The organism is Aeromonas sp. 1805 (assembly GCF_013085525.1).
GTDB classification, from domain to species: Bacteria; Pseudomonadota; Gammaproteobacteria; order Enterobacterales; family Aeromonadaceae; genus Aeromonas; species Aeromonas hydrophila.
The window spans coordinates 171439-228539 of record NZ_CP038515.1 but is presented as its reverse complement, the minus strand read 5'-3'; the positions used below and the strand labels follow the sequence as shown (position 1 = coordinate 228539).

The following is a 57101-nucleotide window of genomic DNA, read 5'->3' as shown; positions in this document are numbered from 1 at the left end:
GATGAACAGGATGGAGAAGTTGAACTTCTCTTTCAGGGCATAGACCTTCTGCAGGATCTCCCGCTGCACCACCACGTCGAGCGCCGTGGTCGGCTCGTCCATGATCAGGAGCTCGGGGTTGAGCGCCATGGCGATGGCGATCACCAGCCGCTGGCGCATGCCGCCGGAGAACTGGTGCGGGTAGTCCTTGAGCCGACTCGGGTGGATGTCGACGATGGCGAGCAGCTCCTGGGCGCGCTTGATCGCCTCGTAGCGGGTCAGCCCCGGGTTGTGGGCCAGCAGCACGTCGCAGAACTGCTCCTCCATGCGCAGCACGGGGTTGAGCGCATTCATGGCGGACTGGAACACCACCGACACCTGCTGCCAGCGGTAGGATCGCAGCCGCTCGTCACCGTAGTGGAGGATGTTCTCCCCCTTGAACAGGATCTCGCCGCCGCTGATGTAGGCGGGCGGCTTGTGCAGCCGCGCCACTGAGAAGGCGACGGTGGACTTGCCGCAGCCCGACTCGCCAGCCAGGCCGAACACTTCACCGGGGGCGATGTCGAAGCTGACCGAGTTGACGGCGCGCACGTCGCCGTTCTCGGTGATGTAGTCGACGCAGAGGTTGCGTACCGACAGCAGGGGTTGTTGCGATCTCATGCTGTCTTCTCCTGTACGGCCGGCACCGGCGTGGTGACGGGGGTGGCGAGTTTCTTCCAGCGATTGAGCCCCTTGTGGGAGCGCAGCTGCGGGTTGGCGATTTCGTCGATGGCGAAGTTGAGCAGGGCCAGGCCGGCACCCAGCGTTGCGATGGCGAAGCAGGGGGCCAGGATCTCCCACCAGGCGCCGACCAGGATGGCGCTGGAGGTCTGGGCGTTGTAGAGCATGATGCCCCAGCTCACTACGGTGGGGTCGCCCAGGCCCAGGAACTCCAGGGTTGCCTCGGTGACGATGGCGTAGATGATGGAGCCGATGAAGCTCACCCCGATGATGGAGATGAGGTTGGGCAATATCTCCACCAGGATGATGCGCCAGGCCGGCTCGCCCAGCACTTCGGCGGCGATGACGAACTCTTTTTCGCGCAGCGCCAGGGTCTGGGCCCGGATGACGCGCGCGCCATAGGCCCAGGAGGTAAAGCCTATGATGAGCGCGATCACCGTCGGTGACGCCTCCCCGATAAAGCTTGCCAGCACCAGCAGCAAGGGGAGGTTGGGGATCACCAGCACCACGTTCATCAGGAAGGTGAGGCACTCGTCTATGACGCCGCCGAAGTAGCCGGCGGTGATGCCGACCGTGATGGCGAGGGCGCACACCAGAATGCCGGCCCCGAAGCCCACCATCAGGGAGATGCGGGCGCCGTTGGTGAACTGGGCCCAGATGTCGTGACCCATGCGGGTGGTGCCCATCACGTACTCGGCACTGGGTGGCTGGTGCGGGCGGGAGACTCGCTTGGTCGGCTCGTAGCTGGCCAGCAGCGGGGCGAACAGCGCCATCAGCACGAAGCTGACCACGATGAAGAGGCCGCAGGCGGCCTTCTTGTTGCCCAGCAGGATTTTCAGAATAGTCGGCATGCGCATCTTATTTGCCTCCGGTACGCAGACGGGGATCCAGGAAGACGTAGAGCACGTCGGCCAGGAAGTTGAAGCTGAGCATGGTGATGGTCATGATGAGCAGCTGCCCCTGAATGAGCGGGTAGTCGCGGGCCAGAATGCCCTGGTAGAGGGTCAGACCCAGTCCCGGGTAGTTGAAGATCACCTCGGTGATGAGGGATCCGCCGATGACGAAGCCCAGCGCCATGGAGAGGGCGGTGACGCTCGGCAAGATGGCGTTGCGGGCGCCGTAGTTGAAGATCACCCGGTTGCTGGAGAGCCCCTTGGCCTTGGCCATGGTGATGTAGTCCTCGCCCAGCAGGTTGATCATGTTGTTGCGCATGGTGATGAGAAAGCCCCCCACCTGCACCATGGCCAGGGTGCCCACCGGCATGATGGCGTGGGTCAGGATGCTCTTGATGTGCTCCCAGCCCCAGTCAGGCTTGATCTCCGGGCTGTAGGCGTAGCCGATGGGCAGCCATTCCAGACTCACCCCGAACAGGAAGAGCGCCAGCAGCGAGATGACCACCGGCGGAATGGCCTGCATCACCAGAGTGAGCGGGGAGAGGAAGCTGTCCATGCGTCCGCCCCGGTGCCAGGCGGCGAAGATGCCGACGATGGAACCGATGGAGAAGCTCAGGATGGTGGAGGTGCCCACCAGGAACAGGGTCCAGCCGATGGCGCGGCCGAGCACGTCGGCGACCGGCTGGGGGTAGTAGCGCACCGAGGTGCCGAGATCCCAGGTGAAGACACTCTTCACATAGGTGAGAAATTGGGTGCCGATGGGGCCGTCCACGAACCCGAAGGTGGCCTTGAGGGCTTCCAGGGCGGCGGGTTCCATCATGGCGCCGGCCCGGGCAAACATGACGGAGACGGGATCCCCCGGCATGGCTCTGGGTAGCAGGAAGTTGATGGTGGCGGCCACCAGAAAGGCGACCAGATAGAAGGAAAAGCGTCTCAGTATGAATCCCATTATGATACCTTTTACTGCTGGTCCGCCCCGCGCCGGGCATAGTTACCCCAACCCCGGCAGAGCCGGGAAAAAGGGGGATGGGCGGGGAAGAGGGCCCCCCGCAGGGGGCCGGGATTAATTAGCTGTTCGGCTTGAGTGACAACACGTGCAGCAGACGCTCCGGGGTGTCCGGGTGAACCTGCGGCTTGGCGACCGGGTTGTCGGCACTGAACCAGCCGTGGAAACGCTTGGTGCTGTATTCGTACCAGGTCGGGTTGTTGAACACCGGGATGATGGTCTGATTGGCACCGACCCTGTCCTGGATCTCGAACATGATCTCCTTCTGCTTGGCGGCATCGGCGGTCTGGGTAAAGTCGTCGATCAGCTTGTCCAGCGCCGGATCCTTGTAGCGGGGCGCCGCAAAGCGGTTGCCGCGCTCACCCATGTTGCGGGAGTGGAAGGCCGTCTCGAAGTACTTGTGCGGGTTGGCACCGGCAAAGTAACCCTGCAGGGCGACGTCGAAGTCACCGGTGATGAGGTTTTCAGTCCAGACGGTGGCTTCCGGGGTGGCGGTCTTGGCGTTCAGGCCCAGTGCCTGCAGCCCTTCCACGCCGATCTGGGCGGTGTTGACCCAGTCGGTCCAGCCGTTCGGTACCAGCACCTTGAACTCGATCTTCTGGCAGGTGGGGGTGTCGAGGAACTTGTCGCCGTCACAATCCTTGTAGCCGGCCTGTTTCAGCAGGGCCTTGGCGCCTTCCAGATCGAACTTGTTGTACTTGCCGTACTTCTTGTCCACTTCCGGGTTGTTCCAGGAGTCAAAGGCTTTGCCGAGCCCTGACGGGTACTCGTTGACGGTCGGGTAGCCGTAGCCCGCGATATCCACCATGGACTGGCGATCCATCGCCATGGAGAAGGCGCGACGGAAGTTGATGTCGTTGAAGGCTTCGTGGTTACCCGGTTTCTTGGCCTGGAAGTTGACGTTGAACGCCACCGTGCCGGAGGCCGGGAACCAGTACTTGTTGTTCTTCGGATCGTTGCCGACGTAGAGGCGCTCGATGTCCGGCACGAAGGAGCCGAACCAGTCCACGTCACCCTTCATCACAGCGGCCAGAACCTGGTCGTTGGTGGCCATCTGCGGCATGCGCAGGCAGTCGATGGAGAGGTTGGCGTTGTCCCAGTAGTGCGGGTTGCGGCACTGGGTGTAGAGCTGGGCGGAGAAGTTGTCCACTTCGGTGAAGGGACCGGTGCCGACCGGCTTGTCGTTGGTGAAGGCGACCGGATCTTTCACCGACTTCCACTGGTGCTCGGGCACGATGGGTACCAGTACCAGATCGTTCACCACGTTGGTGTTGACGTCGGTCAGCTCGAACTTGACCTTGTTGGGTGCCAGCTTCTCGACGCTCTTGATCTGGGTCCAGATTGAGCGCTCGTCCAGCGCCTTGTTGGCCTTGACCAGATTGAAGGAGAACAGGATGTCATCGGCGGTAAACGGCTGACCGTCCGACCACTTCACGCCGTCACGCAGATCGAAGGTGACGGACTTGAGGTCCTTGCTGAACTCGTAGTGGGTGGCCAGACGATAGACGGGTTTGCCACCCTGCATATCGTTGAAGATCACCAGAGGTTCATAGATGAAGTGACGAGTGGTGTGCAACAGACCCGCTTGCAGGAAGGGGTTGAAGTTCTTGACCCACGCGGTCTCCTGTTGTGCGACCAGGGTCAGCACCGTCTTGTTGTCGGCCGCCATGGCGTTGCCGGCAGCGCCGGCAAGCATCATGGTGCCCAGCATTACAGCAGTAGAGATTTTGGATACTTTGGCAAGCATATTATTTCCTTTCTTATTTATATTCCTTGTTTGGATTTGAGCACCGACTTCGCATGCTGGGGAGGTCGGCCCTCAATGTTGGCCAGGTTTTGCACCCTTGTAGTTGTGTCATCCAACGTCCCTAGCAAAGCAGAGTTAACAGGAAAACAACAACTGTTCAGATCGTCGATATCGTAAAAATCGACGCCCTCACGTCAATTTCGTCAAAACCGCTTTTAACTCGATTTAAATCATCAGGTTATGTTAATTGCTTTGACGTAATAAGTCCCTGTCAATCGACCTTCCATGACAATTGTGTGAATTGGATCGGCTCTCGTTTTGACGTATGGCGAAGGCTTAATTCTGCACAAAAAAAAACCGCCCCGGCAAGTGTGAGCCAGGGCGCAGATTGGGCGGTGGATATCAGGGCTTGCGGTTGGCGAGCTGACGCAGGGTCTGGGCGCTGTGATGCAGCAGCTGGCGCTGGGCCTCGCTGAGCGGGCTGTGGCCCAGCACATACTCGGCGGTGGCGACCACCGTCTTCCAGCGCGGCGCCTTGGGCAGGGTATCCAGGCTCAGGTACTTGTCGAGGGTACGGGTCTGCGGGCTGGAGCGGTCCATGTAGACCCGCCACAGCTTGCTCTTCTCGGCCAGCACAATCTTGCCCTTGCCGGTGCTCTGCTGCCAGGCATCCAGGGTGAGCCGCATGGTGTCCACCAGGGCGCGGCGCAAGGGCTCGTCATCCTGCTGGCGGATGAGGTCGTCGGCCAGCGAGCGGAACTCCCCGCCCAGCCGGCTCAGCTCGCCCAGCAGTTGGCCATCCTCGATGATGGCCTGGCGTGACAGGCTCTTGAGGGCGTTCTCCAGCGCCATCACCCGGTTCTCGTCCTGGCGCAGCTCGGTGCTGAGGGTGAGGGCGAAGGCGGCCTGACCCCCCAGGCTGATGGGCAGGGCGCGGGCATTGAGTTCGTCTTTCTGGCCGGCCACCAGAAACGCCAGCTGCTGCTCCCCCCGATCGTGCAGATCGGGCCACTGGCTGGTCAGCGGGCTGGCCAACCAGTCATCCAGCGGTTGCCCCTCCATGGCTTCCGGCTCCTGGCCCAGCAGGCGGGCCAGTGCCCGCGAGGCGAACAGCACTGTGCCCTGGCCATCGATGAATACCATGGGATCGGCTCCTTCGCCGAGCAGGGCCAGCAGTCGCTCCTGATCCTGATGCAACTGCTCCTGCAGCAGCAGACGGTGCTCTATCTCCTGCTTGAGCAAGCGGTTCTCTACCAGAGAAGCGCGCCCGGCGCTGGCTTCCAGCAGGGCCCTGACCCGGGCGAACAGCTCCTCCTTGCAGAAGGGTTTGACGAGATAGTCGTTGGCGCCGGCGTTGAAGCCCTCCTCGATGTCCTTGGGCTGGTTGAGGGCGGTGAGCAGCAGTACCGGCAGCTTCTCCTTGGGGTGCTGCTGGCGCAGCCGGCGGCAGACGTCGAAACCGGAGAGGGTGGGCATCATCACGTCCAGCAGGATGAGGTCGACCGGCTCCTGGGCCAGCTTGGCCAGCGCATCGTGGCCGTCGCTGCTGGGCAGGATGCGATAACCGCAGGGCTGCAGCAGGTGGCGCAGGATGTGCAAATTGATGGGCTCGTCGTCCACCACCAGGATGAGGGGCGCATCCTCGGGGGGAGGGGGGAGGTCATCGCTCTCCCAGTCCGGCAGGATCAGCGGCTGCTGGCGCACCAGCTGGTGCTCGATCTGGCGGCTGTCGAGGGTCAGGCTGCCCGCCTTGCCACTGGCGAGCGGCAGGGTGAAGGCGAAGGTGGAGCCGACGCTCGGCTCGCTCTCCACGAACAGCTCGCCCCCCATCAGGTGCACCAGCTGGCGGGTGATGGAGAGGCCGAGGCCGGCCCCCTGTTTGCTGACCTCCGGGCTCATCTGAACCAGCGGCTCGAAGATGTGCTCCAGGTGGTCCTTGGCGATGCCGATACCGGTGTCGGTCACCTTGATGCGCAGGAAATTGCCTTCCACCAGGGCGCTCAGCACCACCTTGCCCTGCGGCGTGTACTTGATGGCGTTGCCCACCAGGTTGTAGAGCACCTGTTCGAGCCGCTGCTCGTCGGCCAGCACCGGCGGCAGCTCCACCGGGCTGATGTCCACCAGAGTCAGTGGCTTGGCCTGTACCAGGTGCTGGCAGAGATCCAGCACCAGCCGGATGACCCCCTTGGAGGAGACCGGCTGGGGGTGGATCTCCAGCTGGCCGTAGCGCATCTGGTGGTAGTCGAGCAGATCATCCACCAGTCGGGCCAGGCCGTCGGCGCTCTTGATGATGAGCCCCAGCTGTTTTTGCTGCCCTTCGGTCAAGTCCTGCTGGCTGGCAAGCATGGATTCGGCCATCCCCTTGATGCCGTGAATGGGGGTGCGCAGCTCGTGGGAGGTGTTGGCCAACAGCTCATCCTTGAGCTTGTCCGCCTGCTGCAGACTGAGGTTCTGCTTGTGGGTCAGCTTGACCTGCTGCTGCAGCTCCTGGGTCTGGCGCTCGATGAGTTCGATCTTGTCCTTCACCGAGCGCTGCATGTGGCGAAACGCCTGGGCGAGCCGGTCGATGTCGTCGTCGGTGCGTTCGATGGCGATGGGGTGATCCAGCGCACCGTCGGCCACCTGTTCGGCGGCGGCGGTGAGGGAGCGCAGCGGCGCCGTGATGGAGTGAGAGAGCCAGCGGGAGAAGAGGATCAGCAGCAGCAATGAGCCGGCCCCCAGCAGGATCACCAGGGTCTCCAGCTGGCGGATGGGGCGATAGGCCTCGCTGGTGGAGATCTCGGCGATGAAGGCCCACTCGGTGTCGAACACCTTCACCTGGGTGTAGGCGGCCAGCACCTCGTCATCGTGGTAGGAGCGAAACAGCCCGACCCCCTGCTCGCCGGAGAGTGCCTTGACCACCAGCGGGGTCTGCAGCGGCCGGAAGTTGGGGCGAAAGCTATTCTCCACGCTGAATTCGGGTGCCAACCAGGCGTTGGCCCGCATCCGCTTGTCCGGACCGATGAGGATGGTTTCGCCGGTCTCGCCGAGCCCTTCCCGCTCCGCCATGATCTGGTTGAGCTTGTCAGGCAGCAGCTCGAAGATCACCACGCCGCGCACATAGTCGTATTGCATCACGGGGGCGGCCATGTAGGCGACCACCTGGCCGGTCAGCTCGTTGCGGCCAAAATCGGTGAACTCGAAGATCTGCTGCGGCTTCTGGCCGCCGTCGAGGCGCCGCTTGATCTTGGCGAAGGTGCTGCCAAGGCCGCTCGACTGGTAGGGGCCGGAGAGCAGGTTGGTGGCGAAGTTGGCGTGCTTGGTGACCGAATAGACCACGTCGCCGTTGAGATCGATGAGAAAGATGTCGCTGTAGTTGGACTTGCGCACCATGTCGGCGTAGCCGCGGTGAAAGCGCTGGTGCACCCGGCCGTACATCTCGTCCGCCAGGATCAGGGCGCTGATGGAGGGTTCGATGTCGCTGGTGCTGTCGGGTTTTTGCAGCTGATCCCAGGAGCCCGGCACATAGCGGGCCTGGGCACGGGCACGGGCCTCCTGCGGTGTGGTGCCGAGTTTCTCGAAGGCACCGGTGAAGCCATAGAAGCGACCGATACTGTTGCCGGCAAAATCCTGCTGGGAGAAGTTGATGATCTGCTCTTTGAGGTTGCCGAAATAGTCTTCCAGCTGGTTCTTCTTGATGTTGCGAACGGAAACCAGATGGTTGGAAGTCTGGGTGGTGAGATCCTTGCCGTGGCTATAGAGGAAAAACAGGGTGACGACCAGGAAGGGCACCATGGCTAGCATGAAAAATGCCAGCATCAGCTGCGGCCTGAGCCCACGGGGCTTGAAGATCCATTTCATCGGGTGATTTTCAATTGAGAATCCGGTTACTAACCGCAGCAAGTCTCTGACTAAAGGCTAATCATTTCAATGACTTTATCTCAAATTCGCCTGTGGGGTCACAGCCTGGTGCGGATTTTTTGGGCAAGCCGTCTAAACCCTGAGCAAACAGTACAGGAAAGGGGCCAAAGTGCGAAAAAAGGGTTGTGCCCGCGCTCGGGGTACGTATAATGCGCCTCGTTGTCAGGCAACTGGCAGCAAAGCAGTACAGGCGGGAATAGCTCAGTTGGTAGAGCACGACCTTGCCAAGGTCGGGGTCGCGAGTTCGAGTCTCGTTTCCCGCTCCAATCTTCCATGGCACCAATCATGGATATCACTTTCAAGGCAATGCCTTGTCAGCATGGCGCGTTAGCAAAGCGGTTATGCAGCGGATTGCAAATCCGTTTAGTCCGGTTCGACTCCGGAACGTGCCTCCATATTATCTTCGTTTCATTTCTTACAGCATTTCATCACACCAGCTTGGTGTGGATCACTCTGCTCAATATCCTTGCTGCAACAACAGCTGCTCACAGCCCTGTTGCTGCCACTCTCGTTCCAGATAGCGGTTGACCTGCGTCAGGTCCTGTCCCCGGTATTGAAACTGCACTTCGGCCGAGTGTTCGGTCACATCCATCATCTTCTGTTTCAACTGGCCGCATTGCCACATGCTGACGGTCGGCGCTCCCTTGTAGGCCAGCGTGATGCTGTCGGCCTGGTTGAGCTGCCAATCCTGCCATTCCGACCAGAGCAGCAGGCCCAGTATCCCTATGATCGCCATTTCTGCGGGTTTCATCGCACCGACTCCATCTTGAGTGCCAACTCATTAAATCTGGTCGACGGGAGCTACTTTGCCAGCTTTTGTTGCTTGTAAGTTAATGGATGTAACCCAATTTCACTTTAAGGCTTTTAAGGGATCTTTTTGCAAAAAAATGGGAATCCTGGTGTAGTAATCCTACAAATTGTGGAGTAATCTTTGCTCAGTGGTCTTACCAGTAAGGAGTTCTATCATGTTTCATCCCTATTCCCTGACTCAGATAATTCTTCGTCGCATCTATGTGCTGCTGGTGGGTATGCTGGCTTTCCCGGTGATGCTGTTTCGCAGCGATCGGGCCCGTTTCTACAGCTATCTGCACCGGATCTGGAACAAGACCAGCACCAAGCCGGTATGGCTCAAGATGAGCGAGCGTGGCGAGCGGATCTTCTACTAAGTCAGGTTTCAATTGAAAAAGACAGCTGCGGCTGTCTTTTTTGTCATTAAGTGCCGGCCACCGATGCCCGTACGGTTGTATCGTGCCAAGCAAACCCCGCCCTCTGGCGGGGTTTTTTATTGCCTGCATCCCTGGGATTGGCGGTGGCAGGGGGGCGGTGCACATCTTCATGGTGAAAGTTCATTTGAAAGGTAAATGGAATAACCCTTTAAAAACATACTGTTGCCAATTGTGTTTTTTATAGATGTGCCGATTTTGCATTTTTTTTGAAATCAATTCGCCGGCGCTCCGGTTCTATGGAGGGCATCCGGTCGTGACCGATCGGGCACACCACACACAATCAGAAGGAACAGAGAATGAACGTTAAAAAGAGCACTGCCATCGCCTCCGCCATGACCGGTCTGCTGGCCCTCGGCGCCCAGTTCGTCGCCGCCCCGGCCATGGCGGCCGATGAAAAGGAGAAGTGCTACGGGGTGGTGAAGGCGAGCAAGAACGACTGCGCGACCAAGACCAGCTCCTGCGCCGGTACCGCCAAGATGGATGCCCAGGGTGACGCCTTCGTGGTGGTGCCCAAGGGGCTGTGCGAGAAGCTGGCAGGCGGCTCGCTGCAACCCAAGTAAGGCTGGGTGCCACGGTGTTGCCTCAGGGGCACCGTGGCCTTCTTTTGGCTGGTTTGCAGCGAGGCTTTGCGATGAACCCCTTGATTGGTATTGGATTGCGCACGCCCCATTACGACGAGATATTGCGCACCCTGCCGGCGGTTGGCTGGCTGGAGGTGCACAGCGAAAATTACTTTGAACGTCACAGCCGGGGGTTTCAGGTGCTGAGCGAGTTGGCCCGGCACTATCCCGTCAGCCTGCACGGCGTCGGCATGTCCTTGGGCTCTGCCGATGCACTCGACCTTGATCACCTCGCCAGCCTCTCGGCGCTGGCCCGCGCCATCAAACCGGTGCGCATCTCGGAACACCTCAGCTGGGGCAGCATTGGGGGGCGTTACTTCAACGATCTGCTGCCGGTCCCCTATACCCGGGCGAGCCTGCTCAACATGAGCGACAAGATCAGGCAAGTACAGGAGGCGCTCGGCTGCCGGCTGCTGATCGAGAACCCCTCTTCATACCTGCAACTGGCGGGGGAGATGCCGGAGTGGGAGTTTCTGGCGGAGCTGCAGCGACGCAGCGACTGCGCCATCCTGCTCGATCTCAACAACCTCTATGTCAGTGCCTTCAACCACGGCTTTGCGTGCCGCGACTATCTGGCTGCCATCGACATCGCTACTGTGGGCGAAATTCACCTGGCCGGTTTTACCGATCAGTCCCTGCCGCAGGGGCACCTCTATATCGATACCCACAGCGCGCCGGTGAGCGAGCCGGTGTGGGCCCTCTATGAGGAGATCTGCCGCCAGCGCGCCATTCCCACCCTGATCGAGTGGGACCTCGAGATCCCCCCGCTCCCCGTGCTGTTGGCGGAGGCCGAGCGCGCGAGCGCCATGCTGGACGCCGCCATGGCCGCTGATCTTGTGCCGGAGGCCGCCCATGTCTGAGCTGGCTCGCCGGCAGCAGCAGTTTGCCGAGGGGCTGCTTGGCCAGAGCGAGGCCATCCTGCCCCACATCCGCTCCCGTCTCTTTACGGCGGATGCCGTGCTGCAGGTCTATCGCAACCACTTCATCCTGAGCCTTGGCGAGGTGCTGGCCGGCAGCTACCCGGCCGTCAAAGCCATGGTGGGGGAGGCGTTTTTCGACGCCGCGGCGCGCGGCTTCGTGCTGGCAGAGCCTCTCTGCGAAGGGAGCGTGATGCACTACGGCGCCGGCTTTGGCGACTGGCTTGCCCGGCTGCCGACCACCGCTGAACTGCCCTGGCTGGGTGAGCTGGCCCGCTTCGAGTGGGCACTGGAGCGCACCAGTTTGCTGGCCTCCGAAGGGCGCCACTGGCCGGCCGAGCGGGTAGCCGCCTTGCCGCCAGCGGTCTGGCAGACGCTGGTGCTGATCCCGGCCTGCGATCTGTCTCTGTTCGACAGTCCGCGCCCGGTTGATGCCCTCTGGCAGATGGCCCTGCACGAGGGCGAGGCGGTGCAGGATCTGGCCGCTCCCGCCTGGCTTGCCCTCAAGAAACAGCCCGACTGTCGGGTCTTGCCGCTGAGTCTGAGCGAAGGAGAGTGGCGCCTGCTGGATGGCTGTCGCCGGGGAATTGCTCTTTCTGCCCTGCTGGCGCGGGATCCGCAGGCTGCAGAGTCTCTGACCCGCCTCGTCACCCTGGGCCTGCTGGTCGATGTGACCTCAACGCTGGAGTAAATTCGATGACAAATCACAAGTGGACACTGATGCAACCGGTGGGCCCCGCCGTTCCCTGGTGGCTGAGCGGGGCCCTGTTGCTGCTGGCCAGGTGCTGGGCGGCGGCGGCCTTCTTTCGTTCCGGCTGGCTCAAGCTGAGCGCCTGGGACAGCACCCTCTATCTGTTCGAATTCGAGTATCAGGTGCCCCTGCTGCCCTGGCAGTGGGCGGCCTGGCTTGGCACGGCCACCGAGCTGCTGTTGCCGGTGCTGCTGCTGGTCGGGCTCTTTACCCGGCCGGTCGCCGCCCTGTTGTTTACCTTCAACATGGTAGCGGTGATCTCCTATCCCACCCTCTGGGCCGGCGGTTTTTACGATCACCAGCTGTGGGGCTGGATGCTGCTGACCCTGGTCGTCTGGGGCGCGGGGCCGCTGGCCTGGGACCAGTGGCGCCTTGCCAGGCGGGCGTGAAGTCTCCACACTGGCGCTTTGTTCAGGCGCCCACAGGGAGCCTGTTCACCTCAACGAGCGTCACAAGGAGAAGCGCCGATGATCATCCGTCAGGCAACGCAGGCAGACATTCCCGCGCTGGTGACCCTGCGCATGGCACTGTTTTGCGAGGTGGGGGAGCTGAGCGAACCGCTGGCCGACCTGGATCTCTGGCAGGCGACCAGCCGCTACTTCAGCACGGCGCAGGCCGAGGAGAGCGCCCGCTCCTGGGTGGCGGAAGTGGATGGCGAGGTGGTGGCGAGTGCGACCCTGGCCCTCTTCGTACGCCCGCCCTATCCCGGCAACCTGGCGGGGAGGGAGGGCTATCTGCTCAACATGTATACCCTGCCGGCCCACCGCCGGCAGGGGTTGGCCGGCGCCCTGCTGGATCAGATGGCGGACTATGCCAGGGCGCAACAGCTGGGCCGGGTCTGGCTGCACGCCAGCGACGAGGGGCGCCCGCTCTATGAGCGGATCGGTTTTGTGGCCAATCCGGCTTACCTGGAGTGGCCCGTTACCGGCTAGCCCATTGCGATTCAGACGCTGAAACGCTAGAAACCTTGACTAAGATCAATTCAGGCGGGGCGCGTACCCTGATGACGAGGTAAAGACAAGATGTTCAATCTTAAACTCAAAGCCGAACTTCAGGCTTGTCAGGAGCAGTTGGCGCAGGCGCAGACCTTCATTGATGCGGTCAAGGGCGGGGTGGCGGTGATTACCTTCACGCCTGAGGGGCAGATCCTGGAGGCCAATCCCCTGTTTCTCGGGGTGGTTGGTTACAGTGAGTCTGAGGTCGTGGGTCAGCCACACCGGATCTTCTGTGACGGTCTGTATGCCCAGTCAAATGCCTATCAGCAATTCTGGGAACAGCTGCGGCAGGGGCGCAGCCACAGTGGTGTCTTTCGGCGGCTGAACAAGCAGGGTCGCACGCTTTGGCTGGATGCGACCTACTTTCCGGTCAGACAAGAAGGGCGGGTGGTACGGGTGATCAAGGTCGCTTCCGACATCACCCACAGCCATGAGCAACTGCTGAGCCAGGAGGCGACCTCGAGCGCCCTCGATCGTTCTCAAGCCATCATAGAGTTCACCCCCAGAGGGGAGATTGTCGGCGCCAACCAGAATTTTCTCTCCTGCATGGGCTATTCGCTGTCGCAGATAAAGGGCCAGCATCACAAGATCTTCTGCGATGAGAGCTTCTATCGGGAGCAGCCGCACTTCTGGGAGGATCTGGCCAGGGGCCAGGTAAAGTCCGGACTGTTCCTGCGCCGTACCAGCCATGGCAACGACATCTGGCTGGAGGCGAGCTACAACCCCATCAAGGATGAAGAGGGCAAGGTCATCAAGGTGATCAAGTTTGCCAGCGACGTGACCGAGCGGATCCTGCGGGCACAAGCGGTGAGCGATGCCGCCCGGGTGGCACACTCCATCTCGCAGGATACGACTCGGGCGGCGGCAACCGGTACTGCCTTGCTCAACTCATCGGTGACGCTCTCCACCGCCATTTCGGAGCAGGTGGGCAGGATGGCAGAGCTCATCGGGTTGCTCAACGAGCAGTCAAAGAGTATCCAGTCCATCGTTTCCACCATCAGCAGCATTGCCGAGCAGACCAATCTGCTGGCCCTCAATGCCGCCATCGAGGCGGCTCGGGCCGGGGATCAGGGACGCGGTTTCGCAGTGGTGGCCGACGAAGTGCGCCAGCTGGCGGCACGCACCACCCTCTCTACCAGCGAGATTGACGGCGTGGTGCAGAAAAACCGCGAACTGACGGCGCAGATCACCAACAACATCAATGAGGTTGCCCTGAGTGCTCAGCGCGGCAAGGAGCAGATTGTCGAGGCGAGCAGCGTGATGACCCAGATCGAACAGGGGGCGAGCAACGTGACTGAAACCGTCTCCGGTCTGGCCATCGGTGCCTGAGTCTGTTCCAGGCAGCCGCCCGTGGCTGCCTGATATTTGTGCGAACGACTCGTCAATCTGAACCCCCGCTGTATCGCTCCCTGCTTGTGAATTGCCCGCCGGCGGCGGCCTGTTTAGGCTTGCCGCCTCATTATTTCTGGAGCAAGCGAAGACGATGGCAACGAGAAGACATGGCAGGGCACTGGCGCTGCTGGCGGGCATGGTGGCAAGCGTGGGGCTGAGCGGCTGCATGGGGCAGATGGGGCTCTCCTCCATGGTGACCAAGGGCAACCTCAGCGTGGTGGACAACCGTTACGGCCGGGCCGGGGTCTTTGTCCTGCTCTCGCCGGTCTACGGCCTGGCAGCCACCGCCGATCTGTTCGTGTTCAACACCATCGAATTCTGGTCGGGCAAGAACCCCATCACCGGCAAGTCGCCGGCGCTGGTGGATCAGAAGCTGGACGCTCTGATCAAAGTCAATCAGCACCTGGATCCGTCCCTCAACAAGGTGCCGCTGGCCATGCTGCCGCAAGGGGTGCGCGAGGTGGAGGTGAGCTACCCGGACGAGCGCACTGCCCAGATGGAGGTGCACTACCTGGACGGGCGCAGCAGCCTGATGCGTGGCGAGAAGCGCGGCGAGCTGCTGGACATCTACTTCGACGGCCGGCTGGTGTCGACCCTGACGCCGGCCCAGCTGGACGAGCTGGCCAGCCGCCACCCCGCGATGGCCTGACGTCACCAGAGCCTGAGACGACAACGCCCCGCTTTGCGGGGCGTTTTGCTATGGGTGGCTCTGGCTGCGGGGCGGGTGCATCACCAGGCCCAGCAGCCGGCGCAGGTGGGTGAGCTGTTCGGTGAGCTGCAGGTTGAGCCACAGATAGCCGCTGATGGCGGCCTCGCCGCCGGCGTCGATGCGCACCCTACCGGCCGCCTCCTGCAGACGGCTGATGGCCAGCTCCGAGCCCTGCAGCTCGCCGCTTTTGAGCATCAGCGCCAGCTCGCTCATCAGCGCCTCGGTCGCCTGCTGGCAGGCGCGCAGCTCCGGGGTGCTCTGCATCAGAAAGTGGCTCTGGCGATCGCGCCAGTAGGTGTTGGCCAGCATCTCCAGAGTGCAGAGGGTGTTGCGCATGGTGGTTTGGATCGCTTCGAACAGGGCGCTGCCAAGGCGGGTCTCCTTGACGGCCGGGGTCAGCAGGGGGCGCAGACTCACCATCTTGGAGAGCAATCTGGCGTGGCTGTGGGCGAGGCGTGGCCGCTCCAGCACGTTGGGGGAGAGGTGGGTGTGGTAGAGCCGCTGAGCCTGCTGCAGGGTGTCGTGCATCTGCAGTCGCCAGTGGCTGTAGGCGCGCTGGGGATAGATGCTGCAAAACAGCAGCGCCAGCAGGGATCCCAGGATCACGTCGGCACTGCGCCACAGGGCGGTTTCGATGTCGCCGGGCATGGCCCCCATGGTGACGCCGAGGGTGATGCCGATGAGCAGCCCCACGTAGGGGCGCTTGCCGAGTGCCAGATAGCCGCACAGAAACATGATGCAGCCGCACCACAGCAGCATCAGCGGCAGGGAGTAGAGCTCGAGATAGAGCGCCACCACCCCGCAACTGGCGCCGAAGATGGTGCCGACCACCCGCTGCAGGGCGCGCGACAGCACATTGCCCCAGAACGAGATGGGGCCCATCACCACCACCAGGGTGATGAGGGGCCAGGTGCTTTCCGGCAGCTTGAGCTCGCGGGTCAGCAGAAAGGTGAGCATGAAGGCGAGCGCGATGCGCAGGCCGTGGACGATGCGGTAGTGGCCGTAGATCAACAGATCGAGCCGGGAGAGGGGGGCATTCAGGCGCAAGGGACAAGCCTCGGATTCATGGGGGCAGCCACCCCGCCACGCCCGGCGGGGTGGAGACCGGTATCAGGCCACTCGTCCCTGGAGTGGGTGGATCCAGACCCGCTCGCCGACCGCGATGGCCGGCTGGGCGGGGACGATTTCAATCAGACAGTTGGCATCGCTCATGGAGCTGAGGATGCCGGAGCCCTGCGGTCCTGTGGTGCGAACCCGCAGCACGCCGCTGGCGTCCTGATGGAAGATGCCGCGCAGGAACTCGGTGCGCCCGGGTCGGCTCTTCATCTGCTGTTCGGCCAGCGCCGACAGGCGCAGCGGCTGCCACACCCGGCCCTGCAGGCGGGCGATGGCGGGCTCGACGAATTGCAGGAAGCAGATCATGGCCGCCACCGGATTGCCGGGCAGGCCGAAGAAGGGGGTCTGCCCCAGCTTGCCGAAGGCGAGCGGGCGACCCGGCCGCATCTGGATGCGCCAGAAGGCGATCTGGCCAAGCTCGGCCAGCACCTGCTTGATGAAGTCGGCATTGCCGACCGACACCCCGCCCGAGCTCAGCACCAGGTCGGCATCAGCCGCGGCCTGTGCCAGCTGCTGGCGCAGGATGGCGGGATCATCGGGGATGATGCCAAGGTCCATCACCTCGCAGCCAGCCCCGGTGATGAGCGCCATCAGGGTGAAGCGGTTGCTGTCGAAGATGTGGCCGGGGGCGAGCGTCTCGCCCGGTGCCTGCACCTCGTCGCCGGTGCTGAACAGCGCCACCTTGAGCGGTGCGCGTACCGTCAGAGTTGCCTGCCCCAGAGAAGCCGCAAGCCCGAGCTGAGGGGCACCGAGGCGGGTGCCGGCTGGGATGGCGACCGCGCCCAGCGCCAGATCTTCGCCGGCCTGGCGCACGTTCTGCCCCGCCTTGACGGGGGCGCTGACGCTGACCCACTCACCCTCAATGTGAGTCTCTTCACGCATCACCACGGTATCGACGCCGGGGGGGAGCGGGGCGCCGGTCATGATCTGCACCGCCTGTCCGGCCAGTACCGGCTCGCTGCGCGGCTGGCCCGCCAGCACTTCTCCCACCAGCTGCCAGCGGCCGGCGGCGAGATCGTCGCTGCGCAGGCCAATGCCGTCCATCGCCGAGTTGGCGTGGGGCGGCACATTGATGGGGCTGACGAGATCCCCCGCCAGCACGGCGCCGTGGCAGCGGGCGAGTGGCAGGTCGATGCTGCGGGTAGAGGGGGTGAGAGCATCAAGAATGGCCTGGCGCGCCCCCTCGACCGACAGAAAGCCGTTGCCAGCCTCCTGCTCCCGCGTCTGACTCTCTTTGAGCCAGTGGCAGACGAAGTCGGCGATGGCCTCCAGATCATTGATGTCGAGCCGGGGCAGGGCGGTCTCTGTGGGCTGATCGCTGGCCACGGCGATGATGTCGCGATCAAGCGGGAACAGCAGTGGTTTGCCGATGGCGGCGCGGTGCAGCTCGATTTTCGGGAAGTGCTCGTGCTTGAACCCTTCCACCAGCAGCAGGTCGAGGCTGCGCTGATCGAAGCTGGCCAGCAGCTCGCGAAAATCGGCCTCACCCAGATCGGTCTCGATGATGCGGGCGTGACGGCGACGGGAGGCCACCATCATCTGGCTGGCACCGGCCTGGCGCAGGCGGTGGCTGTCTTTGCCCGGCTGGTCGATGTCAAAGTCGTGGTGGGCGTGCTTGAGCACCCCGAGGCGCAGGCCGCGGCTCACCAGCAGGGGGATGAGCTGCTCGAGCAGAGTGGTCTTGCCGGTGCCGCTCCAGGCGGCAAAGCCGAGCAGGGGCAGGGTGGGGGCCGGGGTCATGAGGTGGCTCCTTGTCCGGTCGCGGCGTCTGGCAGGCGCGCCTCGTAGGCGGCCAGCTCGTCCGGGCTGTTGAGATTGATGAAGGCATCCGGCTGGTCGGCAAAGCTCACCACCGCCATCTGGTGGCGGGCAAACCAGATATCGATTTTGCGCTCTCCCTCGGTCAGCGCGGCGGACAGGGAGGGGAGCAAGGATTTGTGCAGCAGGGCCACCACGGGTTGCAGCCAGTCGCCGTCATGGGCCACCACCAGTTCGGTCGCCGGAGTGAGGGCGGCGCGAAAGCGCGCCATCAGATCGCGGGGCAGGGCGGGGCCGTCGCAGGGCACGAACAGCACCCAGTCGTGGCGGGCGGCGGCAAGGCCGGCCTGCATGCCGGCCAGCGGGCCCAGATAGTCGGGGTTGTCGTCGCCGATGACCGGGGCCAGCGCCTGGTAGCGGGCCTGGCTGCGGTTGGCGTTGATCAGGATCTCGTCAACCTGGGGCCTCAGTCGTTCAAGCACGTGGTCGATGAGCGGGCGGCCCGCCAACTCGACCCAGCCCTTGTCGGCGCCCCCCATGCGGGTGGCGCGGCCGCCGGCCAGCACCACGGCGGAGACGGGAAAGCGGTCAGTACGAGGTTCGCTGTTTGAGGTCATGTCGCTCGATGATTTTCAAAGGAGTGGGTTCGTGCAGCCGGCCCCGGGCGAGGGTCCATTGCCGCTCGCACAGGTCGGTCAGATCGTTGCTCTGGTGGCTGATGATGACCAGGCCGCTGCCCTGTTCCCGCAGATCTTGCGCCATGGCGGCCATCAGGGCAACCGAATGTGCATCCAGATTGGCGGTGGGCTCGTCCATCAGCAAAAAGGCGGGCTGCAGTGCCCAGGCGCGGGCCATGGCCAGCCGCTGACGCTCGCCGCCAGACAAAATGCTGATGTGCTCGCGTGCCAGGCTCTCCAGTTCGACCCGGCGCAGCGCCTCGAACACCCGTACCTCGTCGGCGGCGCGATGGCCGAGGGCCCAGGCCACGTTGTCGTGTACGCTGCGATCAAACAGGTAGGGGGTCTGGTGCAGGTAGGTGACCCGGCCCGGCCCCGGATCGCGCTTGAGCCACTGGCCAAGCTTGCCGCGCCAGCCAGAGGGGAGGTTGGTGTGGCCCCGGGTCGGGGTGAGCAGGCCGGCCAGGATCTTGAGCAAGGTGGTCTTGCCCACCCCGTTCGCCCCGCGCAGCCAGATGGCGTCGCCGGCCGCGATGGAGAGCTGCTCAATCTGGAACAGGTCGCGCTCGCCAAAGCGCATCATCAGCTGGTGGGCGGTCAGGGCCATGGCGTACTCCGGTGGATGGACGGTGGGGGCATGGTCGGTTCTTCACATAACCGTGACCGCGATAGAGAGGGGGTCAGCAGCATTTGGTTATGGATAGTAGTGCGCTGCGCCATGGTCAGTTCTTCAGATAGCTGTGACCACGGCACGCGGTCAGCAACAGGTTGAGCAGCAGGGCCAGGGCCAGCAGCACTATGCCGAGCGCCACCCCCTGGGTGAAGGCCCCTTTCTGGGTCTCCAGCGCGATGGCGGTGGGGATGTTGCGGGTGAAGTGCAAAATGTTGCCCCCTACCATCATGGAGCAGCCCACCTCGGTGACGATGCGGCTGAAGGCGCCGATCACCGCCGCCAGCAGGCCGAAGCGGCACTCGCGCATCAGCCCGAGCAGCGCCCTGGGCCAGGAGAGCCCCAGGGTGCGGGCGGTCTCCCAGGCACGCCGGTCGCTTTGCACGAATGCGGCGTGGGCCATGGTGGCGATCACCGGAAAGGCGATCAGCATCTGCCCCACCACCATGGCCTGCTGGGTGAACAGCATCTTCCAGTCGCCGAAGGGGCCGGCTCGCGACAGCAGCATGTAGAGCAACAGGCCAATCACCACGGTCGGCACCGACTGCAGGGTATTGATGCAGGAGAGCCAGAGCCAGCGCGCCGGGATCGGCAGATAGGCCAGCGCGAAGCCGAGCAGCAGGGCCGGCAGCAGCACCAGCCCGAGTGCGAGGCCCGATACCGAGAAGGAGACCCCCACCACCTGCCACAGCTCGGCATCACCGCTGAACAGCAGTGCCAGCGCCGCCAGTGTGGTTTCGATCAGGGTCGGCACCGGGCGCCTCCGTCACTCAAGGTGGCGAGGGGCGCTAGGGACAGATCGAACAGGGTCGGCCTTGGCATCACTGCGGCTTGGCGTCGGCCACGAACAGCGGCTGGCCGGCCACCTTGAAGTCACCGATAAGCTGCTGGCCATGCTGGGAGACCAGCCAGTTCTTCAGGGTGCGGGCCCCTTCGGTGTTGAGATCCGGGTAGCGCTTGGGGTTGACCAGGATCACCTGGTAGGGGTTGAACAACCGCTTGTCCCCCTCCAGCAGCACGGCGAGATCCAGCTTGCTCTGGTAGGCGAGCCAGGTGCCGCGGTCGGTCAGGGTGTAGGCACCCAGCTCCGAAGCCATGGTCAGGGTCGGCCCCATGCCCTGGCCGATGGACTTGTAGCCGGCGAACTCAGGCTTGACGTCGGCCGCCTGCCACAGGGTCTTCTCCTTGATGTGGGTGCCGGACTCGTCCCCGCGGGAGATAAAGGTCTGCCCCTTGTCCTTGATGGCCTCCAGCGCCTTGGCGGCATCGTGCAGCTTGCCAAGACCGGCCGGATCTTTCGCCGGACCGACGATGACGAAGTCGTTGTACATCAGGTGCTCAGGCTCGATGCCAAAGCCCGCCTCGACGAAGGCCTTCTCGGCAGAGGGGGCGTGGGTCATCACCAGATCCGCGTCGCCGTTCTCGCCCATCTTCAGGCTCTGGCCGGTACCGGCCGCCATCACCTGCACCGGGTAGCCGGTCTCCTTGGTGAACTGGGGCAACAGCCAGCCCAGCAGGCCGGACTGCTCGGTGCTGGTGGTGGTGGCGAGGCGGATGGGCGCCTTGGTCTCGGCATGGCTGGCAGCGCTCCAGAGCGGCAGGCTGAGCAGCAGGGCGGAGGAGAGGGCAAGGGCGAGGCGTTTGCGCACTGTGGCTGTGATCATGATGTCAGGGTACCCGGTGATGGAGAGAGGCCAGGACTAAGCAAGCAGGGTGCCAAGCTGACCGCGTGCCTTGTTCGGCCCGGTTTTTAATGTGAAAACAGTCGGTTAAGCGCACTAATTGCGTGATGGCACCGTCGCTTTTAATAAACGGAGTTGGCACTTGGGGCCGGTTAGCGACAAAATGTCCCACAGTTTATAAGGTCGGTGGGACAATCCCGGAACCTTGTCGAATCTGAGGTACTTTTTTCATGACTGCACCCGCCAGCCGCTGGTCCGCCCTCTCCTTGCTCATCGTCGACGACGAACCCGGCATGCGCAGCTTCCTCGCCAAGGCGCTGGTCCGCCGCTTCGCCCAGATAGAGACGGCCGCCAGCGTGGAGGAGGCCGAAGCCCTGCGCTGCCGCCTGCATTTTGATCTCATCATCGCCGACATCCGCCTGCCGGGGCGCTCCGGCATCGAGTGGCACGAGGCCATCGACCCCGCCACCCGGCGCAGCGACATCATCTTCATGACCGGCTTTGGCGACATGGAGACCGCCCTCAAGGCGCTGCGGCTCGGTGCCAGCGACTTCATTCTCAAACCCTTCAACCTGGATCAGATGGTGCAGGCGGTGGACCGGGTCATCGAGCGCCGCCAGATGGAGCGGGAGAACCTGCTGCTGCGCCGGGAGGTGAGCAAGCTGTTCCCGCCTACCCTGATCGGCGACAGCGCCAAGACCCGTGAGCTCAAGACGCTGATCGCCCGGGTCGCCCCCTCCAACGCCGCCGTGCTGGTGGAGGGGGAGTCCGGCACCGGCAAGGAGCTGGTGGCCCGCGCCCTGCACCAGCTCTCCGGCCGGATGGGGGCCTTCGTGCCGCTCAACTGCGCCTCCATCGCCCCCGAGCTGCTTGAAAGCGAGCTGTTCGGCCACGTGCAGGGGGCCTTTACCGGCGCCCGCAAGGGGCGCGACGGCCTGTTCCGGGTCGCCCATCAGGGCACCCTCTTTCTGGACGAGATCGGCGAGATGCCGCTTGCCATGCAGGCTTCCCTGCTGCGGGCGCTGGAGCAGAAGGCCATCCGCCCGGTCGGCGCCGAGCGGGAGCTTTCGGTGGACGTGCGCATCGTCGCCGCCACCAACCGCAACCTGAAGGCGGAGGTGGAGGCGGGCCGTTTTCGGGAAGACCTCTTCTATCGCCTCAATGTGGTGGCGCTGCCGGTGGCCCCCCTGCGCGAGCGGATCGACGACATCCCCGCCCTGGTGCACCACTTCACCCGCCAGCTCACCGCCGAGATGGGCATGGGCGCCCTGCACTGGACCCACGAGGACGTGGTGGCCATGCAGGCCTACCCCTGGCCCGGCAACGTGCGCGAGCTGCGCAACCTGATCGAGCGCTGCCTGCTGCTGGGCAAGCCCCCCGCCGAATACTGGCAGAGCGCCAAGCCGGCCGAGTCGGCGCGGGGCGAGGAGGGCTATCCGCTGGAGTGGGCGCTGGCCGAGGTGGAGAAGGCGCACATCCTGCAGGTGGTGGCGAGCCATGATGGCAACAAGTCGGCCGCCTCCCGGGTGCTCGGGGTGGCGCGCAAGACCCTGGAGCGCAAGTTCAAGGAGTGGGCCATCGAATGAGCCGGCTCGCCCCTTGCCGCCGGAGTGAGTCATGAGGCTGGCGCAGATCCCGGGGTTGCTCAGAACCAAGGTGCGCTGGCGTCTGCTGCTGCTCACCTCGGTGCCCATCATGCTGACCCTGGCCGGCATGATAGGACTGACCCTCTACTGGACCCTCACCTACAGCTGGCAGAACCTGCTCACCACGGTGCGCAGCGACCTGGGCGTGGCCCACCATGCGGTGAGCGTGCAGCAGCTGCGCCAGGCCGAGCACCTCGAACACCTGCGCGATGCCTGGGCCTTCCAGCTGCAACTGCGCGAATCCCCCGCCCGTTTGCGCCAATGGGTGATGCCGCTGGCCGCCAACTACGGCCTCGATTTTTTGCGCCTGCGCAGCGGCAGCGAGCTGGATCTGTTGCCAGCGCAGGATCGCGCGGCCCTTGGCGCCGGGCGCAGCGTCAGCCACTTCGTGGTCTGGTCGCGGGAGCAACTGCTGGCGCTCTCGCCGGCACTGGCCAGCCGCGCCGTGCTGGAGCGGGAATATGATCCGGTGGCGGGGCAGGAGACCCGCGGTCTGGTCAGCCTCTCGCTGACCCCGGTGATGGGGCGGGACGGCAGCCTCTGGGGCGTGTTGGAGGGAGGCGAGCTCATCAACGGCAGCACCCGGTTGGTGGACGAGCTCAAGGGCCAGGTGTTTGCCAAGAACACCCTGCCGGCCGGCAGCATCGGCACCGTCACCCTGTTTCTCGGCGATCTGCGGGTGAGCACCAACGTGCCCGCCAGCAGCAGTCGCCAGCTGGGGCGGGCGGTGGGCACCCGGGTGTCGGCGCCGGTGCGCGAGCAGGTGCTGGGACGCGGTGAGCCCTGGATTGATCGCGCCTTCGTGCACGACGCCTGGTATGTGTCGGGCTACGAGCCGCTCTTGGGCGCCAATGGCGAGCGCATCGGCATGCTCTACGTCGGTTTTCTCGAGTGGCCCATCATCCGCACCTACCTCACCAACCTGCTGGAGCTGGGCTCCGGCGTGGTGGTGTTGCTGCTGCTCTCCGGCTTGCTGGTCTATCGCGGCGCGCGGGACTTGTTCACCCCCATCGAGCGGATGCACAAGGTGGTGCGCCAGGTGCAGGCGGGTCAGCCGGCCCGCATCGGCGTGCTGGCCCTCGACCCCGATCACGAGCTGGCCCAGCTCGGTCGCCAGTTCGACGCCATGCTGGACCAGCAGGCGGCGCACCAGCAGCAGCTGGCCCGCAGCGCCGACGAGCTGGAGCAGAAGGTGGCCGAGCGTACCCGGAGCCTTGAGCAGAAGACCGCCGAGCTCGAGCACCACATCCACATGTTGACCCAGGCCCGCCAGCAGCTGCTGATCAGCGAGAAGCTGGCGGCCCTCGGCGAGCTCTGCGCCGGGGTGGCCCACGAGATCAACAACCCGCTGGCGGTGATCCTCGGCAACGTGGAGCTGATGAAGCTGGAGCTGGGGGAGGCGGCCGCACCGGTGAGCGAGGAGCTGGCGCTGGTGCTGGCCCAGATCGAGCGCATTCGCGCCATCACCCGCAGCCTGCTCCAATACTCCCGCCCCGGCGACTACGAGACGGCGCCGGTGTGGCAGCACCTCACCCCCATCATCGAGGAGAGCCTGACCCTGGTGCGCTCCGCCCTGCGCCAGCAGCAGGTGAACCTGGTGGCCGATCTCAGGGCTCAGCAGCCCATCGAGGCGGATCGCCAGCAGCTGCTGCAGGTGCTGATCAACTTGCTGGTCAACGCCAGCCATGCGTTGGGGGAGCAGGGGGAGATCCGGGTCGAGAGCCGCGACTGGCTGGATGACGCCGGGGCCCTGCAGGGGGCCGAGGTGCGGGTCATCGATAACGGCAGCGGCATCGAGGCGGCCATCATCGACAAGATCTTCGACCCCTTCTTCACCACCCGCGCCACCGGCACCGGGCTGGGGCTGGCCCTGAGCCACCGCATCATCAGCCGCTGGGGCGGGGAGCTGCTGGTGGATTCCACCCCGGGGCAGGGCAGCTGCTTTACCATCCGCCTGCGCAGCCACGCCCGGCTGGTCAGCGGCGGCGAGCGCGCCCGGCTGGAGGGGTGGCGCATCGCCCTCAACGCCGAGGGGCGTGATGCCGGTGGCGACCACCCGTCTTAACCACGCCAGCCACAAAAAAGCCCGTCGAACTTGAAGGGCGCGCATTGCCCTCAATGGGGAGGGGGTGGCTGTCGCAATTCAGAGTGAGGCACAAAAAAGCCCGCCGAACTTGCAGGGCGCGTATTGCCCTCAATGGGGAGGGGGGGACTGCCGCAATTCAGAATGAGGCACAAAAAAGCCCGCAACACTCTTGGCGGGCTTTTTACGGGTGAGTGAGGGGATACTTACTGCGGGCTCCACACCAGCTTGCCGCTCTGGGTCAGGTCATAGCCGCCGAGGCGGGCCGCCAGCTCGCGCCCCTCGGGGGATTGCAGCCAGCCGATCAGCTGCTGCAGCAGGGTGCGAAAGAAGACCCCCTGCGGCATCACCAGATCGAAGCACTCCTGGGAGAGCGGCATGAAATCGAGGCCGAACTCGGTGGCGGTGCTCTGGGCGCCGGGCCCGACATCGGCATCGCCGCGGCTGATGGCGGCGGCCAGCTCCCGCTCGCTGTTGACCTCGATAGTGCGCTCCAGCCGGGTCAGCGACTCCCCCTGGGTTTGCAGCCACTCCTGCAGGGCGCGCTGGCTGCCGGCCCCCTCCTGGCGCATGGCCCAGCGCCAGTCGAGCGCCTGTCTCGCCTCTTTCGGTTGCAAGCCCCGGCGCAGCACCAGCCCCTGCACCCGCCGAAATCCATGAACGATCACCCATTGCCGGTGGCCCTGATATTGCTGCACCAGCGCCGGATGGCGCAGGTGGGCCTCCTCGGCCTGGCCCCAGTGGATGGCGCACAAATCCACATGGCCGCGCGCCAGCATCGCCAGCCCCTGCCTTGTGCCGCACGGGGTGTAGCCCACCAGAGCCTGGGTGCCGAGCTGCTGGGCTAGCCGGCTGCTGGCGTAGTGGAGCAGCACGTCGTCTGAGCCCGCCAGCAGCAGTCGGTCGTTCATCACCCCCTCGTGGCAACTGCCGAGCAGCCAGCGATCGAGCAGGGAGCGGGGAAACAGCCACTTGCCGGTCGCCTTGGTGGCGGGGATACGCGCCTCGTTGGCGAGCTGGTAGACCTTCTTCTCGTTGAGATCGAGGTATTCGGCCACCTGCTTCACGTTCATAAACTCGTTCATGGCTTGCGTTTGGCCCTCTGGCTGGTCTGATCGAGATACAGCGCGATCTGTTCGGCACTCATCAACTCGTTCATGGCTTAATCCCGCATCCCGCGACTGGCTGAACCGGGCGCCAGTACCGGCGGCTTCTCGTCCAGCACGAGATGGTCGTGGCCGCTGAATACCTCGAAGTGGCGCCCCTTGGCGCGGGCAATCATGGTGATGCCGAGCTGACGAGCCAGATCCAGCCCCATCTGGGTGACGCCGGAGCGCGACAGCAGCACCGGAATGCCCATCTGCGCCACCTTGATCACCATCTCCGAGGTGAGCCGCCCGGTGGTGTAGAAGATCTTGTCGTGGCCAGCCTCGCCACTCATCCACAGCTCCCCCGCCAGGGTATCCACCGCATTGTGGCGCCCCACATCCTCGACAAAGGAGAGGATTTCCGCGCCGCGACAGATGGCGCAGCCATGGACTGCGCCCGCCATCTTGTAGGTTTCGTTATGGGCCGACAGCGCCTTGAGCAGGGCATAGAGGGTGCTCTGTTTAAGCTCGGGCGCCGCCAAGACCACCCCTTCAAGCTTCTTCATCACGCTGCCATACATGGTGCCCTGACCGCAGCCGGAGGTGACGGTCTTCTTCTCCAGTGATTTGTCGAGATCGGCGGCCTGCTGGCTGCTCACCACGGCGGCGGCCTCGCTCTCCCAGTCGACGATCACCGATTCTATGGCCCCGATATTCTCGATAAAGCCCTGATTCTTGAGATAGCCCAGCACCAGCGCCTCGGGGCGGGCCCCCAGCGTCATCAGGGTTACGATCTCCTTCCAGTTGAGGTAGACCGTCAGTGGCCGCTCACAGGCAATTTGGCGGGTTTGCAGCGTGCCCTGCTCATCCATCACCTCGACGGCCATGGTGAGCTGGGCGGCTGCATTGCTTTTGATAAAGGTCGGTGTCATGGGCCCCTCGCGACCGGTTGCCGGGATCTAAGGGGAGGGACACAGCAAGTTTTGTTCCAGATAAATGTGAGAAGACTAAGTATCAGAGTGATAGTTCGCAGCCAGCATTATTTGGAAGTTCAGACGTTATGCGCGATGTCATTTTGATAAGGAAGTAAGTAATCATGCTTTTCTTTGAAAACTCATATGGTTAGAATTGGGAGGAATTAGGTTAAGATACAAAATTTAATGCCGATTAATAGGCAGCTAATGAAGGAAATAAGAATATGGATAATCTTTGGGGTGATGTATTAGCAACAGTGATCGGTGGTTGCATTCTAACATTTCTATTCTTCTTGATTAGGGAAAAATGTTTCCCTCTTCCGAATATAAGTGGCATGTGGCACTTAAAGAATATTACAGTAGATAGTGCTTATAACCCATACAAAGGAATGACTCTTGGCTATACTGCTATTCTTTGGTGCGAAGGAAATAGAGTTTCAGGCACTACAGAGAAAGTTTATGAGGATTCTGTCAATGGAGAAAGACCATTTATTGGTAAAAACAGATGTCGCGGTGTTGTTGATGGGTATATCCATAAAAACTATTTTTCAAAAGACATGGTAGTATTACATGTTGTAGAGGATGGTTTTGGGCGGGAGTCTACTTATTCGTACAAGCTCAAAATTCAAAATAAAACAGATACGCTGGAAGGTATATTTTCTACAATGGTTGCTGATCAGAATGGTTATACAACTTGGAGCCGGGAGAAAATTTGAGGTACATATATATAATATTATCTTCACCTTATTTATTAGCCTATTATTTTGTGTTCGCGTTTAGCCCCTATTTCCGTTTGCTACAGAGTAAAGTAGTCAATTCAATAGGTGAGCTTTGGTGTGACTTTCCATCAGATTATAAGTATTACTTGCAGATAGCAGAAGATCATAGGGGAGATTATCATTACGGGATAGACCAGATATCTTTCTGCAGAATAATTTATCAGTATATTTTTAGGGGAATAAAGCAAGGGGGGAGCACCATTGAACAGCAATTAGTGAGGACTATTACTGGCCATTATGAGCCTACATTGAAGAGAAAGTTAATGGAACAACTGTTAGCTATATCTATCGCTAGAAAATTCAATAAAGATCAGATTGTTTCTGCATATGTACAAGTTGCATATCTGGGGACAAAAATTTCTGGTGTTTTTGAATTAGCCAAATGTCTTGGGTTAGATGTTTTCCGAGATAGTACAATACTCTCAATTGAGCTATCCATACGATTAAAATACCCTGAGCCATCTAAATATAGTCTTATATGGCATGCAAAATATCAACGCAGAAAAAATCATATTATTAACCTGGCAAGTAAAAAGCTACCAAAGCATATAAGGGAAAATGTAAATGCTAGACAGATATAGCCCTTTTTAATGTTCCCTATATTTAGGAGCTTTTTATTTGAAAAGGTGGTTATTGGATAATTTGGTGTTATCCGATGACTGCTATCCCCCTTGAGTAGGCGCAGGTGAACTGGTTTTACTCCACATACCGGGCTTCGCTGCGCTCTGCGCCAACCCATGTCCCGCACAACGCGCCAACCTGCATTAAAGCCCCCATCGGCTACCAAACCTGCCTTGGCCCCACTCTTGCTAAGTCTTATCCCATTGATGGCCGTGGCCGCCCTGAATCTCCTGCTCTGATCCGACCCGAACGGGGTGGTTCACGGGGGAGGGCGGCCCGGCAGAGACCTTCTGATGGGAGCCGCGACAAGTGCAAGACACAACCAATACTCTCTCCCCGCAGCGCTGGCTGCAGCTGGAGTTAAAGGCCATCGACAGCCAGGTTGGCCGCTGGCAGAGCCGCCGTTTCGAAATTGCGGCGCTCCACCCCGCCGAGCCCGAGGCTGCCGGTGCCTTGCCCCTTACCCTGTTTCGCGATGAGCGGGGGGATTATCGCTTCAATTTGAGCTCCGGCTCGCCCCGCCTCTTTGTCACCGGAAGCCGCGTGGATAATGGCTTTGTGGCCGATGGCCTGACCCTGAGCCAGACCGTGGCCGCCGCCTATATGGATGGCGAGCGGCAGGTGCTCTCCTGCCCGCTGCCCGAAGCGCTGCAAGCCTGGGTGGAGGCCTTTATCGGCCGCCACGGCGAGCTGCTGGAGGCCCGTCGCAAGGGCAAGAAGGGCAAGGGGCGGGCACAGGATCAGCTGGGAGTCGATAGCCAGGATCAAGCCAACTGCGGCGCCGTCAAGGCCACCGGCCCCGATGGTCGCGAGCGTGGCAGCGATGCCGGAGCCAGTGCCGTAAACAAGGCCGGAAACAGCGCCCATGAGTGAGTTCCTCAAGCGCTGGTCGTCTCGCAAGAGTGAGGCGCGCAAGCATCAGGCATTGCAGCCACGAGAAGAGGCCCCCCCCGAGGCGGTTTCCGCCCCAATCAAAGGCAGTGATGAAGGTGGCATTCCAGATACTGCGCTGGATGGCTGCGTAGTCAGCACTGACAAGGGGAGAGATGTTCCTCTCCACCTCGAAGGGGACAAGCCGCGCGGATCAGAACCCCAAATGGCCTCCTCAGAGAAGCCAGCGCTCGCCGACAAGGAGACGCTGCGCGCCATGTTTCGCAGCCATAAGCCGGATGGGCTCGACGACTACACCCAAGATTTCAGCCAGCCCGAATTGCTGCCCGCGGCCCTGAGCGCCGGGCTGCGCAACTGGCTGGTGGAGCAGGTGAGCACGCCCGATGGCGAAGTGCCTCACTCAACCGCTGCCGCACCCGAACCGGCGACAGTGGCCGCCACGGCCATAACCAGCGAGCCGCAAGGGTTGGCTGATAACCATTCTCAAACCCCCACCGACGATCGGGACATTTTGGTTGGCCATGATGGACAAAATGTCCCAATCAAGGGTGGGGGAATGGAGCATTTGGGATCCTAACTCCCTGCCAGTCACTTTTTTCCTGGGGGAGTTGGCTCGGCTCTTGCTATCCCAGCTGACCAACAAGCACGCCATCCCACGAGGTGGCGCGCACAGGAGTGCATGTGAGCATCGAACAACCCATAACAACATCCGTCGCAACTCTGACCGCCGATGGCGTGGCCGCGCGCAACGAACGTGCCCGCGCCCATGCCCTGCAGCATACGGTCAAGACCGACAACCTGATCCCGGCCACCGTCTCTTACCAGAGTCAGGGGCGCCTGCTGCTGGTCGGCCCGGAAGACCGCATTCGCCGCGCCGCCAGCCTGCTGCCCCAAGGCGTGATGCCGACCCTGCTGGTGACCGAATCCGTTTATGACGCCGAGGCGGCGGATCTCGAGGCCATCTTCGAGGCTACCGCTGCCATGGATGCCCTGACCCTGCGCGAGCCGAGCCTGACTGGGTATCTCGGCCAGTTCCAGCTCACTGGCCTCAATGGTCAGGGTGAGCGTATTTCTCTGGCTGCGCTCTGTTTTCCACAACAAGCGACGGTCGGTAGCGAACCGCGTTTCGATCTGGTGGCCGATCTGGGCCGCGCCCCGCTCTTTGCGCTGGAGCGCCCACCGGTGGGTTATCTGCATCTGGCTGATGACGATGGGCTGGCCGCACGGCTTGCCGAGATCTGTGCGCTGACCGGTATCTTCGACAAGCCGCGCTATTTTCGCCTGGACCCCGAGGCCTGCGCCTTTACCGCCCGCGGCGTGCCCGGTTGCAGCCGCTGTCTCGATGTCTGCCCGACCGATGCGCTCAAGCCCATCAATGGCCGCATCCAGATCGATCCCCATCTCTGTCAGGGCTTTGGCAGCTGTGCCTCCGCCTGTCCGACCGGGGCGATTGGCTATCACCAGCCCGATGCCAACACCAGCGGCGACTACTTGTTCCGATTGATCAAGCACTACCGGGAGGCGGGGGGCGACGCGCCGCAACTGCTGATTGCCGGTGAAAGCGAGCGGGAATGGGTGGAAACGGAACTTACCCGTTTGCCCGCCAACTGGCTGCCGGTCTGGGTGGAGGAGAGCGCGAGTTTGGGTATCGAGAGCTGGTTTGCCGCCCTCGCCTATGGCGCCAGCGCGGTGCGCATTGCGCTCGGTGACGATGCTCCCGAGAGCGTTTGCGTGCTGGTTGAGCGGGAGCTGGCGAGCGCCGCTGTGCTCTTGACCGGCGCCGGTCTTGCTGCCGATCGCATCGGCCTGTTTAACCCGGATGTCGAACTAGGTAAGCCGATTTCCGGCCAGCCAGCCGCAGCCCTGCTGGACAAGCCGCTCAAAGGAGATAAACGGGAGAACCTGTTCGCCGCCTTCGATGCCCTCTGGCAAGCCAACAATGGCGGCCGCGAGCCGCTGGCTGTGCCCCACGGCGCCCCTTACGGCAGCGTGGAGCTCAAAGACGCTGACTGCACCCTCTGCATGGGCTGCGTGGCGGTCTGCCCGAGCCGCGCCCTGCATGCGGTGGGGCACACGCCCGGCCTCAACTTTATCGAGCAGGACTGCATCCAGTGCGGCATGTGCGAAAAGGCGTGCCCCGAGCAGGCCATCGTGCTGATGCCCCGCCTGCAACCTGTGCCCGAGGCGCGCCGCGCCGTGCAGAGCCTGAAAGCCGAAGAGGCTGCCTGCTGCATTCGCTGCTCCAAGCCGTTTGCGCCGGCCTCCCTTATCCGCCGCATCCAGCAAAAACTGGCCGGTCACTCCCACTTTCAGAACGAGGCTGCCCAGCGGCTGCTGATGTGCGAGGACTGCCGGGTCAAGGATGTGTTTGCGGCGCTGGCGGCGGATCCCGTCTCCCAGCTCAAGGTGTGAGGGGGCTCTGATGACTGAACAACGCAATGACTACCCGGAGGCGCCGGCAATGACCGACCTGGATCGCAATAGCGCCGACATGTACGCCCTGCTGGCGAGCCTCTGGCGCGCCGCCCCCCGTGGCGAGCAACTCGCCTGGCTGCAAGGGTTGCAGGCCATGCCCGGCCCCTTTGCCAGAGGGCTGGGGCTGGTGCAACTGGCGGCCAGCAGCCACCACGAGAATGAGCTTGCCGAGGAGTATCAGGATCTCTTTATCGGGCTGGGGCGCGGGGAGATCGTGCCGTTTGCCTCCTGGTATCTCACCGGCTCTTTGATGGAGCTGCCGCTGGCGGTGCTGCGCGCCGATCTCCAGTCGCTCGGTTTCGAGCGTCAGAGCGGGGTGTGCGAGCCGGAGGATCATCTGGCTGCCCTGTGCGAGGTGATGGCGGTGTTGATTGCCGAGCAGCACCCGGATCGCAACCGCTTCTATGAACGCCACCTTGCCCCCTGGGTACTCGCCTGCTGCCGCGATCAGCAACAGGCGAAAGGGGGCAGCTTCTACCGGGCGGTCGGGGCGCTTGCCGAAGACTTTTTCAAACTGGAACAGGAACTGCGCCTGCCCTTTGGCAGCCCGCTGGTGACGCAGCCATGACGCTGCGCCACCCACTCATAGCAAAACCGGCTCACCGCAGCCGACCATAACAACAGAGGTCACAGAAAGATGAGCGATGAACAACTGAAAGACCCGTCCCGCCGCAATCTGATCAAGGGGGTGGGGGTGGTTGCCACCATTGGTGTGCTGGCCGGTGCCACTGGCCGGGTGGTGGGCAAGGAGGTGCTGACCCACGACACCGAGCCGGACAAGGGCTATCGGGAGACCCCCCATGTTCACGACTTTTATCGCACCCTGCGCGGCACCGACTGAGCCGACTCAGTGAAGGAGAACTCATGAAACTGACGAAACGTGCCGAGCAGCCCCAGGCGGGCGAGCAGGGCAGCTTGCAAAGCAATGGGGCCGCTCGCGGTCAGGGGCTGACCCGCCGCGCCTTTATGGTCAACTCAAGTCTGGTGGCCGGCGGCGCCGTGGCCGCTGGCTGGCTGGCCCCAGCCATGATGCAGCGGGCCGAGGCCAAAACCGTAGCGGCCGACGTACCTGTCGAGGTGAAGCGCACCATCTGCTCCCACTGCTCTGTGGGTTGCGGCGTTTACGCCGAGGTGCAAAACGGCGTCTGGACCGGTCAGGAGCCGGCGTTTGATCACCCCTTCAACCTCGGCGGCCACTGCGCCAAGGGAGCGGCCCTGCGCGAGCACGGCCACGGCGAGCGTCGCCTCAAGTACCCGATGAAGCTGGTGGGCGGCAAGTGGCAGCGTCTGAGCTGGGAGCAGGCCATCGAAGAGGTGGGCAATGAAGTGCAGCGCCTTCGCAAGGAGTCCGGCCCCGACAGCGTCTACTGGCTCGGCTCCGCCAAGCACTCCAACGAGCAGGCCTACCTGTTTCGCAAGATGGCGTCCCTGTGGGGCACCAACAACGTGGATCACCAGGCACGGATCTGCCACTCCACCACGGTGGCCGGGGTCGCCAACACCTGGGGCTACGGCGCCATGACCAACAGCCTGAACGACATGCACAACAGCAAGTCGATCATGTTCATCGGTTCCAACCCGGCGGAGGCCCACCCGGTCGCCATGCAGCACATCCTGCTGGCAAAAGAGCGCAACGGCTGCAAGATCCTGGTGGTCGACCCGCGTCGCACCCGTACCGCCGCCAAGGCGGACATGTACCTCTCCCTGCGCCCGGGCACCGACGTCGCCTTTATCTGGGGCATGCTCTGGCACATCTTCAAGAACGGCTGGGAAGACAAGGAGTTCATCCGCACCCGCGTCTACGGCATGGACGAGGTGCAAAAAGAGGTGGCGCGCTGGACTCCGGCCGAAGTGGAGCGGGTGACCGGCCTCAACGAACAGCAGGTCCATGGCGCCGCCAAACTGCTGGCCGACAACCGCCCCGGCTGCGTGGTCTGGTGCATGGGCGGTACCCAGCACACCACCGGCAACAACAATACCCGCGCTTACTGCATCCTCGAACTGGCCCTCGGCAACGTGGGCAAGAGCGGGGCGGGCACCAACATCTTCCGTGGTCACGACAACGTGCAGGGCGCCACCGACTTTGGCGTCACCTCCGACTCATTGCCCGGTTACTACGGGCTGGAAGAGGGCTCCTGGAAGCACTGGGCCCGGGTGTGGGACGTCGATTACGAGTGGATCAAGGCCCGTTTCGACAACAAGGCCTACAACGGCAAACTGCCGATGAACAATAACGGCATTCCGGTCTCCCGCTGGGTGGACGGGGTGCTGGAGAACGCCGATCTCATCGAGCAGGGCTCCAACATCCGCGCCATGTTCTACTGGGGCCATGCGGTCAACTCCCAGACCCGTGGCCCCGAGATGAAGAAGGCGATGCAAAAGCTCGACATGATGGTGATTGTCGACCCGTACCCCACGGTCGCTGCCGTCATGAACGATCGCACCGACGGCGTCTACTTGTTGCCGGCCACCACCCAGTTCGAGACCTATGGTTCCGTCACCGCCACCAACCGCTCCATGCAGTGGCGCGACAAGGTGATAGAACCCCTGTTCGAATCCAAGGTGGACCACGAGATCATGTATCTCTTGAGCAAGAAGCTCGGCTTTGCCGATGAGCTGTTCAAGCACATCAAGGTGGAGAACAACGAGCCACTGCTGGAAGACATCACCCGCGAATACAACCGCGGCATGTGGAGCGTGGGCTACACCGGCCAGAGCCCGGAGCGGCTCAAGGCGCACCAGCAGAACTGGCACACCTTCCACAAGACCAACCTCAAGGCCGAGGGTGGCCCGGTCAGCGGCGAAGTGTACGGTCTGCCCTGGCCCTGCTGGGGCACCCCGGAGATGAAACACCCCGGCAGCCACATCCTCTACGACACCAGCATTCCGGTGTCGGAAGGGGGCGGCGGCTTCCGCGCCCGTTTCGGCATCGAGTATCAGGGCGTCTCGCTGCTGGCCGAAGACTCCTGGCCGAAGGGGAGCGAGGTGGAGGATGGCTATCCCGAGATCACCGCCGACCTGATGAAGCAGCTCGGCTGGTGGGATGAGCTGACCGAGGCCGAGAAAAAAGAGGCCGAGGGCAAGAACTGGAAGACCGACCTCTCCGGCGGCATCCAGCGGGTGGCCATCAAGCACGGCTTCGTGCCTTACGGCAACGCCAAGGCGCGCTGCGTGGTGTGGACCTTCCCGGATCAGGTGCCCAAGCACCGCGAGCCGCTCTACACCCCGCGCCGCGACTTGCTGGCCGACTACGCCACCTGGCCGGACGCCAAGAGCCTGTGGCGCCTGCCGACCCAGTATGCCTCGGTGCAGGAGAAGGACGTCAGCAAGGAGTTCCCGATCATCCTCACCTCCGGCCGTCTGGTGGAGTACGAGGGGGGCGGCGACGAGACCCGCTCCAACCCCTGGCTGGCTGAATTGCAGCAGGAGATGTTCGTCGAGATGAACCCGGCGGATGCCAACGACGTCGGCGTGCGCGACGGTCAGGATGTGTGGGTGGAGGGGCCGGAAGGGGGCCGGGTCAAGGTGAAGGCGCTGGTGACCCCGCGGGTCAAACCTGGGCTCGCCTTTATGCCGTTCCACTTCGGTGGCCACTTCGAGGGCCAGGATCTGCGCGCCAAATATCCGGAAGGGTCAGACCCCTATGTGCTGGGGGAGTCGGTCAACATAGTCACCACCTATGGCTATGACCCGGTTACCCAGATGCAGGAGACCAAGGTCACCCTGTGCCGTTTTCGCCAAGTAGGAGCCTGATCTCATGGCCAGAATGAAATTCATGTGTGACACCAAGCGCTGCATCGAGTGCAACGGCTGTGTGACGGCGTGCAAGAACGAGAACGACGATGCCCTGGAGTGGGGCATCCAGCGTCGCCGGGTGGTGACCCTCAACGACGGTCTGCCGGGGGAGACCTCCATCTCGGTCGCCTGCATGCACTGCACCGACGCCCCCTGCATGGCGGTCTGCCCGGCCGACTGCTTCTATCACACCGACGACGGCATCGTGCTGCACAACAAGGATCTCTGCATCGGTTGCGGCTACTGCCTGTTTGCCTGCCCGTTCGGGGCGCCCCAGTTCCCGAAGACCGCCGCCTTTGGCGATCGGGGCAAGATGGACAAGTGCACCTTCTGCGCCGGCGGCCCGGAAGAGGATCACAGCGAGGCGGAGCGCCAGAAGTACGGAGCCAACCGCATCGCCGAGGGCAAGCTGCCCATGTGTGCCGAGCTCTGCTCCACCAAGGCGCTGCTGGCGGGGGATGCGCAGGTCATCTCCGACATCTTCCGCGAGCGGGTCGCCTATCGCGGCGCCAAGGAAGCGGGTTGGGGCAGTGGTGAAGAGCTGTTTTACGACGCCAGCAAGGCGGGCAAGGGAGGGGCGGCATGAAAACCTGGCTAATGGCCCTGTTTGCCGCCCTGCTGCTGGTGAGTACCGCCAGCTTCGCCGACGCAGAGAAAGAGGCGGTCGGTTTTGCTGGCGCCGACTACTGGCGGGCGGTGAAGGACGGGCAGGAGGGGGTGACCACCTCCCGCTCGCCGGAGCACGGGGTGCTCATCTCGGTGCCGGGCCAGCTCTGGTTCGAGGTGAAGACCAAGTGGGTGTCGCCGCTCGGTGCCATCGCCATCTTCGGCTCCCTGGCCATGTGCGGCCTGATGTACTGGGCGGTGGGGCCGACCAAGCTCTCCAAGCCGCGCACCGGGCGCAAGCTCAAGCGCTGGAGCCGGCTCGATCGGGCGCTGCACTGGAGCACGGCAGGGATGTTCCTGACCCTGTCCGGGTCGGGGCTGGCCATCATCTACGGCAAGCACTTCATCAAGCCGGTGGTGAGCATCGGGGTGTGGGAGAACTGGATCTGGTTCGCCAAGGTGTTCCACAACTACGTGGGGCCGCTCTTCTTCCTCTGCCTGATGGGAGTGCTCATCAAGTGGTTTCGCCACAACATCGTCAACATGGTGGACGTGCGCTGGTTCATGAAGGCGGGCGGCATGCTGGGGCCCCACAAGGGGAGTCACCCCTCGGCGGGCTTCTCCAACGGTGGCGAGAAGGCGATCTTCTGGCTGCTGATCTGGTTTGGCGGCATCGTCGTGGCGACCGGGCTGTTTCTGGACTTCCCCATCTTCGGCCAGCTGCGCCGCCAGATGGAGTGGGCCAGCTTCATCCACATCGTAGGCGCCCTGATCCTCATCTGCGGCTTCATCTTCCACATCTACATGGGCCTGTTCCAGCTGGAAGGGGCGCTGGAGGGGATGATCAGTGGTGAGGTGGACGAGACCTGGGCCAAGGAGCACCACGACCTCTGGTATGAAGAGGTGAAGCACCAGCTCGACGAGCCCAAGGCAGGCAAGTCAGGCTGAGGCTGACCGCGACATCAGGATGAAAGAGAAGGGGCGCTGCGGCGCCCCTTTGTTGTGTCTGCCGCTCAGAGCTGCGGCTGCAGCGGCAGCCGGATGCGGTAGCAGAGCCCCTCGCCGGGCGGGCTGGTGACGGTGAGCTGGCCGTGCAGGTTGTTCTCCACCAGGTTGTGGATGCGACAGGCGCTCAGCCCGCAGTGGCGGGCGTCACCGCGCAGGGTGGTGAAGAAGGGCTCGAACAGGTGGGCCAGCTGCTCGGCCGCCATGCCGGGGCCGTTGTCCCGGTAGATCAGCAGCAGCTCGTTGCCGGCCCGCTCCACCTGCAGGGAGAGGCGGTGCTCCCCCGGCCCCTTGAAGGCGTGCTCCATGCTGTTCTTGATGAGCTCCTGCACCAGGTCGAGAAACAGCGACTCGGGGGCGGTCAGGGTGACCTCCTCGCCGCCCAGATCGGCGTTGACCCTGGCGATGAGAAACTCGGGGGTGAAGGCCTGCAGCAGCTTGCGCAGGCTCTTCTGTACGGCGAAGGAGGTGGCGGGCAGCTCGGTCTGATCCCGGGTCAGCTCCTTGAAGCGGGTCACCAGCAGGGCGACCCGGCGCAGGCTGGATTCCACCAGCTCGTTGCCTTCCTTGATGTCGGTGAGCTGCTGCTGGAGCAGGCGCTGCCCCAGCATGCCGTTTTGCACCGCGTTGGCCAGCAGATCGCCGGCGCCGTGAATGAGGCTGGAGGCGGTGATGCCGATGCCGATGGGGGTGTTGATCTCGTGGGCGATGCCGGCGGTGAGCTGAAACAGGCTCTGGTAGAGCTGCACCTTGGCCTGCTGACGCCCCAGCTCCTTGAGACGTAGCTGGTTTTGCACCCGGGCCAACACCTCGAGCTGGTGGAACGGCTTGGAGACATAGTCGCAGCCGCCGGCCTGAAAGGCCTGCTCGAGCGCCCCGATCCCGCTGTTGGTGCTGATGAAGAGTACCGGCAGGCACCACTGGCCCGGCAGTTGCTTGATGCGGCGGCACGCCTCGTAACCGTCCATCACCGGCATGTTGATGTCCATCAGCACCAGATCGGGGGGGAACTCGGTGGCGGCATCCACCGCCTGCAGGCCGTCGGTGGCCTCCCGCACCCGGTAACCCGCCTCTTCCAGCAGACTGCGCAAGATGTAGCGGTTGGATGCCATGTCATCGACGATCAGGATTTCACTCATCTGTTTGTTCTCTCCTGCCCCCGGGAACCTCTCCCTGCCGGTGGCCTGCTGTTGAGCATAGTTGGCCGCTCTCTGTGGCGCGTGGCCGGTATGAGACCATTGCCCGCCTCGGCGCGGATTTTGGCCGCAGGGTATGCCCAAGCTCACAAAACTAAACAGGCAAACGTCATATGATTGATTTCATTATGAGTCTTGCTCTCCTGCCGAACGGCAATTTCACGTAAATCAAAGAGAATGACTATGGCTACCGGACAATATCTGCTGTGGAAAGATGCACAGGGACAAGATTTTCGCCCCGTTGCACTGACTGGCACCGATCTGCTCAACGATCGCAATCTCAACAAGGGCACCGCCTTTACCGAACAGGAACGCGCCGACTTCGAGCTCGACGGCCTGTTGCCTCCCCAGGTGCAAACCTTCGAAGCCCAGCTGGATCGGGTCTATCAGGGCTTTCTGAGCGCCTGCAGCGACATCGAGAAGTATCAGAACCTGCGGGCATTGCAGGATCGCAACGAGACCCTGTTCTACGCCCTGCTGGCGCGCCATGTGGAGGAGATGACCCCCATCATCTACACCCCGACCGTGGGCAAGGCGTGTCAGGAGTTCAGCCACCGCTACCAGAAGGCGCGCGGCCTCTACATCACCCCGAAGAACGTCGATGACATGGGCTCCCTGGCCCGTCAGCTGGATGCCAAATCGGTGCGCATCATCGTCGTGACCGACAGCCAGGGGATCCTGGGGATCGGTGACCAGGGGGTGGGCGGCATGGGCATTCCCATCGGCAAGCTCTCCCTCTATACCCTGGCTGCCGGCATTCACCCCGCCTGCTGCCTGCCCATTGCGCTCGACGTGGGCACCGACAATCAGGCGCTGCTGGATGATCCCATGTACCTGGGTCAGCCCCACAAGCGCATTCGCGGCAAGGAGTACGACGACTTCATCGACAAGTTCGTGGCCGGGGTCAAGCGCCACTTCCCGAACGCCGTGCTGCAGTGGGAGGACTTCAGCAAGTCCAACGCCTTCAACAATCTCTCCCGTTATCAGCAGTCGCTGCCGTCGTTCAACGACGACATCCAGGGTACCGGGGCCGTGGTGCTGGCGGGCATCATAGGGGCGGTCAAGGTCAAGGGCGAGACCCTGGGCCAGCAGAATTACCTGGTCTATGGCGCCGGTGCCGGCGGGGTGGGGGTGGCGGATCAGATCTGCGCGGGCATGATCCGCGAAGGGCTGGATCCGCAGGCGGCGCGCGATCGCATCTACATCCTGGATACCCAGGGGCTGGTGTGTGACAACCGCGAGGGGCTCGACGAGTACAAGCGTCGCTACGCCAAGCCGGGTCTGCTGCTGGCCGGCTGGGACACCGAGGTGCCCGGCAAGGCCAACCTGACCGACGTGCTGCGCCACGTGCCGATCACAGTGCTGCTGGGCACCAGCGGCTCGGGCGGCGCCTTCAAGGAGGAGCACGTGCAGCTGATGCAAAAACATTGCGCGCGCCCCATGGTGTTCCCGCTCTCCAACCCGACCGCCAACTGCGAGGCGCTGCCGGACGACATCTATCGCTGGAGCAAGGGCAAGGCCATCGTCGCCACCGGCAGTCCGTTCAAGGATGTGCACTATGAAGGGCAGGAGTTCCGGGTCGGCCAGGGCAACAACGTCTTCATCTTCCCGGGGGTGGGTCTGGCGGCCATCGTCAGCCAGATCCGCGAGATCACGCCGGACATTTTCACTACCGCCGCCTTTGCGCTGGCAGAGTGCGTGAGCGAGGTGGACCTGGCCAAGGGGGCCGTCTATCCGCGCATTCGCGAGCTGCGCAACATCTCGGTGCACGTGGCGACGGCGGTGCTCAAGGACATAGTGCGGCGGGATCCTTCCCATCCGCTGATCGGTCAGGATCTGCAGCAGCACATCCTCAACCACATGTGGGAGCCGGTCTATCTGCCCTATCGCCGGGTATAGACTACTTACCGGTGTTATTGACTCATTGATAGTAGAGGGGGGGGCATTGCCCCCTCTCTTTTTTGCAGCTCTTTTGCCTTGGTAGCCAAACTCGGCCGTCAAACAGTGAACCCGCATCATTGCAAGTCCAATCCCCTGCTTTTTCCCTCACTCGGCGTATAAAACATAACCCTGTTGTACTGGCGCTCAATAAACCAGGCAGAAAAACGATTGGCGTCGGCGATAAAAGTGCGTAAAATCGCTTCCTCGATGCTTGTAGCAACGAATCCCGCCTAAAAAGCCAGTTTCATGCCCTCCCCAAGCAGTAAGAGGCAACAAATGACGCCGAATGGCTCATTCAGTGCCTTGAAAAAGTCTTGTGATAACTGAAAAGTGTCAAATATCCCTGTCAGTTATCAAAAAATTAAGGACATCCATGTTTTCCTTAGTCAAGCAAAGTGTCGCCGGGCTGCAAATCCTGTTTGTCGCCTTCGGTGCCATGGTTCTGGTGCCCCTGCTCACCGGACTGAACCCCTCCATGGCCCTGCTTGGCGCCGGTGTGGGCACCCTGCTGTTCCAGCTCTGCACCCGCCGCCAGGTCCCGATTTTCCTCGGTTCCAGCTTTGCCTTCATCGCCCCCATCATTTACGCCACCCAGACCTGGGGCCTGCCCTCCACCATGTTCGGTCTGTTTGCCGCCGGTTTCATGTACTTCATCCTGGCCGCGCTCATTCGCGTGCGTGGGATGGGCTTCGTGCACAAGCTGCTGCCGCCGGTGGTGATTGGTCCGGTGATCATGGTGATCGGTCTGTCGGTCGCCCAGGTGGCCTGCAACATGGCGATGGGCCGCGCCGGTGGTGAACAGGTCGTGCCAGCCTCGGTTGCGCTGACCCTGGCCGGCATCTCGCTGGCGGTGACCCTGATTGCGGCGGTGTTCTGCAAGGGCTGGATCAAGCTCATCCCCATCCTCTCCGGTGTCATCGCCGGTTATGTGGCCGCCGTGCTGATGGGGCAGGTGAGCTTCGATGGCATGGTGAATGCCCCCTGGTTGGCGCTGCCCCACTTCGTGACCCCCGAGATCAACTGGGCTGCGGCGCTGTTCATGCTGCCGGTGGCCATCGCCCCCTGTATCGAACACATCGGCGGCGTGCTGGCCATCGGTGGCGTGACGGGCAAGGATTACACCAAGAACCCGGGTCTGCACCGTACCCTGGCCGGTGACGGCATCGGCGTCTGCTTCGCCGGCTTCATCGGTGGTCCCCCCGTCACCACCTATGCCGAAGTGACCGGCGCCGTGATGATCACTCGCAACTTCAACCCGGTGACCATGACCTGGGCCGCGGTGTTCGCCATCATTCTGGCCTTCTTCGGCAAGTTCAACGCCCTGCTCACCTCCATCCCGATGCCGGTGATGGGCGGCATCATGCTGCTGCTGTTCGGATCCATCGCCGCCATCGGTCTCAAGACCCTGGTGGAGTCCAAGGTGGATCTGGGGCTGTCGCGCAACATCGCCATCGTGGCCGTGACCCTGACCGTGGGTGTCGGTGCGCTGGAGATGAAGATCGGTGACTTCGCCCTGGCTGGCGTGGGCCTGGCCTCGGTGGCCGCCATCCTGCTCAACCTCATCCTGCCCCAGCACTCCGAAGAGGGGGCCATGGAGAGCGCCAAGGATTAAATCCCTGTGTTGACTTGCATTGAGATGATGAAAGAGAGGCCACCCCAGGGTGGCCTCTCTGTTTTGTCGATGCATCGGGCCCGAGGTCCAGAGCTCAGGGCGCCAGCGTCAACACCCGCACCCACATGGCCCCTTCGCCCACCGGCTGGCGTGCCTGCAGGGTCAGGGCGCCGCTGGCCGGATCGATGCGGTGCAGCGCCAGCTGGTGGGAGGCTTGCCCTGCCGCCAGCAGCCAGCGGCCCTGCCCGTCGATGGCAAAGCCGCGCGGCATGGTTTCGGTGGGGAAGTGGCCGACCACGCCGAGTTCGCCATCCGGCGCAATGGCGAACTGGGTCAGCAGGCTGCTGGCCCGCTCGCTGCTGTAGAGAAAGCGCCCATCCGGCGTCACGTGCAGATCCGCCCCCCAGTACTCCCCCTGATAACCGGCGGGCAGCATCTCCAGGCTCTGGCACAGTGTGATGCCGCCATTGGCGCTGCGCCGGTAGCGATTGATGGTGCAATCGAGCTCGTTCAGGCAATAGAGGTCGCCATTGCTTGGGTGCAGCGCCAGATGGCGCGGGCCGGCGCCGCTGGCGGTCTGCAGATCTCCCCGCGGATGGGGGCGCAGCCGACCCTCCCGACAGAGCACAAAGCGGCGGATACGGTCCTCCTTGAGGCAGGCGACCAGCACCTCCTGCTCGCCCTGGCCATCGGCGGCCAGCAGGGTGACCGAGTGGGCGGCCTGCAAGCCGTCGAGCTGCTGGTGGGGCGGCGCTGCCCGACCGGTGCTTCCGATGGCGGAGACGGTGACATGATTGAAGGCATAGGAGGCCGCCAGCAGGAAGCGGCCGTCGGCCGAGATGGCGGTGTGGGAGGCGCTGCCCGCCAGCGGCGCCGAGCTAGGCTCGCTGAGCCGGCCATCCACGCCAATCCGGTAGCTGATGAGCGCAAAATCGGGCCGTACGGCGGCATGGAGCCAGTACCCGTCCGGGCTGATCACCAGCGGCTGGACCTGGCCCGGGGTGTCGACCACCTGCAATGGCGCGAGCTCTCCGCTCCCGGCCAGGGCGAACACATGTATCTGCTGGCTGGCGGGGCTCGCCACATAAACGACCTGCTGCATCTGCTCTCTACTCCTTGTCATGGGCAACGGCGGTCATCTTATCCTCTTTCGGGCCCGCTCTGGCCTACTCTTTTGCCCGCCCCGGGCAGACCACCTGACGGGCCTTGAGGTGGTAGAGCTCCACCTGCGGGTGGCTGAAGAAGCCCACTTCCCACGGATTCTTCTGCACGAAGGCGGCGCGGATGGGCTCGAACAGCGGGTGATCCTGCGGGATCTGGTAGGCATCGGCGGCGATGATGGTGTAGTTCCACTCGATGGCGCGGGTGTAGGTGAACACCGCCCGCGAGTCGATGGCGAAGTGGCAGCGCCCGTCGCGCTTGAGCAACTGCGACTTGAAGGTCTCGGGGAAGGTGATGAAGAAGATGTCGTCCTCATCGGAGGAGAGAAACGCCAGCACTGTGGTGTGCGGCTGGGACTGGGCCCGGGTCACCAGCACCCCGATCTTGTTCTCCACTTCGCGCAGGTCAGGCACCGGCAGGCCGGTGAGCGGGGTGACCGGCAGCTCGCAGGCGGGACGTTCATCGGCCGGATGCTGATAGTCCGGCTGGGCGAAGCCATAGACCACCCGGTTGCCGTACCAGAGCTCGAACTGCAGCGGGGTGACCTGCACCTTGTCCGGGGCGGTTTTTGTTATCACCCCCTTGTAGGAGACTCGGTAGACGCTCAAGGAGGCATCGTACTCGTCGACCCCGGTGCGGTTGTCCAGATGCAGGGTGATCTTCTCCCCCACCGCCAGCTGGTGCCCCTTGGGAAAGTTCAGCTGCAGCTCGTCGCCGGCCTGGATCTCGACCCCGCAGATGTAGACGCCGGTCTCCTTGCTGGCGGGGTCGACATAGGTGGCGGCCACCCCGAGCAGGGGGGAGCCGAGAAAAGAGAGCAGAGAAGGTTGGGAACTCATTGGCGCACCTTGGCAAATGTGGGGGTTGGCCCCTCAGTGTATCGCGGCCAGCCTGGATTGGCAGACCCCCTCACTGGGGGGGTAAGCGCTTCAGGCTAGCGGCAAACGGCGTCCCATTCTGGCCGGCACGTCACAAAACCAGCGTAGATGGCTGGCCGTCGACCATAAAAAAGGCCCCTTGCGGGGCCTTCGAGTGGCATGGCGTGCTGCCTTAGCCGGGCTGGGCACCCGGCAGGGCGGGGGGCTGGGCGGAGTCGGACTCCACCTTCTGCTCTTCGCCCTTCATGTTCTTGATGTAGACGTCCATCTGGTTGAACGCGATCTCGATGCCGTTGGCCTTGAACAGGGCATCGATCTTGCGGTTCAGCTCGTCCACCGCCGGGTTGCGATCGCCAAGCTCGCTCACGAAGAAGCGCAGCTCGTGATCCAGGGTGCTGGGGCCGAAGGTGAGGAAGTAGACGATGGGGGCCGGGTCTTTCAAGACGCGGCTGTTGTCGTCCGCCGCCTGTTTCAGCAGGGTACGGGTCAGCTCCAGATCCGAACCGTAGGCCACACCCACCCGTACGATGACGCGGGTGACGGTGTCGCTCAGCGACCAGTTGATCAGCCGCTCGGTCATCAGCACCTTGTTGGGGATGATCACCTCCTTGCGGTCGAAGTCGGTGATGGTGGTGGCGCGGATGCGGATCTTGGAGACGGTGCCGGAGAAGGTACCGATGGTGACGGTGTCACCGATCCGCACCGGACGCTCGAACAGGATGATGATGCCGGAGACGAAGTTGCCGACCACCTCCTGCAGACCGAAACCGATACCGACCGTCAGACCGGCGGCGAGCCACTGCAGCTTGTCCCACTGCATGCCCATCAGGGAGAGGGCGGTGAGGGTACCGACCCCGATCAGCACGTAGTTGAGCATGGTGGTGATGGCGTAGGCCGTGCCCTGGGCCAGTCGCAGCTTGGAGAGCACCAGCACCTCCAGCAGACCCGGCAGGTTGCGGGCCAGCGACCAGGCCGCCCCCAGCATGAAGATGGCGGTCAGCACATCGCTCAGACTGACGGGGTAGAGCACCGCATTGGCGCCGGAGCCCACGCTCTTGTGCCACAGCACCATGCTGTCGAGGTAGGAGAAGACCGCCACCAGATCGGACCAGAGCCAGTAGAAGGCGACGCCGAACACCAGCAGCAACACGGTGCGGGTCAGACGCAGGGACTGCTGGCTGACATCCTCCAGATCCATGGGCTGCTCTTCGATGGACTCACCCCCTTCCGCATCTTCCGAAGACTTGTGCTCGCGCTTGGCCACCGCACGGCGATAGGCCAGACGGCGGGCCGCCAGCTCCAGCCCGCGCAGGGCGGTACGGTAGACCAGGCTCCAGATGATGATGAGGTAGAAGGATTCGATCAGCCGGCCGGTCAGCTTGAGGGCGGTGTAGTAGTAGCCCAGCCCCACCAGCACCATCAGCGCCACCGGCGCCAGCGCCAGGGCGATGGCGGTGATGGACTGCTGCATGCTCGCCTCGCCCTTGATGCGGGCGCGGGAGATGGGGAACACCAGGTAGGCGGCCAGCCCCAGCAGGGCCAGGGTCAGCGCCTGACCCACCACGTCGTTGCCCAGCGATGAGGGCTCTACCACCGCCTTGGTCGACAGCATGATGAGCGGCAGCAAGGGCACCCACAGGTAGCGCATGCTGGTGCGCTTGGCCTGCAGCTCGGCTTTCGGCATGCGGAAATGGGTCTCGGCAATGCCGCCCGGCCGCATCACCGCCAGATAGACGCTGAACACCAGGTAGCCGAGCGCCAGATTGAGGGTGATCTGGAAAATCAGCTTGGAGCTGAGCAGACCGCAGTCAGTCAGCAGCAGGCCGGCAGCCAGGATGAACAGGCTGCCCGGCAGGCGCTGCAGCACGGTAAACAACAGAGCGCGCGGGGTGTGCCACTGGCTGTCCTGGCGAAAACGCCCCAGATCCTTGGTGATCTTCTTCTGCCGCTCCACCAGCGCCGGGCGCTTCCAGATCAGCAGACCACCCACCAGCAGCAGCGGGAAGGCGAGCAGGGTGATGGGCAGCAAGGTTTCACCCCAGCCGCTCCAGTCCGGTTTCAGTACCCAGTCGGAAGCCTGTTTGTAGGCCTGGGCCGGCCAGTTGATGAACCACTTGCCGTCGATGGGCTTGTTGCTGCTCACCCAGAAGATGTGCTGCTGCAGGGTAAATTCGATGGAGGAGTAGATCCGCGCCAGCTGCTGTTGGGTCAGCTGCAGGCTGATGGCGTTGGTCAGCTGGGCATCCAGCTGGCGGTTGAGCTGGTCGAGCAGGCTGATGCGGGTGTCGAGCAGCTTGGAGAGGCTGGTTTTGTCCTCCTCGCTCACCGGCTCGCTACTGTTCGCGATCAGGTTGTCCAGATACTGGGTCTTCTGGAACAGCTGGTCGCGCTGCTGGCTCAGCTCGAACTGGGCCAGGTGCAGGTCGGCGATCTGCTCTTCCAGGTTCTTCACCAACGTGGAGGGCGACGACTCCAGCTGTTGATAGAGCTGGTAGAGAATGCGTGACAGCAGCAGGTTGCCCTTGAGCATCTGCACCTGTTCGTTGAGGTTGCGCTCGGTCTGGGTGCCGCGCTCCAGCCAGCTCTTGGCCTGCAGGTTCTTCTGCACCAGCGAGTTGAGGTTGGTGGTGGCGCTGACCAATTGCTGGCTCAGCTGATGGTTGAGCTCCTGCTCTTTTTGTACCAGCGGGTTGTCATCCGCGGCGACCAGCTCACCGGTCTGCTCGGCGGTCTTTTCGGTGTCACCGAGGCGCTTGGCACTGCTCTGCTCTTGCAGCAGTTGCAGCTTCTGCTCTTCGCTCGCGAGGCGGGCGCTCTGGTAGTCGCGCTGCTTGACGGCGAGATCCTGCATGCTGGTGCGGTTGTCCAACTGCTGTTGCAGGTTGGCCAGTTGCAGCTCCTGCAAGGCCAGCTCGGCGCCCAGTTTCATCTTCTCGGCGCCGCTCACCCCGTCACCGGCATTGAGGCGGGTACGGATCTCCTGGCTGCGCTGATAGGCGCGGCTCATCAGGGCCTGGGCCCGCTCCGGCAGGGTTTGCAGGCTGGTGATCTGGCTGCCGATGGTGCCGAGGGCTTCCTGGGCATCTTGCATGTTGGCCATGACGTCGGGCTGGCGACTCTCCAGCTCGCTCAGGCTCATGCTGGCGTATTCACTCTTGATCTGCTCGGCACTCTTGTTCTGGGTCAGGGCATCGAGCTTGGCGCTGATGTCCCTGAGCTCGGTCGGCAGGGAGCGGATGCGCTCGCTCTGGCTCTTGGCTTTGCTCTTCTCCTTCTCGATGCTGTCGAGCAGGGTGAGGGTGTCAGTCAGGAATTTCTGGTCGGCCTGCTGGCTGACGGTGAGGGTGTCAGACTTGCCAAGGGCATCGAGTGCCCGCTGCACACTGGCACGTGAGGGCACATCCTGCGCCATGGCCTGCGGGGCGCAGAGGCTGACGAGTAAGCAGAGCAGCGGCAACAGGGTGGCCGAGGCTCTTTTGAAGCGTGTTGAGAGCATAAAACTTCCGGGTTATTACGCGATATTTGGGAGATTTCCCACTTGGATTAAATCCGCGTGGATTCTAACACCGGGCAGGAATGGGCAGCAGGGGGGCAGATAAAAAAAACGGCGCCCGCAGGCGCCGTTTTCAGCTTGTTCAGTTCCGATTAAAGAACGTGAACAGAAGCGGTGTTGGTGGTGCCGCTCGGTACCAGGGCACCGGAGACCATGACAACCACGTCACCCTTCAGACCCATGCCGCTGGCCAGCGCCGCTTCTTTACCGATGCGATAGAAATCGTCGGTGGAGGCGATGCTGTCAACCACGTGAGCAACCACACCCTTGGTCAGTACCAGCTGGGCAGCGGTCTTCTTGTTGGTGGTGATGGCCAGGATCCAGGCTTTCGGGAAGTACTTGCGGATGGCCTTGGCAGACTTGCCGCCTTCGGTGGCAACCACGATCAGCGGGGCGTCCAGCTTCTCGGAGGTCTCTACCGCGCCTTTGCAGACCGCTTCGGTGATGCGCAGCTTGTTGCTGTCGTTGGCAGCAGACAGGTTGGACGGCATTACGGCATCGGTACGCTCGCAGATGGTGGCCATGATGGTCACGGCTTCCAGCGGGTATTTGCCCTTGGCGGACTCACCGGACAGCATGACTGCGTCGGTACCGTCCAGGATGGCGTTGGCCACGTCGCCGGCTTCGGCGCGGGTCGGACGCGGGTTCTTGATCATGGAGTCCAGCATCTGGGTGGCGGTGATGACCACTTTGCGCGCTTTGTTGCACTTCTCGATGATCATCTTCTGGGCGAAGATCACTTCTTCAACCGGGATTTCGACACCCATGTCGCCACGAGCAACCATGATGCCGTCGGAGACCGCCAGGATCTCGTCGAAGTTGTCCAGGCCTTCCTGGTTTTCGATCTTGGAGATGATCTGGATGTTCTCGCCACCGTGGGCTTTCAGGTGCTCACGGATTTCCAGCACGTCTTCTTTCTTGCGAATGAAGGAGGCGGCAACGAAATCAACGCCTTGCTCGCAACCGAAGATCAGGTCGCGCTTGTCTTTCTCGGCCAGGGCCGGCAGCTTGATGGAGACGCCCGGCAGGTTGATGCCCTTGTTCTCGCCCAGATCGCCGTTGTTCAGTACTTTACAGATGACTTCGCGCTCGGTGATCTCGATGACGTCCAGACCGATCAGGCCATCGTCAACCAGGATGCGGTTGCCGACGCGCAGGTCGTTGGCGAAACCGGCATAGGTCACGGCTACTTTGTCTTTGTTGCCAACCACGGTCTGGTCGGTGGTGAAGGTGAAGGTCTGGCCAGCGACCAGGGCAACGTCGTTGCCGCCTTCCAGCTTGATGGTACGGATTTCCGGACCCTTGGTGTCCAGCAGAATGGCTGCGTGCTTGCCGGTTTCGGCCATGACAGCGCGCAGGTTGCTGATGCGACCACCGTGCTCGGCGTAGTCGCCGTGGGAGAAGTTCAGGCGCATGACGTTCATGCCGGCGTCCAGCATCTTGGCCAGCATTTCTTTGGATTCGGTCTTGGGACCGATGGTGCAGACGATTTTGGTCTTTTTCATGTCAGTCTTCATGGTTAAGGAGTTTCCGCCGTGCAATATACACCAGTTTTTGGATACTTTTTATGATCCAGAAACAACGTTTTGACCAGATAACGTTTTCTTTTCAGGGATAACGTTTTCCTCTTGGCTACTTTTTAGGGCATAAATTAACTGGTCCGCGCAGATTTGGCATAAATGTCGCCATATGTATCTCGGCGCCGGCCCGCCTCGTCAGATGTTGTAAAATGACGATCCCTTCCCGTCATCAAGCCGTCATCGGTCCTCGACAAGAATAGACACTCTGCTACCACCGTAGTGCCGCAAAGAGTGTCGCAAGATGGCCCCTTATCTGTTGCTGTTGTCCGTTGCCCTGCTGGGCGTGCAGGCGCTGCCCGTCAGCTGCTGGCCGGCGGATCCCGCTCCCCGCGATGGCGCGCTGCGCACCTTCGAGCGCCTTGAAATGCACCAGGCCCAGGCCGCCACGGCCCGCGCACAGCAAGGCTTGCCGCACCCCAATACCCCGCTTGACGGGGCGCATCGACAGCCCTGAGTGGCAGATGCAGAGACGAAAGAGGGAGGCCTGGCCTCCCTCTTGTTTTAGGTGCGTCACCTCGCCTTGGCGGCTCAGTTTATCTTGCCCATCTCGATGGCGAAGCTGGTGGCCAGCTGGGCAAACTTGAGGGCGTGGGCAGCCGAGGGATCCGAGTTTTGCAAGGTGTCCTGGGCGGTGTGGATGTTGGGGTTGTAGTCGTTGAAGCGCGACTCGAACGGCATGGCGGCCGGGTAACCCTGATTGTGCCAGGAGGCGTGATCCGAGCAGCCGTAACCGCAGCTGTCATAGCCGTAGCGGATCTGGGGCAGATAGGCGTCCAGCAGCTGGGCCAGATAGCCGGTCAGCCCCTGGTCGGTGTAGTCGGTCATGAAGACGATATCTTCCGCCGAGCCCTGGTAGTTGGTCATGTCCAGCTGCAGCGCCGCCAGCACCTTGGTGTTGGCCGCCTTGTAGCGGGTGGCGATGTCCTTGGAGCCGCGCAGCCCCACCTCTTCCGCCGCATAGCCGATGAACTGCAGGGTGCGCTCCGGCTGGCGGCCCTGCTCGGCGATGACCCGCAGCACCTCGGTCAGGGTGGCGATGCCGGAGGCATCGTCATCGGCGCCGGGGGCCAGGGTGCGGCTGTTGGGGGCCGAGCCGGCGGTGGAGTCGAGGTGACCGCCGAGCACCACCACTTCGTCCGGGTAGCGGCTGCCCTTGAGGGTCAGCACCACGGATTGCTGCGGATAGCCGCTGTGCTTGACCCGGCTGACGCTGGCCCAGGGCAGGGTGGCGCTCAGGGTCTGCCACTGGCCGGCCACCCAGTCCGCCGACTGCACCCCTGTGGTGGTGGTGTAGTAGCGGTTGCGCCAGCTGGCGAGCTGGCTGATGGTGCCGACTATGTTGCCCTGATCCAGATAGGGCAGCAGCCGGTTGACGCTGGCCCCCTGGGTCAGCGGCGGGGCGCTGAACAGGTTCTGGCTGATGGGTTGGGCCATGCTCTGCAGGGCGTCGGCCAGGGTGCTGTGCACCACATAGCCGCCGCAGCGCTGGTGCCCTTCGTGCATCAGGTGGGAGAGGGTGCCAAGCTCGCTCGCCTCGACCTGGGCCAGCTGGACCGGGGCGCCGCTGGCGCTGAACAATGGGGCCAGCTTGGCCTTGACCTGCTTGAGTTCGACGCCGCTGTCGGCACCGACCGTGATCCAGACGGGCTCGGCGGCCTGTACGGCGAGGGGCAGCAGGGGGAGCAAGAGGGCGGTCAACAAGGGTTTCATAGCGGATCCTTCCAGTGTGAGTTGCAGGCATGTGTGCCAAGTGGGTGTCATAAGACGACTGGCCCAGTCTAGCCAAAGGAAGAAAACGGCGAATTTGCCCATCTGGCGCGACCCTACCCCCGTCCGGTGGGGGCCGCTGCAGGATCTGCTGTCTACTGCGCCCCGCTGGGGGTAACCGCTGGAGCTTTGTGCTGGCGAGGGGAAGCTGCGCAGCGTGCCTGCCGCAGAGGCGGCGCGCAGCCCTGACCTGGGGGGCTGACAAAGGGAGTCAAATTGTGCCATATCGGCGCGAGACACCGGCGGGCATGGGTGGGGAGGGGCCTGGGTACCCAGAAGCGCGGGCGGACAAAGAGGCATAAAAAGAGGGGCCAAGGCCCCTCTGGTTCACTGGATGGCGGTCTATGCGGTGGCCTGGGCCAGCATGCCGAGGGCTATCTCCCGCTCGCCCATGATCACCTTGTCCGCCCCCTGCTTGGTGAGGAAGCTCACCTCGTCGTCGCTGTGGGCACGGGCGATCACCCGGATCGCCGGGTTGATGAGCTTGGCCTGGGCGATGGCCTCGCCGGCTTCGAAGCTGTTGGGAATGGCCACCAGCAGCCAGCTGGCGTCGGTGATGGCGGCGCGGCACAGCACCTCGTCATCGGCCACGTTGCCGTTGACGTGGGGAATGTCGGCCTGGCGCAGGCTCTCCAGCCGGTGCGGATCCTGCTCGATCACCACCAGCTCGCGGCCGGCCTGCTGCAGGCCGCTCACCAGCAGGCGGCCGACCCGGCCATAGCCCACCAGTATGGTGTGGGCTTTCATCTCCACCGCCGGGCATTTGCACTCGGCCAGCACTTTGGCGTTGTCGGCGTCCGGGTGTTTCTCCAGGTAGCGCTCGACGGCGTTGAACACCAGCGGGTTGAGCATGATGGAGAGGCTGGCACCCACCAGGATCAGGTCACGGGCCCCTTCCGGCACCAGCTTGAGCACGATCGCCAACCCGATGAGGATGAAGGAGAACTCGCCGATCTGGGCCAGGCTGGCGGAGATGGTGAGGGCGGTGCGCCGGCTGTAGCGGAACAGTCGCACGATGGCGTAAGCCGCCGCCGATTTGCCGAACATGATGATGAACAGGGTGGCCAGCACCGCCAGCGGCTCGGTCAGCAGCACCGCCGGGTTGAACAGCATGCCCACCGAGACGAAGAACAGCACGGCGAAGGCGTCCTGCAGCGGCAGGGTGTTGTTGGCGGCGCGGTGGCTCAGCTCGGAGCGGTTCATGACGATGCCGGTGAAGAAGGCGCCGAGGGCGAAGGAGACGCCAAACAGCTTGACCGCGCCGAAGGCGATGCCGAGCGAGCAGGTCAGCACCGCCAGGGTGAACAACTCACGCGAGCCGGTGCTGGCGGTGTGGGCCAGCAGCCAGGGGATGAAGCGGCTGCCCACCACCATCATCAGCGCCACGAAAAGGCTCACCTTGCCGAGGGTCCAGCCCAGATCCAGCGCTATGCTCTGCCAGCTCAGGGTCTGCTCGCCAAACTGGATGTCGGCGATGATCGGCAGCATCACCAGCGCCAGCACCATCACCAGATCCTCGACGATGAGCCAGCCGATGGCGATGCGCCCCTGCAGGGTTTCCAGATTCTGGCGGCTCTCCAGCGCCCGCAGCAGCACCACGGTACTGGCGGTGGAGAGGGCGAGGCCGAACATCAGGCCGGCGACCGGATCCCAGCCCAGCAGGGAGGAGAGCCCCATGCCGAGCAGGGTGGCGACGGCGATCTGGGCGATGGCACCGGGGATGGCGATCCGCTTCACCGACATCAGATCGCGGAAGGAGAAGTGCAGCCCCACCCCGAACATCAGCAGGATCACCCCCAGCTCCGCCAGCTCGGGCACCAGCTTCATGTCGGCCACATAACCCGGGGTGAAGGGGCCCGAGATGACGCCAGCCGCCAGATAACCCACCATGGGGGAAATCTTGAGGCGCTGGGCAAACATGCCGAGGATGTAGGCCAGCACGAAGCCGCCGACCAGAGTGGTAATCAGGGGAAGGGAGTGGTCCATGTCGTCACCTCGCTAATGGCAGTCAGGGGGCTACCAGATCACCGCGCGGGCGAAGAGGGCAGCTGTCAATGAGCAGGGGGCGAAAGAGACAGATGCTGGCCGCATGCACAGAGGGTGTGTCTGGGGGACAACAGTTGCCGTTTCTGTTGAAAAATAATACGTTTTTGGTAGAAAAACAATATTTATCCACATTTAAGACTTAATTTGCGATTAAAACTGTATAAGTGGCTGTTTTGAGGCGAAAGCGCGCTTCTCTGGCGGCCAGGCTGGCAACAGTAATCAATCGGTGATGGTTTTTCTGGTCACAGCTGGGGGAGGGAGAGCACAAAAAAGCGGCCGACTGGCCGCTTCGCTGCGTGGGGGGCTGAGTGCAGATTCAGCCGAGCTCACTGGCCCTTGGCGATCCCCTCCCGGCGCGGATCGGCGGCGCCAAGCCAGCCGCTTGCGTTGCGCTGCACGCCCTGCAGGCCCGAGGTCTGCTCGCTCAGCACCACCTCGTGCCCCTTCGCCTTGAGCGCCTCGACCACCGCGGCCGGGGTGCGACCCGCTTCCAGCTCGGTGGGGCCGTTGCGACTGCCGAAGTTGGGCAGATTGATGGCCTGCTGCAGGTTGAGCCCCCAATCCTGGGTGCCGAGCAACGTCTTGCCCACGTAGTTGATGATGGCGGAGCCCCCCGGCGAGCCCAGGCTCATCTCCAGCTCGCCGCTGTCCTTGTCAAATACCAGCAAAGGGGACATGGAGGAGCGCGGCCGCTTGCCCGGCTCCACCCGGTTGGCCACCGGCAGCCCGGCGGCGTCCAGCGAGGTGAAGGAGAAGTCGGTGAGCTGGTTGTTGAGCAGGTAGCCGTTGACCATCAGCCGCGAGCCGAAGCCGTCTTCGATGGAGCTGGTCATGGAGACCGCCATGCCCGCCTTGTCGACGATGGAGATGTGGCTGGTGGAGGGGAGCTCCGGGGTAGCATCCTGGCCGCGAGCCGGTGCCAGCGGCGGGGTGCCCGCTTTGGCCAGGCCCATGGAACGCTCGCCGATGAGGGCGCCGCGCCGAGCCAGATAGTGCTTGTCGAGCAGGCCGCTGACGGGGACCGCCACATAGTCGCTATCCGCCACGTACTGGTTGCGATCGGCAAAGGCGAGCCGCGCCGCCTCGCTGTAGAGGTGGATCGCCTCGGCGGAAGCGGCCGGCTGGCCCTGCTCCCCTGGCACCGGTTTGAGGGCCGCCATGTCGCGGCTCTCCAGCATGCCGAAGATCTGGCCGAGTGCAATGGTGCCGGACGAGGGGGCCGGGAAGCCACACACCCGGCTCTGGCGATAGTCAAAGCAGAGGCCGTCGCGCAGCTTGGCGCGGTAGCTGGCGAGATCGACCGCGCTCAGCACCCCTGGGTTGGTCGGGTGGGCATGCACCTTGGCCACCATGGCCTCGGCCAGTGGGCCGCGATAGAAGGCGTCCGGCCCCTGGCTTGCCAGGGTTCGCAGCACCTTGGCCAGCGCCGGGTTGGTCAGTCGGGCTCCCGCCGGTTTGGGGCTGCCGTCGGTCTGATAGAAGTAGGCCCGCGCGTCCGGATCCTTGGCAAGGTAAGGGTCCTTGGCCAGCAGCGCGGCCAGCCGCGGGCTTATCACGAATCCCTGCTCCGCGAGGGTGATGGCGGGCTCGAACAGCGCAGCCCAGGGCAGCTTGCCGTAACGCTGGTGGGCCAGCGCCAGTGCCCGCACGGTGCCGGGGGCGCCCACCGAGCGGCCACCCACCACGCCGTCGTAGAAGGCCATCGGCTTGCCATCCTTCATGAACAGCTGATCCGTGGCGGCGGCGGGGGCCGTCTCGCGACCATCCACAGCCGCAACCTTGCTGCCATCCCACACCAGCAGCAGAGAGCCGCCGCCGATGCCGGAGGATTGCGGCTCCACCAGGGTCAACACCAGTTGCACCGCGATGGCGGCGTCCACCGCGCTGCCGCCAGCCTGGATCATCTGGTAGCCCGCCTCCACCGCCAGCGGGTTGGCGGCGGCCACCATGAAGTCGCGGCCTTGCCAGCCTTGTTTGTCCTGCCAGCCGCTGGCGGCCTCCGGCGCGATCAGGGTGTGGGCGGGGGGCGCTTGCAGGCTCTGCTGAGCGGCGCAGCCGGCCAGCAGTGCGAGGGCAATGGCCAGCCCCAGTGGTTTGCGCAACATGACACTCTCCTTGTCTGTTTTATGAGCATGAGGGGCGACTATGTCACGATTGGCGCTAATGACTCAAGTTGTTGAGTCAGATCAACAAGTTACTCATCTATCAACAAGTCGCTCCAAGCGTACGCCCATAAAAAAACCGCCCGGAGGCGGTTTTTTGCAATCAGGCTGAGCCAATTCGCTTAGATGGACTGCTCTTCACCGCCCAGGGCGGCAAACAGGGCCGGGATGAACTGGGCCAGCTCGGCGGTGACCAGGGCGAAGTCGGCATCCAGACGGGCGGCCGGATCTTCGCTGGTGACGTCGTCGTTCTGCTCGCGCAGCTCTTCGCTGAATTTCAGGCGCTTGATGGAGAGATCGTCCCCCAGCACGAAGCTCAGGGTTTCGCCCCAGTTGAGGGCCAGCTTGGTGACCAGCTTGTCGTTGGCCAGGTGGTTCTTGATCTCGTCCGTCATCAGATCCTGCTGCTTGCAGCGGATGATGCCGCCGTGCTCCATGGCGCTGCGCAGCTCGGCCTCGTCCTCCAGGGTGAAGGAGGCGGGCAGGTTGCCCTCGTTCAGCCACTCGGTCATGGTGATCTCGGGCGGGTTCTTGAGGGCCACCGGCACCACCGGCAGGGTGCCGATGGATTTGCGCAGCAGGGCCAGCAGGTCATCCGCCTTCTTGGCGGATCCCGCGTCCACCACCATCAGGTTGTCGGCCGGATTGATCCAGGCGAAGGTCTGGCTGGTACGGCTGAAGGCACGCGGCAGCAAGGTGTGGAGGATCTCCTCCTTGAGCGCTTCCTTCTCTTTCTTCTTGAGGGCGCGGCCCTGCTCGAACTCGATCGCTTCTACCTTCTCCGCCAGCATCTCCTTGACCACGGTGCCGGGCAGCATCTTCTCCTCCTTGCGGGCACAGATGAGAATGTGGCCGGCGGCGGAGTGGGTCAGGGTGGAGCCGAATTTGCCAAGGGGCTTGACCCACCCGAACCGGGAGATGTCCTGGCTGCCGCACGGGGTGAAGGCACAGGCTTCCAGCTGGGTTTCCAGCTGCTCGACGGTCAGCTCGAAGGGGCGGGTAAAGCGATAAATCTGCAGGTTTTTAAACCACATGGCGTCCTCGGTCTCATAGATTGTCCGGCGGGCATTGTACTAGAGAGGCGCTTTGTGATCAGCCAATCATTCTTGTTAAATAAAGGGCGATCGACTTCACAGGGAGTCATATTCGTCCCCAAAGCCGTCATCAAACTCCCCTAGACTGCGGATGTTCAGGTTGTTAACAAGGATACCAATATGCTGAGGGCGAGTCGGTCCGACGACATGGACGAGATCGTCGAAATCTGGTTGCTGGCCTCCCTGCAGGCCCACGACTTTGTCGATGCCTCCTGCTGGTGGCAGGCCCAGGAAGATCTGCGCACCCGCTATCTCGATCACGCCTGCATCTGGGTGTTCGAGGAGCGCGGCGAGCTGCTCGGTTTCATGGCGCTGGTGGATGATTACCTGGCGGCCCTGTTCGTGCGCCCCGACCGCCAGGGGCGGGGAGTGGGCCATGCCCTGCTGCAGGAGGCCAAATCCAAGGGGGCCCGGCTGCATGCGCGGGTGTTCGTGGAAAACGATCTGGCGGTGCGCTTCTATCGTCGCCACGGTTTCGTGATCGAGGGGGAGGTGGCCGATCCCCTCACCGGTCATCCCCAGTACCAGATGTGCTGCGAGCCCGCCTGAATCTGCCGGCCGCGCCGGGTATGGCTTGAAAAAGGGGAGGCATATCCTCATCTTGTCTGCATCGGGTGCCGCTGACACCTCCTCCATACGAGCCGTTTTTCATGAAGATCCTGCATACCGCCGACTGGCATCTTGGCCATCAACTCCATGGCCATGATCGCCGTTTTGAACACGATGCCTTTCTCGACTGGCTGGCCGACACCATCAAGCGCCGCGACATCGACGCCCTGCTGGTAGCGGGCGACCTGTTCGATACCGCCAACCCCCCCGCCAGCGCCTGGCAGCAGCTCTACCGCTTTCTGGCGCGGCTGCGCGCCGAGCACCCGGCACTGGAGATGGTGCTGATCGGCGGCAACCACGACTCTCCCTCCAAGCTGGATGCCCCCCACGAGCTGCTGCGCGCCTTCGACCTGCATCTGGTGGGCAGCATCAGCCGGGACGACGAGGGGCGCCTCGAGACCGAGCGTCTGCTGGTGCCGCTGCGAGGCAAGGATGGCGAGGTGGCCGCCTGGTGCGCCGCCGTGCCGTTTCTGCGCAGCAGCGATCTGCGCCCCGACGGGCTCAGCGAGGGGCAGGACAGACTGATCGAAGGGGTACGCCAGGTCTATGAGGCAGTGCTGAGCGAGGGGCGTGCACGCTGTCATCCGGATCAGGCCCTCATCGCCATGGGCCACGCCTATCTGGCGGCGGGCCAGCTTTCCGAGCTCTCCGAGCGGCGGGTGCTCGGCGGCAACCAGCATGCCCTGCCTGCCGAGCTGTTTGCCGCCGCCGACTACACGGCGCTGGGTCATTTGCATCTGGCCCAGAGCCCGGCCGAGGGGGTGCACTACAGCGGCTCGCC

At 63.1% G+C, this 57101-nt stretch carries 48 protein-coding genes and 2 tRNA genes (2 of these 50 only partly in view); 27 read left to right on the top strand and 23 right to left on the bottom strand.

Annotation, left to right across the window (positions count from 1 at the left end):
- The 5 genes from E5E96_RS00980 to E5E96_RS00960 form a co-directional block, all read right to left on the bottom strand.
- A protein-coding gene (locus tag E5E96_RS00980) for an ABC transporter ATP-binding protein (RefSeq protein WP_011706885.1) crosses the window boundary here: on the bottom strand, positions 1-639 show its 5' portion. Its footprint begins 384 nt before the window's first position; the window shows 639 of its 1023 coding nt (coding positions 1-639); it begins with the start codon at positions 637-639; its stop codon lies beyond the left edge, outside the window.
- Positions 636-1556: an ABC transporter permease gene (locus tag E5E96_RS00975; protein ID WP_171281368.1), complete on the bottom strand. Its 921-nt coding sequence runs from the start codon at positions 1554-1556 to the stop codon at positions 636-638. The genes E5E96_RS00980 and E5E96_RS00975 overlap by 4 nt, the downstream gene beginning before the upstream one ends.
- Before the next feature lies 1 nt (position 1557).
- The gene (locus E5E96_RS00970; RefSeq protein ID WP_011706883.1) at positions 1558-2541 is read right to left on the bottom strand and encodes an ABC transporter permease; all 984 of its coding nucleotides are present in this window, start codon (positions 2539-2541) and stop codon (positions 1558-1560) included.
- A gap of 118 nt (positions 2542-2659) precedes the next feature.
- Complete coding sequence (locus tag E5E96_RS00965; protein ID WP_011706882.1) at positions 2660-4345, bottom strand: ABC transporter substrate-binding protein; 1686 nt, start codon at positions 4343-4345, stop codon at positions 2660-2662.
- Positions 4346-4747: 402 nt separating this feature from the next.
- Positions 4748-8185, bottom strand: a complete 3438-nt coding sequence (locus E5E96_RS00960; protein WP_171281367.1) for an ATP-binding protein — start codon at positions 8183-8185, stop codon at positions 4748-4750.
- 250 nt (positions 8186-8435) lie between these two features.
- Between E5E96_RS00960 and E5E96_RS00955 the strand changes: the two genes are divergently transcribed.
- Both E5E96_RS00955 and E5E96_RS00950 read left to right on the top strand, forming a co-directional pair.
- Positions 8436-8511, top strand: a tRNA-Gly gene (locus E5E96_RS00955).
- A gap of 55 nt (positions 8512-8566) precedes the next feature.
- Positions 8567-8640, top strand: a tRNA-Cys gene (locus E5E96_RS00950).
- Positions 8641-8702: 62 nt separating this feature from the next.
- Here the strand turns inward: E5E96_RS00950 and E5E96_RS00945 are convergent.
- Positions 8703-8996 (bottom strand): hypothetical protein, encoded by a 294-nt coding sequence (locus E5E96_RS00945; protein WP_011706880.1) that lies wholly within the window; start codon positions 8994-8996, stop codon positions 8703-8705.
- Positions 8997-9210: 214 nt separating this feature from the next.
- Between E5E96_RS00945 and E5E96_RS00940 the strand changes: the two genes are divergently transcribed.
- From E5E96_RS00940 to E5E96_RS00905, 8 genes are all read left to right on the top strand, one after another.
- The gene (locus tag E5E96_RS00940; RefSeq protein ID WP_011706879.1) at positions 9211-9411 is read left to right on the top strand and encodes a YbfA family protein; all 201 of its coding nucleotides are present in this window, start codon (positions 9211-9213) and stop codon (positions 9409-9411) included.
- Positions 9412-9767: 356 nt separating this feature from the next.
- Entirely contained in the window at positions 9768-10031 is a 264-nt protein-coding gene (locus tag E5E96_RS00935) for a DUF2282 domain-containing protein (RefSeq protein WP_016351554.1), read from the top strand.
- 71 nt (positions 10032-10102) lie between these two features.
- On the top strand, positions 10103-10951 hold the full coding sequence (locus tag E5E96_RS00930) for a DUF692 domain-containing protein (protein WP_171281366.1): 849 nt from the start codon (positions 10103-10105) through the stop codon (positions 10949-10951).
- A complete protein-coding gene (locus tag E5E96_RS00925) occupies positions 10944-11699 on the top strand; it encodes a DNA-binding domain-containing protein (protein WP_171281365.1) in 756 nt (251 codons plus the stop codon). Before E5E96_RS00930 ends, E5E96_RS00925 begins: the two co-directional genes overlap by 8 nt.
- A 5-nt stretch (positions 11700-11704) precedes the next feature.
- Positions 11705-12148: a DoxX family protein gene (locus E5E96_RS00920; RefSeq protein ID WP_171281364.1), complete on the top strand. Its 444-nt coding sequence runs from the start codon at positions 11705-11707 to the stop codon at positions 12146-12148.
- Positions 12149-12226: 78 nt separating this feature from the next.
- A complete protein-coding gene (locus tag E5E96_RS00915; RefSeq protein WP_171281363.1) occupies positions 12227-12691 on the top strand; it encodes a GNAT family N-acetyltransferase in 465 nt (154 codons plus the stop codon).
- 90 nt (positions 12692-12781) lie between these two features.
- A complete protein-coding gene (locus tag E5E96_RS00910; protein WP_024944146.1) occupies positions 12782-14083 on the top strand; it encodes a PAS domain-containing methyl-accepting chemotaxis protein in 1302 nt (433 codons plus the stop codon).
- 91 nt (positions 14084-14174) lie between these two features.
- Positions 14175-14795: a DUF3332 domain-containing protein gene (locus E5E96_RS00905; protein ID WP_043121349.1), complete on the top strand. Its 621-nt coding sequence runs from the start codon at positions 14175-14177 to the stop codon at positions 14793-14795.
- 48 nt (positions 14796-14843) lie between these two features.
- On the opposite strand, the gene E5E96_RS00900 is transcribed toward E5E96_RS00905, so the two are convergent.
- The 6 genes from E5E96_RS00900 to E5E96_RS00875 all read right to left on the bottom strand — a co-directional run bounded on the left by E5E96_RS00900 (position 14844) and on the right by E5E96_RS00875 (position 20740).
- Positions 14844-15902 carry an FUSC family protein gene (locus tag E5E96_RS00900; protein ID WP_017409127.1) on the bottom strand — a complete coding sequence of 353 codons (1059 nt, stop codon included), beginning with the start codon at positions 15900-15902 and terminating at the stop codon, positions 14844-14846.
- A 63-nt stretch (positions 15903-15965) separates the two neighbouring features.
- Positions 15966-17711: a bifunctional molybdopterin-guanine dinucleotide biosynthesis adaptor protein MobB/molybdopterin molybdotransferase MoeA gene (locus tag E5E96_RS00895; protein ID WP_171281362.1), complete on the bottom strand. Its 1746-nt coding sequence runs from the start codon at positions 17709-17711 to the stop codon at positions 15966-15968.
- Complete coding sequence (gene mobA / locus E5E96_RS00890; protein WP_171281361.1) at positions 17708-18346, bottom strand: molybdenum cofactor guanylyltransferase MobA; 639 nt, start codon at positions 18344-18346, stop codon at positions 17708-17710. Before mobA ends, E5E96_RS00895 begins: the two co-directional genes overlap by 4 nt.
- Entirely contained in the window at positions 18318-19013 is a 696-nt protein-coding gene (locus tag E5E96_RS00885) for an energy-coupling factor ABC transporter ATP-binding protein (protein WP_005303221.1), read from the bottom strand. Before E5E96_RS00885 ends, mobA begins: the two co-directional genes overlap by 29 nt.
- Before the next feature lie 115 nt (positions 19014-19128).
- Positions 19129-19830, bottom strand: coding sequence for an ABC transporter permease (locus E5E96_RS00880; protein WP_016351543.1), 702 nt, complete (start codon positions 19828-19830; stop codon positions 19129-19131).
- 67 nt (positions 19831-19897) lie between these two features.
- Positions 19898-20740 (bottom strand): substrate-binding domain-containing protein, encoded by an 843-nt coding sequence (locus E5E96_RS00875; RefSeq protein ID WP_171281360.1) that lies wholly within the window; start codon positions 20738-20740, stop codon positions 19898-19900.
- 248 nt (positions 20741-20988) lie between these two features.
- Between E5E96_RS00875 and E5E96_RS00870 the strand changes: the two genes are divergently transcribed.
- The gene (locus E5E96_RS00870; protein ID WP_171281359.1) at positions 20989-22344 is read left to right on the top strand and encodes a sigma-54 dependent transcriptional regulator; all 1356 of its coding nucleotides are present in this window, start codon (positions 20989-20991) and stop codon (positions 22342-22344) included.
- 31 nt (positions 22345-22375) lie between these two features.
- A complete protein-coding gene (locus tag E5E96_RS00865; protein ID WP_171281358.1) occupies positions 22376-24469 on the top strand; it encodes a cache domain-containing protein in 2094 nt (697 codons plus the stop codon).
- A 224-nt stretch (positions 24470-24693) separates the two neighbouring features.
- On the opposite strand, the gene E5E96_RS00860 is transcribed toward E5E96_RS00865, so the two are convergent.
- On the bottom strand, positions 24694-25560 hold the full coding sequence (locus tag E5E96_RS00860) for a helix-turn-helix transcriptional regulator (protein WP_024944156.1): 867 nt from the start codon (positions 25558-25560) through the stop codon (positions 24694-24696).
- A gap of 89 nt (positions 25561-25649) precedes the next feature.
- Positions 25650-26507, bottom strand: a complete 858-nt coding sequence (locus E5E96_RS00855) for a formate dehydrogenase accessory sulfurtransferase FdhD (protein ID WP_171281357.1) — start codon at positions 26505-26507, stop codon at positions 25650-25652.
- A gap of 266 nt (positions 26508-26773) precedes the next feature.
- Here E5E96_RS00855 and E5E96_RS00850 point away from each other — a divergent pair, with 266 nt between their 5' ends.
- The 10 genes from E5E96_RS00850 (at position 26774) to E5E96_RS00805 (ending at position 36664) form a co-directional block, all read left to right on the top strand.
- Positions 26774-27265 (top strand): hypothetical protein, encoded by a 492-nt coding sequence (locus tag E5E96_RS00850; protein ID WP_081013111.1) that lies wholly within the window; start codon positions 26774-26776, stop codon positions 27263-27265.
- Positions 27266-27315: 50 nt separating this feature from the next.
- On the top strand, positions 27316-27909 hold the full coding sequence (locus tag E5E96_RS00845; protein ID WP_253264723.1) for a transglycosylase domain-containing protein: 594 nt from the start codon (positions 27316-27318) through the stop codon (positions 27907-27909).
- Between the two features lie 349 nt (positions 27910-28258).
- Positions 28259-28822 carry a DUF3305 domain-containing protein gene (locus E5E96_RS00840; protein ID WP_171281355.1) on the top strand — a complete coding sequence of 188 codons (564 nt, stop codon included), beginning with the start codon at positions 28259-28261 and terminating at the stop codon, positions 28820-28822.
- Positions 28815-29417: a DUF3306 domain-containing protein gene (locus E5E96_RS00835; protein ID WP_171281354.1), complete on the top strand. Its 603-nt coding sequence runs from the start codon at positions 28815-28817 to the stop codon at positions 29415-29417. Before E5E96_RS00840 ends, E5E96_RS00835 begins: the two co-directional genes overlap by 8 nt.
- Positions 29418-29521: 104 nt before the next feature.
- Positions 29522-31252, top strand: coding sequence for a 4Fe-4S binding protein (locus E5E96_RS00830; RefSeq protein WP_171281353.1), 1731 nt, complete (start codon positions 29522-29524; stop codon positions 31250-31252).
- 10 nt (positions 31253-31262) lie between these two features.
- The gene (locus E5E96_RS00825; protein ID WP_171281352.1) at positions 31263-31883 is read left to right on the top strand and encodes a molecular chaperone; all 621 of its coding nucleotides are present in this window, start codon (positions 31263-31265) and stop codon (positions 31881-31883) included.
- 69 nt (positions 31884-31952) lie between these two features.
- Complete coding sequence (locus E5E96_RS00820) at positions 31953-32156, top strand: transcriptional initiation protein Tat (RefSeq protein WP_005303194.1); 204 nt, start codon at positions 31953-31955, stop codon at positions 32154-32156.
- A 23-nt stretch (positions 32157-32179) separates the two neighbouring features.
- Complete coding sequence (locus tag E5E96_RS00815) at positions 32180-35068, top strand: formate dehydrogenase subunit alpha (RefSeq protein ID WP_216368102.1); 2889 nt, start codon at positions 32180-32182, stop codon at positions 35066-35068.
- Positions 35069-35072: 4 nt separating this feature from the next.
- Positions 35073-35696: a formate dehydrogenase FDH3 subunit beta gene (gene fdh3B, locus E5E96_RS00810; RefSeq protein ID WP_011706855.1), complete on the top strand. Its 624-nt coding sequence runs from the start codon at positions 35073-35075 to the stop codon at positions 35694-35696.
- A complete protein-coding gene (locus E5E96_RS00805) occupies positions 35693-36664 on the top strand; it encodes a formate dehydrogenase subunit gamma (protein ID WP_043163617.1) in 972 nt (323 codons plus the stop codon). Before fdh3B ends, E5E96_RS00805 begins: the two co-directional genes overlap by 4 nt.
- A 65-nt stretch (positions 36665-36729) precedes the next feature.
- On the opposite strand, the gene E5E96_RS00800 is transcribed toward E5E96_RS00805, so the two are convergent.
- Positions 36730-37860, bottom strand: coding sequence for a hybrid sensor histidine kinase/response regulator (locus E5E96_RS00800; protein ID WP_171281351.1), 1131 nt, complete (start codon positions 37858-37860; stop codon positions 36730-36732).
- 240 nt (positions 37861-38100) lie between these two features.
- Here E5E96_RS00800 and E5E96_RS00795 point away from each other — a divergent pair, with 240 nt between their 5' ends.
- Both E5E96_RS00795 and E5E96_RS00790 read left to right on the top strand, forming a co-directional pair.
- Positions 38101-39816 (top strand): NAD-dependent malic enzyme, encoded by a 1716-nt coding sequence (locus E5E96_RS00795; RefSeq protein WP_011706852.1) that lies wholly within the window; start codon positions 38101-38103, stop codon positions 39814-39816.
- Positions 39817-40231: 415 nt separating this feature from the next.
- On the top strand, positions 40232-41470 hold the full coding sequence (locus E5E96_RS00790; RefSeq protein ID WP_016351527.1) for a uracil-xanthine permease family protein: 1239 nt from the start codon (positions 40232-40234) through the stop codon (positions 41468-41470).
- Positions 41471-41564: 94 nt separating this feature from the next.
- Here the strand turns inward: E5E96_RS00790 and E5E96_RS00785 are convergent, their stop codons facing one another.
- The 4 genes from E5E96_RS00785 to pykF all read right to left on the bottom strand — a co-directional run bounded on the left by E5E96_RS00785 (position 41565) and on the right by pykF (position 48567).
- Positions 41565-42572: a beta-propeller fold lactonase family protein gene (locus E5E96_RS00785; RefSeq protein WP_171281350.1), complete on the bottom strand. Its 1008-nt coding sequence runs from the start codon at positions 42570-42572 to the stop codon at positions 41565-41567.
- 64 nt (positions 42573-42636) lie between these two features.
- The gene (locus tag E5E96_RS00780; RefSeq protein WP_171281349.1) at positions 42637-43470 is read right to left on the bottom strand and encodes a hypothetical protein; all 834 of its coding nucleotides are present in this window, start codon (positions 43468-43470) and stop codon (positions 42637-42639) included.
- A gap of 211 nt (positions 43471-43681) precedes the next feature.
- Positions 43682-47005 (bottom strand): mechanosensitive channel MscK, encoded by a 3324-nt coding sequence (gene mscK, locus E5E96_RS00775; RefSeq protein WP_171281348.1) that lies wholly within the window; start codon positions 47003-47005, stop codon positions 43682-43684.
- 149 nt (positions 47006-47154) lie between these two features.
- Positions 47155-48567 carry a pyruvate kinase PykF gene (gene pykF, locus E5E96_RS00770; RefSeq protein WP_010633307.1) on the bottom strand — a complete coding sequence of 471 codons (1413 nt, stop codon included), beginning with the start codon at positions 48565-48567 and terminating at the stop codon, positions 47155-47157.
- A gap of 316 nt (positions 48568-48883) precedes the next feature.
- Here pykF and E5E96_RS00765 point away from each other — a divergent pair, with 316 nt between their 5' ends.
- Positions 48884-49096 (top strand): hypothetical protein, encoded by a 213-nt coding sequence (locus E5E96_RS00765; RefSeq protein WP_029299523.1) that lies wholly within the window; start codon positions 48884-48886, stop codon positions 49094-49096.
- A gap of 74 nt (positions 49097-49170) precedes the next feature.
- Here the strand turns inward: E5E96_RS00765 and E5E96_RS00760 are convergent, their stop codons facing one another.
- From E5E96_RS00760 to rdgC, 4 genes are all read right to left on the bottom strand, one after another.
- Entirely contained in the window at positions 49171-50352 is a 1182-nt protein-coding gene (locus E5E96_RS00760) for a M28 family metallopeptidase (protein ID WP_039215030.1), read from the bottom strand.
- Between the two features lie 399 nt (positions 50353-50751).
- On the bottom strand, positions 50752-52395 hold the full coding sequence (gene ybaL, locus E5E96_RS00755; protein WP_017409102.1) for a YbaL family putative K(+) efflux transporter: 1644 nt from the start codon (positions 52393-52395) through the stop codon (positions 50752-50754).
- A 386-nt stretch (positions 52396-52781) separates the two neighbouring features.
- Positions 52782-54560, bottom strand: a complete 1779-nt coding sequence (ggt, locus tag E5E96_RS00750) for a gamma-glutamyltransferase (protein WP_171281347.1) — start codon at positions 54558-54560, stop codon at positions 52782-52784.
- Positions 54561-54739: 179 nt separating this feature from the next.
- Positions 54740-55651 (bottom strand): recombination-associated protein RdgC, encoded by a 912-nt coding sequence (gene rdgC, locus E5E96_RS00745; protein ID WP_011706841.1) that lies wholly within the window; start codon positions 55649-55651, stop codon positions 54740-54742.
- A gap of 180 nt (positions 55652-55831) precedes the next feature.
- Between rdgC and E5E96_RS00740 the strand changes: the two genes are divergently transcribed.
- Entirely contained in the window at positions 55832-56260 is a 429-nt protein-coding gene (locus E5E96_RS00740; RefSeq protein ID WP_073351117.1) for a GNAT family N-acetyltransferase, read from the top strand.
- 101 nt (positions 56261-56361) lie between these two features.
- Positions 56362-57101: the 5' portion of an exonuclease SbcCD subunit D C-terminal domain-containing protein gene (locus E5E96_RS00735; RefSeq protein ID WP_139750063.1), read on the top strand. 487 nt of this gene lie beyond the right edge of the window; the window shows 740 of its 1227 coding nt (coding positions 1-740); it begins with the start codon at positions 56362-56364; its stop codon lies off the right edge, out of view.

Bases quoted from the DNA above. Each gene is read 5' to 3' on its own strand.
- E5E96_RS00975 (WP_171281368.1), bottom strand. From the start codon at position 1,556: ATGCGCATGCCGACTATTCTGAAAATCCTGCTGGGCAACAAGAAGGCC.
- E5E96_RS00970 (WP_011706883.1), bottom strand. From the start codon at position 2,541: ATGGGATTCATACTGAGACGCTTTTCCTTCTATCTGGTCGCCTTTCTG.
- E5E96_RS00965 (WP_011706882.1), bottom strand. From the start codon at position 4,345: ATGCTTGCCAAAGTATCCAAAATCTCTACTGCTGTAATGCTGGGCACC.
- E5E96_RS00960 (WP_171281367.1), bottom strand. From the start codon at position 8,185: ATGAAATGGATCTTCAAGCCCCGTGGGCTCAGGCCGCAGCTGATGCTG.
- E5E96_RS00945 (WP_011706880.1), bottom strand. From the start codon at position 8,996: ATGAAACCCGCAGAAATGGCGATCATAGGGATACTGGGCCTGCTGCTC.
- E5E96_RS00940 (WP_011706879.1), top strand. From the start codon at position 9,211: ATGTTTCATCCCTATTCCCTGACTCAGATAATTCTTCGTCGCATCTAT.
- E5E96_RS00935 (WP_016351554.1), top strand. From the start codon at position 9,768: ATGAACGTTAAAAAGAGCACTGCCATCGCCTCCGCCATGACCGGTCTG.
- E5E96_RS00930 (WP_171281366.1), top strand. From the start codon at position 10,103: ATGAACCCCTTGATTGGTATTGGATTGCGCACGCCCCATTACGACGAG.
- E5E96_RS00925 (WP_171281365.1), top strand. From the start codon at position 10,944: ATGTCTGAGCTGGCTCGCCGGCAGCAGCAGTTTGCCGAGGGGCTGCTT.
- E5E96_RS00920 (WP_171281364.1), top strand. From the start codon at position 11,705: ATGACAAATCACAAGTGGACACTGATGCAACCGGTGGGCCCCGCCGTT.
- E5E96_RS00915 (WP_171281363.1), top strand. From the start codon at position 12,227: ATGATCATCCGTCAGGCAACGCAGGCAGACATTCCCGCGCTGGTGACC.
- E5E96_RS00910 (WP_024944146.1), top strand. From the start codon at position 12,782: ATGTTCAATCTTAAACTCAAAGCCGAACTTCAGGCTTGTCAGGAGCAG.
- E5E96_RS00895 (WP_171281362.1), bottom strand. From the start codon at position 17,711: ATGACCCCGGCCCCCACCCTGCCCCTGCTCGGCTTTGCCGCCTGGAGC.
- mobA (WP_171281361.1), bottom strand. From the start codon at position 18,346: ATGACCTCAAACAGCGAACCTCGTACTGACCGCTTTCCCGTCTCCGCC.
- E5E96_RS00885 (WP_005303221.1), bottom strand. From the start codon at position 19,013: ATGGCCCTGACCGCCCACCAGCTGATGATGCGCTTTGGCGAGCGCGAC.
- E5E96_RS00875 (WP_171281360.1), bottom strand. From the start codon at position 20,740: ATGATCACAGCCACAGTGCGCAAACGCCTCGCCCTTGCCCTCTCCTCC.
- E5E96_RS00870 (WP_171281359.1), top strand. From the start codon at position 20,989: ATGACTGCACCCGCCAGCCGCTGGTCCGCCCTCTCCTTGCTCATCGTC.
- E5E96_RS00865 (WP_171281358.1), top strand. From the start codon at position 22,376: ATGAGGCTGGCGCAGATCCCGGGGTTGCTCAGAACCAAGGTGCGCTGG.
- E5E96_RS00860 (WP_024944156.1), bottom strand. From the start codon at position 25,560: ATGAACGTGAAGCAGGTGGCCGAATACCTCGATCTCAACGAGAAGAAG.
- E5E96_RS00855 (WP_171281357.1), bottom strand. From the start codon at position 26,507: ATGACACCGACCTTTATCAAAAGCAATGCAGCCGCCCAGCTCACCATG.
- E5E96_RS00850 (WP_081013111.1), top strand. From the start codon at position 26,774: ATGGATAATCTTTGGGGTGATGTATTAGCAACAGTGATCGGTGGTTGC.
- E5E96_RS00835 (WP_171281354.1), top strand. From the start codon at position 28,815: ATGAGTGAGTTCCTCAAGCGCTGGTCGTCTCGCAAGAGTGAGGCGCGC.
- E5E96_RS00825 (WP_171281352.1), top strand. From the start codon at position 31,263: ATGACTGAACAACGCAATGACTACCCGGAGGCGCCGGCAATGACCGAC.
- E5E96_RS00820 (WP_005303194.1), top strand. From the start codon at position 31,953: ATGAGCGATGAACAACTGAAAGACCCGTCCCGCCGCAATCTGATCAAG.
- E5E96_RS00815 (WP_216368102.1), top strand. From the start codon at position 32,180: ATGAAACTGACGAAACGTGCCGAGCAGCCCCAGGCGGGCGAGCAGGGC.
- fdh3B (WP_011706855.1), top strand. From the start codon at position 35,073: ATGGCCAGAATGAAATTCATGTGTGACACCAAGCGCTGCATCGAGTGC.
- E5E96_RS00805 (WP_043163617.1), top strand. From the start codon at position 35,693: ATGAAAACCTGGCTAATGGCCCTGTTTGCCGCCCTGCTGCTGGTGAGT.
- E5E96_RS00800 (WP_171281351.1), bottom strand. From the start codon at position 37,860: ATGAGTGAAATCCTGATCGTCGATGACATGGCATCCAACCGCTACATC.
- E5E96_RS00795 (WP_011706852.1), top strand. From the start codon at position 38,101: ATGGCTACCGGACAATATCTGCTGTGGAAAGATGCACAGGGACAAGAT.
- E5E96_RS00790 (WP_016351527.1), top strand. From the start codon at position 40,232: ATGTTTTCCTTAGTCAAGCAAAGTGTCGCCGGGCTGCAAATCCTGTTT.
- E5E96_RS00785 (WP_171281350.1), bottom strand. From the start codon at position 42,572: ATGCAGCAGGTCGTTTATGTGGCGAGCCCCGCCAGCCAGCAGATACAT.
- E5E96_RS00780 (WP_171281349.1), bottom strand. From the start codon at position 43,470: ATGAGTTCCCAACCTTCTCTGCTCTCTTTTCTCGGCTCCCCCCTGCTC.
- mscK (WP_171281348.1), bottom strand. From the start codon at position 47,005: ATGCTCTCAACACGCTTCAAAAGAGCCTCGGCCACCCTGTTGCCGCTG.
- pykF (WP_010633307.1), bottom strand. From the start codon at position 48,567: ATGAAAAAGACCAAAATCGTCTGCACCATCGGTCCCAAGACCGAATCC.
- E5E96_RS00765 (WP_029299523.1), top strand. From the start codon at position 48,884: ATGGCCCCTTATCTGTTGCTGTTGTCCGTTGCCCTGCTGGGCGTGCAG.
- E5E96_RS00760 (WP_039215030.1), bottom strand. From the start codon at position 50,352: ATGAAACCCTTGTTGACCGCCCTCTTGCTCCCCCTGCTGCCCCTCGCC.
- ybaL (WP_017409102.1), bottom strand. From the start codon at position 52,395: ATGGACCACTCCCTTCCCCTGATTACCACTCTGGTCGGCGGCTTCGTG.
- ggt (WP_171281347.1), bottom strand. From the start codon at position 54,560: ATGTTGCGCAAACCACTGGGGCTGGCCATTGCCCTCGCACTGCTGGCC.
- rdgC (WP_011706841.1), bottom strand. From the start codon at position 55,651: ATGTGGTTTAAAAACCTGCAGATTTATCGCTTTACCCGCCCCTTCGAG.
- E5E96_RS00740 (WP_073351117.1), top strand. From the start codon at position 55,832: ATGCTGAGGGCGAGTCGGTCCGACGACATGGACGAGATCGTCGAAATC.